The organism is Thomasclavelia saccharogumia DSM 17460, assembly GCF_000686665.1.
Taxonomy (GTDB): Bacteria; Bacillota_I; Bacilli_A; order Erysipelotrichales; family Coprobacillaceae; genus Thomasclavelia; species Thomasclavelia saccharogumia.
The window spans coordinates 1-57,671 of sequence record NZ_JMLH01000001.1 but is presented as its reverse complement, the minus strand read 5'-3'; the positions used below and the strand labels follow the sequence as shown (position 1 = coordinate 57,671).

Genomic DNA, 57,671 nt, shown 5'->3' with positions numbered 1-57,671 from the left:
TAGTGTGGGGTCATTTTAAGAAGATTTAAAGCATCTTCACGATTATCGATCTTTACTTGATGAATTAAATCATAGCTTTCAACTTTTTTAAAATCTAAACGAATGTATTTATCGCTTTTTACTTTTATTTCATCATATATTAAATGCTTGATTTCAATTAAATGATTAGGATTTGCAGTGACATGAATTATATATCCCCCAGGTTTTAAAGCTCTTTTTAATTCATTTTGATTAACGACTGTAAATAATGCAGTAATAAAATCTAAAGAATGATCAACAATGGGTAAATTTTTACTATTGCCAACTAGCCAGTATATATCTTTAGTATACTTAGTTGCCATATTAATAGCCTCTTTAGAAATATCTAGGCCATAAATATTATCATCATTAAAAAATTTTTTTAAACCAGTAGTATAATATCCTTCACCACATCCTAAATCTAAAATATTTAATTTACTATCGTTACGATATTTTTTTATACAATCAATAACATTATTTAAAATAATATCATAATATCCTTTAGTTAGATATGCTTTTCTAGCTATAAGACTCTCTTTACTATCACCAGGGTTGTTCGTAGCTTTATCGGGATTTAATAACAAATTCAAATATTTGTTTTTTGCGATATCGTAACAATGACCAGAATCACATTTATAAGAGTTTCCAATTTGAACAATTGGTTTATGACATTTCGGACATGCTAATTTATGCATAATTTCACCTCGATGTCATTATACCATAAATATAAACTATGGTATAATAATATCTTGAAGGAGAGATAATAATGAGTTGGTTTGTGTTAGTGGAAATGACTTTAGTAGGAGTTATGGCATTTTATTTGGCTTACCATGTACAAAATATTTTTACTAGGGTTAAATATCGAAATGTTATTACAGCTGCTATTATCATAGGTTTTATTATTTTGAGCTTAGATGATTTGATATATTTTGGTTTTTTGGTCAATGCTTGTATTTGTCTGGTTATTTTTGATGTTATTAGGTTTATTTTATATATAACTAAATTTAATCAATATATTAAATTTAGTTATCGTTATGGAATTATTATTGTTTTAGTAATAAGCTTGATTTTAAGTTTTTATGGTATGTATAATGCTAAAAATACGATTATTACAACATATGATATCGAGATAAATAAAAACTTTAATGATAAAACTTTAATGATTGTTTCCGATATTCATTTAGGTACTATTGTTTCTAAAACTGATTTAACTAAAATTTCTAATCATGCAAATGCAATTGATCCTGAAGGTATTATTTTATTAGGAGATATCTTTGATGAAAATACAACTTCGGACGAAGTAACATATGCGATGAAAATATTTGAATCACTGGCAGCAAAATATCCAGTTTATTTTATTGAGGGTAATCATGAAATTGGTTTTAAGGGAAGAACACCTTTAAAAGAGTTTGATATAGTAAATAGATTGCAAGAAAGCGGAGTTATTGTTTTATTAGATGAAGCAGTAAGTTTAGATGATATTTATTTGATTGGTAGAAAAGATTATGTAGTAAAAAACAGAAAAGAGTTAGAAGAAATAACTAATAATTTAGATGATAACAAACCATTGATATTATTAGATCATCAACCAAGAGATTATAAGCATAATGCAGAATTAGGAATTGATTTACAATTATCTGGTCATACACATGCAGGTCAGATTTTTCCTTTAAATTATTTTTATGAATTAATTAAAGTAAATGAGATGAATTATGGAATAAAAAAAGATGGTGATTTTTGTGCTGTCGTAACATCTGGTATGGGAGGCTGGGGATATAATATGCGAACTGCCAACCATAGTGAGATAGTTGTTGTTAATTTAAAAAGCAGGAGATAATTATAATGGAAGTAAAGATAGATGTAGCAAAGTGTGAAGATGCCAAAAGGCTATTAGAAATATATGCACCATATGTATTAAATACGGCAATTACATTTGAGTATGATGTACCTAGTATTGCAGAATTTAAACAGCGGATAAACAATACTTTAAATAAATATCCATATTTAGTTGCTAAAGTAAATGATAAGATCGTAGGATATGCTTATACATCAGAATTAAAAAAACGAGCAGCATATGATTGGGCGGTAGAAACTTCGATTTATATAGATAATAATTATCGGAATTTAGGAATTGGTAGAATTCTATATCATGAACTAGAAAAAATATCTAAAAGACAAAATATTTTGAATATGAATGCTTGTATTGCGATTCCTGATGAAGGTAGTGTAGTGTTTCATCAGCGGTTAGGATATTATCAAATAGCCCATTTTCATCAGTGTGGGTATAAATTGGATAAATGGTATGATATGATTTGGATGGAAAAAATGTTAGGCGAGCATAAAGCAAAGCCTGCAAAATTTATTCCTTTTTCAAAACTGGAATATTATTTTGATTAGCTGTATAATGTTTTAGGAGGCGTATAAAATGGGTTTGTTTAATAGAAAGAAAAAAGTTGATTTAGATGAAGTATTTAAAGAAAAATATAAAGAGATCAATCAGATCGTTACAAACGGACAAAATGAACTTGATTTAGAAATTCAAATCTCATTATTTACATTGGCTTATGAAAAATATAATGATTTATTAAAGTTGATTGATCAGGGTGTAGATTATGATCGTAAGCATTTTGAAGCATTACAACTTGATTTAAAAAAACAAATTGATTTATTGAAAGGTTTAGAGAATGAAAATTAAAGCATATCATAAAGATTTTGATTATACATATACATTAGGAGTATTTGAAACAATTGAGTTATTACAAAATAAACCAGATTTAGTATTAAGGGTGTATATAAAAAGTAATTCATCGAAAAATAAAGGAATTGCGATAATTAATGAATTATGTAAGAAAAATAAAATTGATTTAATTGAAAGTGATAATACGATAAATAAACTTTCTAAAAAAGAAAACTGTTTTGCAGTTGCAATTATAAAAAAATATACATTAAGTTTAGATGATACTAATCATGTGGTTTTAGTAAATCCTAGTGATATGGGAAACATGGGAACGATCATTCGAACGATGCTAGGTTTTAATTATGTTAATTTAGCGATCATTCGACCTGGTGTAGATGTATTTGATCCCCGAGTTATCCGAGCGTCGATGGGAGCAATATTTAACATTAATTTTGAATATTTTGATAGTTTTGATGAATATATAGAAAAATATCCGCAACGCAATATATATCCGTTAATGTTAAAGGGGGCTAAAAATATTCACTTAATTGAACCTGATCAGCAAAGTCATTCATTGGTGTTTGGAAATGAAAGCAGTGGTTTACCAGATGAATTTCTTGATTATGGTCAAAGTATCTTTATACCTCATAGTGAAAAAATTGATTCTTTAAATTTATCGATGGCTTTAGGAATTACGTTATGTCATTTTTCTAAAGATATATTTAAATCTAAGGAAGTTTTAAGATAAATTAGGCTTAAAAGAATAATTAATAAAATAAAGTAATTGCTTACAATGGATAAAAATGAATAAAATAGGTAAAAATCTAAGTGTTACTATAGAAATTTTTTTTAAATAATAGTATTATATAGGAGTAAAAAGAAAAGGAGAAATATTATGGGATTAGTATCAGCAACAGAAATGTTAAATAAAGCAAAAGAAGGACATTATGCAGTTGGTCAATTTAACATTAATAATTTAGAATGGACAAAATCTATTCTTTTAACTGCAGAAGAATTGAAAGCACCAGTAATCTTAGGTGTATCAGAAGGTGCTGCAAAATATATGACAGGATTTAAAACTGTTTCAGCAATGGTAGCAGCAATGGTTGATTCTTTAGGAATTACTGTACCTGTAGCTTTACACTTAGATCATGGTAGCTATGATGGAGCTAAAGCTGCATTAGAAGCAGGATTCTCTTCAATTATGTTTGATGGGTCTCATTATTCTATTGATGAAAACATTGAAAAAACAAAAGAAATGGTTGAGTTATGCCATGCTAAAGGTGTCTCTGTTGAAGCAGAAGTAGGATCTATCGGTGGAGAAGAAGATGGTGTAATTGGAAAAGGTGAAGTTGCCGATCCAAAAGAATGTAAAATGATTGCTGACTTAGGAGTTGATTTCTTAGCAGCAGGAATTGGAAATATTCATGGTAAATATCCTGAAAACTGGGCTGGATTAGATTTTGATGCATTAGATGCAATTCAACAAGAAACTGGAAAATTACCTTTAGTATTACATGGTGGAACAGGAATTCCTGAAGAAATGATTAAAAAAGCAATTACTTTAGGTGTTTCTAAAATCAATGTAAATACTGAATGTCAATTATATTTCCAAGAAGCAACAAGAAAATATATCGAAGCAGGAAAAGATTTAGAAGGTAAAGGTTTTGACCCTCGTAAATTATTAGCACCAGGTGCTGAAGCTATTAAAGAATGTGTTAAAGAAAAAATGGAAATCTTTGGATGCATTGGTAAAGCTTAATTTATACTAAAATTTATTTAAAGAATCCCGCTTAGAGGGATTCTTTTATTATCTGGTAATAAATGTTTGAAATTTTTATTTTTTGTAGAAATAAAAATATACGAAAATTGTCAAAAAATTCTAATCGTTTAAAAATACAAATTTTGGTTGTTTTTAACAATAAATTAATATATAGTAGTTACGTAGATAAAATTATAAGGAGGACTAAAATGAGTGAAGTAATTGCTATTGAAGGTGGACATAAATTGAATGGAACGGTAGTGGTGAGTGGAGCCAAAAATGCAACAGTAGCCCTAATTCCAGCAATAGTCTTAGCAGATAGTCCTGTAACTGTATATGGAGTACCAAATATTTCTGATGTTGATGCATTAGGGGTATTATTAAGAGAACTGAACTGTAAAGTTGAAAAAAATGACGATGTATTAGTAGTAGATCCTACTAATTTAGAAAATAGACCATTAGTTAGCGAGGCAGTAGATAAATTAAGAGCATCATATTATTTGATGGGAGCATTATTAGGAAAGTGTAATAAAGTTACGATGAAAATGCCAGGAGGCTGTTTTTTAGGACCACGTCCAATCGATCTGCATATCAAAGGCTTTGAAGCATTAGGAGCAACTGTTGCATATAGCAGCGATGGAACATATACGATAGAAGCTAAAGAGCTGATAGGAAATAAAATATATTTAGATTTTGCATCAGTAGGAGCAACGATAAACATCTTGCTTGCAGCTGTAAAAGCAAAAGGTAAAACAACGATCGAAAATGCAGCTAAAGAACCAGAAATAATCGATGTAGTGAACCTGTTGACAAAAATGGGAGCAAAGATAAGAGGTGCGGGAACAGATACCATAATAATCGAGGGAGTAGATAAATTAAGCGGATGTAATCATGAAATAATACCAGATCGAATAGAAGCAGGGACATTTTTAGTAATAGCAGCGGCAGCAGGAGAAAAAGTAATCGTACAAAATGTAATACCGCAGCACTTAGAAGCAGTGACATCAAAACTAAAAGAAATAGGAGTCAGAATGGATATCGTAGGAGATAGTATAATAGTGCATGGCGGGAAAGAGAATCTAAGAGCGGTGGATATCCGGACGCAGGTATATCCTGGATTTGCCACAGATCTACAGCAGCCATTGACAGCATTATTGACGCAATGTCAGGGAAGTTCACAGGTAGTAGAGACGATATATCCAGAACGTTTTGGACATTGTTATCAATTAAATGCGATGGGAGCAAAGATAGATCAGGAAGAAGCGATGTGTTATATAAATGGGCCAACTCCATTGCATGGAGCAAGGGTATATGCAACAGATCTAAGATGTGGTGCGGCCTTGATAGTTGCAGCGTTAATGGCAGATGGAGTTACTGAGATTGGAAATGTGTATCATATTGATAGAGGCTATGAAAACATTGATCATAAACTAGTTTCTTTAGGAGCTGTTATTACAAGACGCTATGTTGAAGATTAAAAAGAATAATTTATTAAAGTATTTTATGTAGGTTTAGTGATTTGAAATATTTTGTAAATATACTTGAAATAATGATTTATTAATGTTATTATACATTAGAAACTTACTTTGTAGCAGTAAGGCTATAAGGCGGAAGGAGATATAATTTATGAAAAAAGGAATTCATCCAAATTACAAAAAAGTAAAAGTCGTTTGTACATCATGTGGGAACGAATTTGAAAGTGGATCAGTTTTAGATGAAGTACGTGTAGATACTTGTTCAAACTGTCATCCATTCTATACTGGTAAACAAAGATTTGCTAGTGCTGATGGACGTGTTGATAAATTTAATAAAAAATACGGGTTTAAATAATTTATTACAATTAGGGGGCAGATGTCCCTTTTTTGTTTTTATAAAAATAATTTATGTTATAATAAGTTATAAGAAAGGATGAGTTAATGGAATTTCATATTTTAGCTAGTGGTTCTAAAGGTAATAGTACATTTATATACGATGATGGTATTGGAATTTTAATAGATTGTGGGATTACTAGAAAGCAATTATTATTTAAATTAAGTAAACTTGGTTTTCAAGAAAAAAATATTAATTTTGTTCTTTTGACCCATGATCATTATGACCATAATAAAAATATTAGTATTTTTGATCAAAGTATTTGTTTTTGTGGCAAAGGTTGTATAAAAGGGATTGATAAAAGTCATGAAATAATTCCTTATAAAGCATTTAAGTTAGCCCATTATGAAATCATGCCCTTAAGTATTTCACATGATGCCACTAGTCCGCTAGCATTTGTGATAAAAGGGAAGACGGAAAGTATTTTATATATGACTGATACAGGATATGTATCACAGAAAAATCGGCAGTATTTAAAAAATTTAAATTATTATATTATTGAAAGTAACCATGATGTTGAAATGTTGATGGCAACTAATCGACCATACTTTTTAAAAAGAAGAATTCAAGGAGATACTGGGCATTTAGATAATATATATAGTGCTAGATTGATGGCAGAAATAATTGGTGACAAGACTAAAGAGATAGTTCTAGCCCATTTAAGTGAAGAGGCTAATAGTGAAGAAAAAGCTTTGGAGACATATAAAAATATATTTGATGAAAATAATATAAATTTTGATAATATTAAGGTAGCAAGTCAAGTTAATGTTATAAGTGGAGGAAATTATGAAGATTAGAATTATTTGTGTGGGTAAGTTAAAAGAGAAATATTTAAATGCTGGTGTTGAAGAATATTTAAAAAGACTACAAGGATATTGTAAGGTTGAAGTTTATGAAGTTGCTGATGAAAGTATTCCTGATAATTGTTCCTTAGCTAATGAAATAATCATAAAATCTAAAGAAGGACGAAAGATTCTTGATAAAATTAAACAGGATGATTATGTTATTTTATTAGATGTAGCAGGAAAAGAGCTTGATTCTATAGAAATGGCTAAACAGATAGAAGGGTGTATGTTATCTGGTAAAAGTACGATAGATTTTGTAATTGGGGGGTCCTTAGGACATGGTCAAGAGTTGATTGATCGAGCTAATTTAAGATTGAGTTTTTCTAAGATGACATTTCCACATCAGTTAATGCGATTGATTTTGGTTGAACAAATTTATCGCAGTTTTAAGATTATAAAAAACGAAACTTATCATAAATAAAATGTTTTAATTATAATGTGATATAAAAATACGGTAATAATTTTTACTGTATTTTTTCATTAATTTATATATGAACATTTTCAAAATGATTTTTTAGACCATTATAATAAAATAATATTGATATATTGGTTATATATTTGTACCAAAACTTCTAGAGAAAATCTTGCAAAAACAATAAAAATTAGTGTGATTTTAAAATTATTATTAATAGCAGTTAAAGATTTTTACTGATAAAACTATTGGTAATATTATAAAATTGTTGAAAAATAATGCAGTTATATTATGGTAAATAAAATTTCTATAGAATAGTGGATGTTTTTTCATATTTATTTGAAAATGTAGAAATAAAGTTATCAAAATGACACGCTTTTTTAAGAATGACTTTATTTAAAGTGATGGAAAATCGTGATATAATAAAATTGCTGATAAATCTAGATTTTTGGATGAATAATCTAGACATTATAAAGGAACAATATGGTAATATTATTGTTGCTTTGTTTGAAAATAAAAGTTTTAATATAGCATATGTATGAAAAAGTATTTATAAATAGCCTGTTGTTTGTTAAAATAACGATTATAAAGATAAATATTATGAGGAGGATGAAGATGGAGGTTGCTTTAATTATAGCGATGTTTGTTTGTACTGCATTAGCTCTTAATTTTATGGTTAATGGTCGACATAAATTATCAGGAACTTTTGAAATCATAAATCTATGTTTAATTGTAGCAACTGCGTATCAATTTAAACTGGTTGATTCAATTATCGTAGTACTGGTTATATTTGCGATACTTATTATTGTGGGTTTGATTTTTAATAAAAAGAGAAAAGATAAAAAAAAGGCAAATGAAGTTATTGAGGCTAGAATAGTTGATAAAGGAGAAAAGTAATGAATATTGTAAAAATTGTTATTGAAATGGAAGATGGGGGAGTAATGAAAGGAGAACTTTATCCTGAAATTGCACCAATTACGGTAGAAAATTTTTTGAATTTAATTGATCAGGATTTTTTTGCAGGCTTGATTTTTCATCGTGTTATTCCTGGTTTTATGATTCAAGGTGGTGGTTATGATAAAGATTTTAATCATCATGAAGCTAAAAGCATTAAAGGTGAATTTAGTAGTAATGGGGTAAAAAATGATTTATTACATACACGAGGAATATTATCAATGGCGCGGACAATGATACCAGATTCTGCTTCTTCACAGTTTTTTATCATGCATGAAGACGCGCCACATTTAGATGGTCAATATGCAGCGTTTGGGAAAATTACAGAAGGCTTAGAAGTTGTTGATAAAATTGCTAATGCACCACGAAATTTGCAAGATTGTCCTAATACGCCAATCGTAATCAAGACAATTAGAAGAGAATAGAAAAATGAGAATGTTTATTTTGAAAAATTGTCCTCATTGTAGAAGAGCTTTAGATTGGATCAGGGAATTGAAAGATGAGAATCCTGAGTATCGTAAGATTGAAATTGAATTAGTTGATGAGCAGATTGATAGTCAATTAGCTGACCAATATGATTATTATTATGTTCCTGCTTTATATGATGGCAATGTTAAGTTACATGAGGGTGTTGCTACAAAAGCAGGAATAAAAAGTATTTTTGATCAATATTTAAAAAACAGCAGTTAAAGCGCCAAGATAAATGTTTTCTAAGGCGCTTTTATAATTGAGAGGACAAAGTCATGTTTTTAATAAACTTGTTGATTTTTTGTAGTATTTTGTGATAATAGTAATATAATATGAGGGTGGGGATGATATAGTGAAAAAATATGATATAAAAAAAGAATATCCACAGTTATATCGGGCAATGACAAAAAAAATAAGTAGTTTAGTAGTACCAAAGTTAAAGTATATAGCAATAGATGGTATTGGTAATCCAACTGTTCCTGAATTTAGAAATAAATCAAAACTCTTGTTTTTAATAAATAAGTCTTTAAAAGAATATTATCAAAAACAAGAGATTAGTTTTAGCGGGGCTAAATTAGAGGGACTTTGGGATACTTATGATAATAGTCATTTTGATGTAACAAGAAAAAAAATGATTAAATATACTTTAATGATGTTACAGCCGCCAATATTGACAGAAGAAATATTAGAAGAAATTAAAATGGAACTTTTATTGAAAACTGGTGATTATTTTACATTAGATGTTTATTTGAAAGAATTTGAAGAAGGTGAGTGTATTCAAATGCTGCATATAGGCCCTTATAATACAGAAATAAATTCAACTAAACAAATTATGGAATATATTACAGTTGCTAATTTGAAATTGAGTGGTTTACATCACGAAATATATTTAAATAAACCTGAACGCGTAGCTCCAGAGAATTTGAAAACAATAGTACGATATCCAGTAGAGGAGGACTTGATTTAGAGTGAAAATAATGTTTATATCCGATATACATGGTTCTTATACATATGCAAAAAAAGCACTAGAAATGTATGAATTAGAAAATGCTGATAAATTAGTGATTTTAGGTGATATTTTATATCATGGACCACGAAATGATCTGCCAGATGGATATGCGCCTAAAAAAGTAATTAAATTATTAAATGATTACAAAAATAAAATTATTGCAGTAAGAGGTAATTGTGATGCTGAGGTTGATCAGATGGTTCTGGAATTTCCAATTAGAGCTGATTATGCGACTATAGATGTTGATAATCATCACTTTTTTTTAACTCATGGCCATTTATTTGATGAAAACAATCTTCCTAATTTAAATCCTGGAGATATTTTTGTTTATGGACATATCCATAGACAAGTGGCTAAATATCAAAATGGAATATATATAATTAATCCATCATCAATTTCTTTACCTAAAGAAGGTAATAATAGTTATGGGATTTATGAAAATAATGAATTTTTAATAAAAGAATTTAGTGGTCAAGTTGTTAAGACTGTTAAATTTGATTAAAATAACTAAAGAAGACTGCTAAATTTAGTAGTCTTTTATCATAAAAGTATATATAAATTAAAAAAGAATAGGAGGGGAAATATGGCTAAATATATTGATATTGCTAATGATATAAGAGATAAGATAAAAAATCAAAAATATGTATATGGTCAAAAATTGCCATATGAATATTCTTTATGTGTAGATTATCATTGTAATAAAGAAACAATGAAAAAAGCATTAGATATTTTAGTCAAAGAAGGATTAATAGTACGAAGACGGGGAGCAGGAACATTTGTTAAAGATTATAATTCTTCGATGGAAAATCCTAATTTGATTAATGATTCTAAAATAGGACTAACTCAAAGATTTAAAGGAAAAAAGGAGATAGATAGTGATATAATTGTATTTGAAGTGATTTCCTGTGATGAAGGAATTTCTAAAAAGCTGCAGATTGAAGAAGGCGCATTTGTTTATCATATTATTAGACGACGAAACCTTGATAAAAAACCTTATTCGATAGAAATAATTTATATGCCCATATCAATTATACCTAATTTAAAAATAGATCATTTAAAAGGATCAATTTATCAATATATTGAAAAAACTTTAAAATTAAAAATTCAAAGTGCCCATAAGACGATAAGTGGTCATATCTCGTCACAATTAGAACAAGATTATTTGGCTTTAAAATCTACAGAGCCATATTTTCAAATTGAACAAATAACTTATTTAAGCAGTGGAACTATTTTTGAATATTCGCTGTCAAGATTTCATTATCAAGATTTTGAACTTAAAACAGTTACAATAGCTATGTAATATGAAATAATTAGAGAATAGTTTAAGTTATAAAATATTTTAAGCACAAATTTATGATTTGTGCTTTTATAGTTAAATAATGTGTTTGATAAGATGGCTAGTACAGTTTTTGTATGAGTTTATTATAATATATCCAATATCTTTAAGATTTTGTTGCTGAAATTTTAAAAATTTGGAGGATTGGAAAGAATAAAAAGATTAATATTATGAAAGGATATGGAATCCAATTCTTAAAATGAAAATTATTGTTTATTTTAAATCTGGTATTAAAAGAATTTATCCCAAGGATATAACTGATAATTGTGAGGTATAATTTTACGAAAAAAGCCAAACATAAGATTAAAAAATTATTAAAATAATAAATTAATAACAAAATGATAAAAAAATATCATTTTAATTATTGACACCTAAAAAAAGTAACTGTATAATAACGGCATATAAACATATATATATTATATGGTTATGTGTTGTTAATAAACTAACAAGGGGGAACTTAGAATGGAAATGAATAAGTTATTAGAAGATTATGGATGCTTAGCATTTAGTGATGATGTGATGAAAGAACGAATTCCTAAATCTATATATAAAGCATTTCATGCATCTTTGGATAAAGGTGAAGAATTATCTAGAGAATGCGCTACTGTAATTGCTAATGCAATGAAAATATGGGCTTTAGAAAATGGTGCTACTCATTTTACACATTGGTTTATGCCAATGACAGGATTAACTGCTGAAAAGCATGATGCCTTTATTGAACCAGATGGATCAAAAGCAGTATTAGAATTTAGTGGTAAAACATTAAGAAAGGGAGAACCTGATGCATCTTCTTTCCCTTCAGGGGGATTACGTGCTACTTTTGAAGCTAGAGGTTATACAGCGTGGGATTGTACATCACCAGCATTTGTAAAAGACGGAACTTTATATATTCCAACTTTATTCTGTTCATATACTGGAGAAGCTTTGGATAAGAAAACACCATTATTAAGATCATGTGATGCTTTATCAAAAGCAGCTTGTAGATTATTACCTTTATTAGGTGTTGAGGGGGTTACAAAGGTAACTGCTTCAGTAGGTGCAGAACAAGAATATTTCTTAGCATTAGATGAATACTATCAACAAAGAATAGATTTAAAATTAACAGGTCGTACTTTATTTGGAGCTATGGCACCAAAAGGACAAGAGCTTGAAGATCATTATTTTGGAAGCATTAAACGTAAAGTTTCAGCTTTCATGAAAGATTTAGATCATGAATTATGGAGATATGGAATACCATCAAAAACTAAACATAATGAAGTTGCCCCTGCTCAACACGAGGTAGCTTGTGTATATTCTAAAGTAAATATAACATCTGATAATAATCATTTATTAATGCAAATTATGCAGGATATTGCTAAAAAACATGGGTTACGCTGCTTATTACACGAAAAACCATTTGCTGGAGTAAACGGTTCTGGTAAACATGATAACTGGTCTGTTATTACTAATACAGGAATAAATTTATTTAATCCGGGAGCTAATCCAATTGAAAACAAACCATTTATAGCAACTCTTGCTTGTACGATTAAAGCTGTAGATGAATATGCTGATTTATTACGTATGAGTATTGCTAGTGCTGGAAATGATCATCGTTTAGGAGCAAATGAAGCACCACCAGCTATTATTTCAATGTTTTTAGGAGAGGAATTAGAAGCTTTAGTTGAAGAAATTTGTGAAGGGAAGAAAATTAATAAAACAGATGCAACACGATTTGCCACTGGGGTATCAGTAGTGCCTACTTTCTCAAAAGATAATACAGATCGTAATCGTACTTCTCCATTTGCTTTTACTGGAAATAAATTTGAATTCCGTGCAGTTGGATCAAGTCAATCTATAGCTGGTCCTAATACTATTTTGAATGCTATTTTAGCAGATGCAATGGAAAAAATGGCAGCTGAAATAGAAGCAGGTAAATCATTTGATGATGTAGTTAAAGAATTTATTACAAAACATAAACGAATTATCTTTAATGGTGATGGTTATTCATCAGAATGGGAAAAAGAAGCTGAAAAACGTGGTCTTCCTAATAATAAAAATACGGTTGATGCTTTAAAATGTTTAAAAGATGAAAAGAACATCGAAATGTTAGATCGTTTAGGAGTATATAGTAAAGTTGAATTAGCTTCTCGTTATGAAATTTTATTAGATAATTATATTAAAACAATTCAAGTAGAAGGTTTGACAGCATTGAAAATGGCAAAAACACAACTTTATCCAGCTGTTTGTGATTATTTAGCTAAATTATCTTCTGAAGTGGTTACTGCTAAGGAAGCTGGTTTAGATGTTGACTTTTTAGTTGATGATGTTAACAAATTAGCATCACAAGCTAAAGTGATGAAAGAACAAATGACAACATTAGAAAATAATATTGTAGCAGCACAAAAATCAGAGGAAGATATTTTTACTCAAGCAGTTGCTTGGCGTGACGATGTATTTGGAACAATGCAGTCATTAAGAGAAACAGTTGATACTATTGAAGAATCAGTTGATGCTAAGTATTGGCCAATTCCTAATTATGTAGATTTATTATTTGGAATTTAAAGTATATAAATAAGGTTATGAATTAAAAGTTCATAACCTTTATTTGTGCTTATATAAAGTGCTGTAAATCAGAATAAGATTTTTCTTCAAATTTTTTAAGAGTTTCCATTAACATCAAAATATCATCTTGGGCATTTTTAAAATCTGCAAGATTTCTAATCGCGTTGATGATTCCCATGGTACTGCCAATCATCATCATTTCAGCAATATGACTAGTTGATTTATCTGTTAGTGTTTGAATATTAATGGTTAAATAAGTACGGATTTTTTCAAATGAGCTGAGGCCTTTTTCATCATATCCATGGCTATGTAATTTTTCTTTAGCATCTTTATGAATTTTAAGATACCCTTCATATTTTTCTTTTAAATAACTTCTAAAATCTTTATCTTCAACGATTTTTTCTAGCTGATCAATAGTTTCTACTCCCATTTGAGAATTTTGATAAATAAAATCTAATAATTTAACGTTATCGTTCATTATATTTCACCTATTTCTATTATGTTAAAGATATAAAAAATTATACTTAAGGCCCATAAATTTTTTTAAAACTAACATATAATAATATATAAAAGAGGTGAACTATGTATATTCCGGATATAGACCCATTTAGTTTTACTGGAACAGCAGTTATTTTAGGTTATTTATTAACAAATGATTTTACTATTGATGAACAGGCAGCTCTAGGCGCATGGTTCAATGTAGTTGGGGATATTTTGGCTTCAAATGCCGCTTGGGCTGATGTTTTAGAATCACGACAGCAAGACAATAAAGAAAATGATCTTGAGGTTTTAAATGAAGCAATCGATAAATTAAAAGAAAGTATTGAAGAACTAAAAAAGAAGTCTAACGATTAGCCTTCTTTTGCCATAAATAGATAATTAGTAACATAAATGCACCACCAGCAGTATCAATCAAAACATCTACAAATTGACCGCTACGACCAGGAATAAATAACTGATGAAATTCATCACTGCAAGCATATAAGAAAGTTATTAATAAGGATAGTAACAAAGTATATTGATACGTAATAGTTTTTTTAAAACCATAATAAATAAAAAATAACAATAATGCATATTCGCTCATATGAGCTGTTTTTCTAATTAAAAGCGCTAATATACTTCGATCAATATTAATAAATTTCAAAATTATTTCAACAAAGAAATTACTTTGATTAGATGAATCATTACCATTGGTATGTGACATAATGAAAATAAAAATCATCCATAATATAGCAGGTATAAAATATTTTAATTTTTTCATATCTAATATTATAAATAATTAGATATAAAAAGACAAATATTTTAAGTTTTATAATTAAAATATGATTTGATATAATGTTTTAATACGTTTAAAATATTTCATAAAATGTTTGCAATTGTATACAATTAGCGTATAATACTACTTGTATATCGGATGATAATGGCGAAAGAGATTCTAAATGAACACCGAAGGATTAAAGATTTCAGGTAAAAGGATCGCTATTGGACGAACTGCTGGAGAGATTCTAAATGAACACCGAAGGAGCAAACCAGTGATGGTGAAACTCTCAGGTAAAAGGACAGCAGGATGAATAGTTTTTTCATTATTAATTCCGACTTAATTACTTAAGAAGGAGTTTTTTTATGGAGTTTATTACTGAGTTATTAAAAAAAGTTAATGAATTTGTGTGGGGAATGCCGCTTATTTGTTTATTGTTAGGAACAGGAATCTATTTTACATATAAATTAAAATTACTACAATTGACAAAATTAAAGCTGGCTTTTAGCTGTATTTTTAAAAAACAAGATAATAATGCTGGAGATGTTTCTAGTTTTCAAGCACTTTGTACAGCTTTATCTTCAACGATCGGAACGGGAAATATTGTGGGGGTTGCTACAGCAATTGCTGCTGGAGGACCTGGAGCCTTATTTTGGATGTGGGTTTCGGCCTTTTTTGGAATGGCAACTAAGTATGCTGAAGGTCTGTTAGCTATTCGTTATCGAGTTAAAGATGAAAATGGTCAAATGGCTGGAGGACCAATGTATTATTTAGAGCGAGGACTAGGGAGTAAGTTTTTGGCTAAATTGTTTGCTTTTTTTGGTGTAGCAGTTGCATTACTTGGAATAGGTACATTTACACAAGTAAAATCTATTTCTGATGCCATGCAATTATCATTTAATATTCCGCCAGTTGTAACTGCCGTGTTACTTACAATTAGTATTGGTTTTATTACGATTGGAGGAATTAAAAGAATTGCTAATGTCGCAGAAAAGGTAATTCCGTTAATGTGTGTATTGTATATTGGTGGTGTCGTAATTATATTGCTGACACATATAACTGTTATTCCCCAAGTGGTAGGATTAGTTATTCAATCAGCTTTTGAGCCTCAAGCTGCTTTAGGTGGGGGAATAGGGATCACAATGACAATGGCAATGCAAAAAGGAATCAGCAGAGGAATTTTTTCTAATGAAAGTGGTTTAGGAAGTGCACCGATAGCTGCAGCAGCTGCCAAAACAGATTCTTGTGTAGAACAAGGATTAGTTTCAATGACAGGGACATTTATTGATACGATCGTTATTTGTACAATGACGGGATTAGCTATTTTATTAACTAATAGTCATACTAGTGGCTTAGAAGGCGCAGCAATGACAACACTAGCTTTTAATAAAGGGTTATTTATTCCGACAGTTGGTAAGTATATCGTTAATATTGGTTTGATTTTCTTTGCCTTTACAACAATAATTGGCTGGAATTATTATGGGGAAAGATGTATGTATTATTTAAAGGGATTAAAAGCAATTCCTTATTATAAATTTATTTATATTATTTTTATTGCAATCGGTCCTTTTATGTCATTAGAATTTATTTTCATTATTGCGGATATTGTTAATGGCTGTATGGCAATTCCTAATTTAATTGGATTGATTGGGCTTAGAAAAGAAGTTGTTTTGGAAACAAAGACATATTTTCAAAAACAGACTATTATCCAAGAAGAATTAAGATATGAAAAAACACCTGTTTAGGTGTTTTTAAATTAATGACGTTATTTTTATGATACTAAAATATCTATTAAACAAGATGAAATTAAAAAAGTTTATTAAGATTTACGATGATTTTTTATTAGTATATCAAAGCTATTATTGTATTATAAAATAAAAAAATTATGTTATTCTTGCCAAGATTGTGCTAATCTTGCCAGGTAAATAGATTTGTTATTTAGAATATATTAATATGTAATTAGGATATAGCTATATTAAAAAAATATAATAGAGAATGATTGTATTGTATTGTTAAAATTATGTTAAATGAAGCATCAAATATGTTTAAATCAAGTGATTAAAAAATGTGAGTTTAATTATTCTAATAGTAGTATATTTTATTTAACTAAAATAAAAAAAATAGTTAATAGGTTGATGTATATCTTTTGATTATAAAAAGGAGTATGAAAAATAATTTAATCCAATCGTAATAAAAAAACGTAAAAAGGTATAAGAATATGTTTGGGTTTATTCAGAATTATCTGGGGTATCAAAATTGACTATATATTAGATTCTTATAATTATGGATTTTTAAAGATTTGTAACATGAGGAGGTGAATTTTTCTTCATTAATAATCATGTGATAGATGCTGATTAGCTCTAACATATTTAGGATAGACGAGAATGTGTTTGTGCAATTTTTAGATTTAAGGTTATTAAATAAAAATATTTGATACTTATCAGTAGATTCCATACAGATATCACAACAATTATATTTGGTAAGTAAGATTATAAAGATTAAAACTAAGAGAAATAGTAGTGAATGTACTGTTTTTAAGAAGTAAATACCAATGATGGCAACAATAATAAAATTCTTGTGAACATTAAAATAAGTAGAATTGAAATCGATATATTTTTAGTATAAAAAACGCTTTAAAAAAAAGACATTTACTAATAGTTTGTAAAATATCACTAAAGTTAATAAAATGATTTTAAGTATCTGAGCTCTAGGGTCTACTTGATTATACTTGAATGATTAATTATTTATAAAAATTCAGAACATTTTTATAGAGTAAGACTATTCATTTATTTTCGTGTAATTTGTAGTTATGTCGTTTTTCTTAATAAGAAAAGATATAAAAAACGATTGGAGAGAAATATTTTTAATAAGGTATTGTCTGCTTGGTGAAAGGGACGGAAATGGAGGAAAATATGAAAATAACTAAAATTTTATTAGCTGTATTAATGATTATTCCTATGGGAATTGTAAAAATTTGTGCTGAGGAAGAAAAACCAAATGGTGTTATATATTGTGAAAGATATAAGTCAAAGCATAGAATGTATTATTTTGGACATGGGGATATATATGATGAGGGAGGAGATAATTTACGTGAAGAAAATTTTAGATTTTATAGGTGCGCTTGTGGAGAAGTTATATTTTCAAATAATAGACCAGAGAGTAATAATAATATACCAGGAAAATATATTGAAACGCACATAGACATGGAAAATCTTTATGATGGATATATTGTATATAGTAAAAGCAAAATTGGTACAAATTTACCAATGCAAATCAAAGATGCTAGTATGGTATCATGTAATTTTTATAGTGGTTATTAAAATTTACAGTATTAGTTTTGATAAATAATAGTTATACAAATGTATAAGTTTATTTTTTTAGAGAATCTATATAAAAATATAGTCTTAAATTGTTTATTTATAATTGTTGTAAAACAACAACATTATGACAAATATTAAAAGAAAAGAGGAAATTTTAAATGAAACAGATAAAAATTATTTTAGTAATAAATATATTATTTTCCTTAGTGTTTATAAATACTGACACAGTATTTGCTAATGAAAAAAATACAACCCAACCAACAGCAGTTATATATTGCGAAAGATACAAGGGAAAACATCGTGCTGTTAATCAAGGACAATGTAATATATTTTCAACAAAAAATGAGTCTAGATCAATGTATAATTGGGGTTATTATAGATGTGCATGTGGAACGGTTTTGTTCTGCTCCGGACGTCCTGATGCTGATGGATATAAAGCTGGGATACCAGAATATTATATAGAAAGTAGTGATGATAGAAGAGGAAAAGATTGGGAAGTATACGAACAAAGTTTTGGATATATACTTAAAACAGATTTACCTATTACTTATAAAAATACACCTATGATTTCTTATAATTTCTCATAATATATAAACTATATTATGAAAAGAAAAAGGATGATATATTATGAAAAAAATAATAACCAGTTTGATTATTATAGTTATTGGTATCATTGTAATATTAAAATTTTGTCAAACTGGAAGTAATAAGCCGTTAATTAAAATTAATGCTCTTGAAATACAATTAGAAACATCAACATATCATGATATTACAGATCTTGGTTATATAGAAACTGATTGTAGAGATATAATATATTTATTCACTCGAATTATGGCACCTAAAATTTATGCTATAACTGATACGGAAGGAACTGTTGATTTTTTAGATAAAGAAAATGCGTTAATTAGTTATATTGGTTTGGATGTCGATGAAAATGTATCAACTCTTGAAATTGATGATATTGATTTTTTGAGTATAAGTAAAGAAGAATTGGCGAAAGATTATGATTTAGTGGAATTTAATGATTTGGTTAGGTTCGTTTATAAAGATCATTATTTTGTCTGTTTAAGTTATACAGATGAAAAATTAGATGGTTTTGCAGTAATGTATAATAAAGATGGAAAGCGGTCAGTTAGGGATGTTGATTTGTGTTTTAGAGATTATAAGGATCAATGGATTATAAAATAGTTTTATGAAAAAGTATTTTATTGGTTGAATAATGTTTTTGGAATGATCTGAAGACAAAAAGGAATTCAATTATAAAATTGGATTCCTTTTTAATCATGAATATCAATTGACTATATTGCGATTTGATATTTGTATTTTAAGAAAGTTTATTTATAGGTGCTTTTTATGTAATAAAAACTAAAAAGTTAAAATTTTTTATAAGAAAAATACAAAAAAGGATATAATGAAATAACTTTTAAAGTTATGATTACTTTAACTAAGTAGAAAAACTGAAGTACTGTAAAATAATTTATAGTGCTTCAGTTTTGTATTTATAACATAAGAGTTTTTCAAAATTATTTTTATTCATTATTAACATTATTACTTAAATTTTTTGAATTAATATTAAATGGACTATTAATAAAAATTGTATATGTTTTCTTGCATTCAGATAAATAAGTTCTACTTACTGATAAATACTCTTGATTAATTTTAATTGTATTATACTTGAATTCTTCAACATATCGCCAGTTGATAATTGTTGATTGATGAATACGAGTGAAATTTTTACTAACTATTTTTAAAAGAATATTATCAATAGTATCACGAACTTTATATATTTCATCTGTTGTAAAAATTAAACAGTAGTGTTTATCACTTTTAATATATTTTATCTTGTTTAACTCTATATTAGTTAAACCATATATAGTATTAATAGATAAATGTGTATTATCGATTCTTATCTTATCAATTAATAATTTGATAACTTTTGAAATAAATATTTTTAAATTATCTTTCTTAATAAAGTAAAAAGGATGAACATCAAAAGTATCAAAAACTCTTTCAATATGATTACTAATAAATATAATTTTTGTTTTTTTATGATAAATGAGATATTCTTTGGCTAGTTCAATACCATCTTTTGGCATATTGACTTCTAAGAGCATAACATCATAATATTTATTTAAATCTAATATATTAGGATCATTGATTTTATCAATGACATAATTATTAGTATATTTCTGTATCTCATTTTCAATCAAAGAACTAGAAATTTCTAATTCTTGTTCATTATTATCAATTAATGCAATTATCATAATTATCCCCATCCCCACTAGTAGTATATTAATCAATATACTCTATTTAAAAAATTCATATTTTTATTATAAAAAAATATTTTTTATCTGTCAATAACATTATGTTTATTATAATATTATTTGTTTTTAGAAAGCAAAAATTTAATGTTATTTTAATATTATACATAAAAATGTGTTATTCTTGCCAAAATTGTGCTGATCTTGCCAGGTATATAGATTTGATACTTAAAATATACTAATATGTAATTAAGATATAGCTATATTTAAAAACACTAGAAAGTGATATTTCTAAAAACTATTGAAGGAGCATACTAAAAGTTTATAAAAAGAGTTTTATTGATATCTATTTTAGGAATAATTGTATCGGGAAATTCTATTTATGCTGCTGATGCAAGGATAGGATGTAAGACGACAAGATATGTTGCTGAAGCAACGATTTCTACACCGGATGAAAGTTATACAATGTTTATAAAAGGAAGATATACAGGAAGTTTTGATAAATATACTTATATAATGAGATTAAGAGATACAGCTTCGATAAGCGGTCCAGTTTTGGCTAGTGGTGGTATTGATGCGGGAAAGAAAAGCATTTTTAAGATTAGCTGTTAAGGTGGTGAAAGATGAATGAAGAAATTATTAATAGTAGTAGTTGTACTGATTTCTTTTTCATTAGTGTATTATACGTTCAATGAAAAAAATCTTGTTGAAGCTTCTAAATTAAATGAATTAAATTTAAGCGTTAAAGATAGCTTAGAATTAAATAATTTTAATGTATATGTGAGATTTGAAAATAGTCAATTTACAGATATTTACCAACAAATAGGATTATATGCTAAAGAAAATGACTTAGTAGTTATTGCATTAAATAATAGTCTTGATGATGCCGGAATGTATACAAATCAAAATTATTATATATATTCAAATAATACTAATTTGTTTAATGATCTATGCATTGATGGTAAAGCAATAGATTTTTCGGATTTAACTGGAAAAGCATATTATTCTACTTATGATAGCAAAGAAAGTGCAGGGAAAATCAAGATTTTAAATAATGGTTTTTTTGATAAAATCAAAAGAAAAATAAATATTTACCAATATAATGCTTTAGAAGATACAGGATTAGAGCAGTTAAATTATTTATATTTAACTATATATAGTAAAGATGATCATTTTATAAATGATTTACAAGAATATTTACAAAAAACAGATAGTAGTGTTTCGGTGTTAAATGAAACGAGTGTACATGATGAAGATATTGAAGATGACTATATTTTTAGTAATTTAAAAAATGCATTGGTAATATTAATAATTATTTTTGTTACAGTTATGTCTACGATCATTATTAGGAAAAATCGACAATATATGATTAGAAGAATGATGGGAACTTCTTCTATAAAGATAGCCAGGTATGAGTTTTTAGGAACATTGCTTATTTCTCAAATTGTTTTTATGATCATTAATTTGTTATCTTATTTTGTTTTATGTCGGGATATTAATAAGGTTACTGTTGAATTATTGAAAATGATTTTACCATTTAATATGTATTTCGCTGGAGTTTTAGTAATTATTTTTTTATTTAACTGGTTTTTTATTAATTTAAGCTGTAATTTAAAATATTTAAATACAAAAAATTATTTTCAAAGATTATTTAATATGCAAATGGTTATTAAAATAGTTATGGTTATCTTTTTGATGACACCGTTTATTACTTCATTAAAAGAATCATTGCCTTATCTAACGAATTATTTGAAAGTTAAAGACTTAAAGGAAGATATAACAGACTTATATTTTTTAAACGAAGTACCAGAAAAGAGTAAAGAGATATTTGCATATTATAAGGATGATTGTTATTATGCTGATTTTACAGATTATTATGCAAATATTAAAGTAGCTGAATTAACTAATGACGATGATGATATCTATCCATATCCATATATTCATGCAAATGAATATTACTTAAAAAATCATGATATCATAACGTTAGATGGAAAGAAATTTGATTATAATAATTATCCTCAAGGCGCGTTATTGGTACCTGAAATGTATAAAGATCATGATTTATAAAATTATCCATCCAATGTAGAAATAGTATATATTGAAAATCCTGGAGAATTTTTAAATTATCATATTCAAGATATTTATTATGTAGAAAATCCAATTATTTTATTAGAAACAGAATATTCGGTATTTGAAACAAGAATTACAAATTTGGGAATTAAAACTGATAATGTTAGGGAATTAAAAAAGGAATTAGAAGAATTAAATGGGATAAAGGTTAATATTCAAAATGCAAAATATTATTATGATTATTTTATGGATCAAAGTAAATCTGCGTTAGTTGAATTTGGAGTTAATTTAGGAATTTATTTAATTGTTTATTTGACTTTAGTATTTCAAAGCATCTTTACTTATTTAGAAGAAAAAGGTAAAGAGCTGGCGATTAATTATATTTTGGGGATTTCTAGGATCAAAAGACATATTAAGTTATTTATATTTAATTTATCAAGTTATGTAATAATATTATTTGGAAGTTTTAAGCTGGATCTTTCTTTTGATGAACGAATTTTGTTTGTAGGTTATTTTATGCTGATGGAAATAATTATTGAAATAATCTGTATAATTTATTTTGAGAATAAAAAAATGGTTAATTGGTTGAAAGGAGAGAAGCTGTAAAATGAAAGTTATTGAAATAATTGATATGAGTAAATCATATCAAGATAATATAATATTTGATAAATTTAATTTTGAAGTTGAAGAAAATACATTTAATGTTGTAATGGGAGTATCAGGTTCAGGGAAATCGACATTATTAAATATTATTGGTTTACTTGATAAAGCTGATAGTGGAGATGTTATTTTATTCGGTGAAAAAAATATTAAACCATTTTCGAGAAAAGCAGAAAAAATGTTAAGAGAAAAAATCGGATATCTTTTTCAAAATTTTGCATTAGTTGAAAACGAAACAGTAGAATATAATCTTAAATTAGCGCTGGATAATATTAAAGGTGATAAAAAAGAAAAGATAAAAGAAGTCTTAAAAGAGGTTGAATTAGAAGGTTATGAAAATAAAAAAATATTTAAATGTTCAGGTGGTGAGCAGCAAAGAGTAGCGATTGCAAGATTATTATTAAAACAATGTGATTTGATTTTAGCGGATGAACCAACGGGTTCACTTGACGAAAGAAATAGAGAAATAGTAATCAAATTATTAAAAAGAATGCAAAGTAGTGGAAAAACCATTGTCGTTGTTAGTCATGATCCAATTTTTAAAGGGATTGCTGATCAGATTATATATTTAGATTAGGATGATAGGTATGAAAAAATATAAAGTACTATTAATTGTAATAATAGTTTTAGTAATAATAGGTGGTTTAAGATATTATCGTAATTATTATGTTAAAGATTTATTATTGAATCAAAAACCATATTCGTATGAAATCAATCAAGAAGATTCTGAAAAGATTAGTGTGACGATGTGGCTCGGTGGTGCCAGTAAAATGGTTAAATATATTTTTGAAGACGATGAAGCTGTTTTGTATTATTATCGCAATTTATCGTTGTGTATAGATAATGAATTGATCGTGCAAATAAGTAATAATAATGTAATATCAAAAAATGAAGATGATGATGTATTATTAGAGGATTTTAACGATTGGTTAAAAGAAATAGGAATCAGTAATAGAGAATTAACTAGATTTATGAAAAATTATTTGTATGAAAATATATAAATTAAAAATGTGTAATAGAGTTGATATGAATTTATCAACTCTTTTTAGTTAATATAAAAATTATTTATCTGTCTTAATTAGACAAAATATTTATATGAAATATGGTTTATTTAATAGGTAGTCTTTGATTAATTGCATAAAATAATATTTCATGAATATAAATTAGGTAGATAGTTAATTTTGGAGGTTGGAAAATGTTAATTAAACCATTGATCTTAGGGGTATCTATTACTCTAGGTCTTTTAGCGATAGCAGTAACTTTAAGATTTATTGTATATCCTCTTTGGCAGATTTGGTGTCAAAGAAATGAAAAAGTAAAAAGAGAAGATATTTTATTATTGGAAAATAATCTGGATAAAACGATTGAAATCAAAATTAATGGTAGAAAATTAATCAACTAATTATGACTACATAGTATAAGACTTTTTATATAAGTTTTTACTAAGTTATTTAGAAAGGAGTATTTTAATGATAAGTTTGTTAGTTGATAGTAGAAGTTTTAATATGATCGATAATGGTTCTATAAGTCATTTGATTGTTTGTAAAGAAGAGGGAATCCAAAAAGGAGATCTGGTTTCTTTATATGATAATAATAAGAAGGCAAATTGCCTTGTAAAAGTTAATTATGTAGATTGTGAAGGATCGGGTGTAGATGAGAATTATTGTATTTTAAATGTCAAGAAAGTATAAAAAGCCCTTTTATTGTAGGGCTTCCCATTCTTCCATTAAAGTATTTAATTGATTTTCTAATAAAGCAATTTCATCATTGATTTGATTGTATTTTTGATAGTCATTTAAGACTTCTTCGCTTTGTAACTGCTTGTTTAAAATATTGATTTGGTTTTCTAAATTAGAAATATTAGTTTCTATTTTTTTTATTTTATTTTGTTGTTTGCGATATAAAGCATTTTGCTGTTTCATGTTTTGATAATCAGTATTTTCCTTTTTTACTGGTTTATCAATAATTTTACTACTGAAATATGTATCATAGTTTCCCTCATAGCTTATCGCTTTATTATTAGTTAGTTCAATAACTCTAGTAGCAACTTTATTAATAAAATAACGATCATGACTGATAAAAAAGATAGTTCCATCAAATTGATTTAAAGCATCTTCTAAAACTTCTTTTGATGCAATGTCTAAATGGTTAGTAGGTTCATCCAAAATTAAGAAATTTGCTTGTTTTAAAAGAATTTCAGTTAAAACGACACGACCTTTTTCACCACCGGATAACAAAGAAATTTCTTTAAAAACATCTTCACCTTTAAAGTTAAATAATGCTAAACTATTGCGAATTTCCGTATTTGTCATTTTAGGATAATTATCACTGACTTCATTAAAAATAGTTTTATTCATTGATAAAGTTTGATGCTCTTGAGCATAATAAGCTAAATCCACTTTACTGCCAAATTTAATTTTTCCTTGAAAAGGACTCAATTCATTAAGAATAGTTCTAAATAAAGTAGTTTTACCAATACCATTATCACCAACAAGAGCAACTCGCTCCTGTTTTTTTATTTCAATATTTATATTTTTAAATAATATTTCATCAAATTTAACAGCTAAATTTTCAATTTTTAAAACATCAAATCCCGATTCTCTTTTTGGTTTAAAATTTATCGTAATTGTATCAGGTAAGTTTTCAGGACGCTCGATGCGTTCCATTTTAGCTAACTGTTTTTCTTTTGACTCAGCACGCTTGACTTGTTTTTCACGATTATATGATTTTAAAGTATCAATACTTTGTTGAATTCGTTTTATTTCTTTTTGTTGATTTAAATAATGTTTTAAATCAACAGCACGTTGTTTCTTTTTTAAAATCGAATATTCATTATATTTACATTTATATGTTTTCGATTTACCATTTTCAATTTCAATAATTTTATTAGAAACTTTATCAATAAAATAGCGATCATGACTAACAACAATAATTGCATGAGGATAGTTTTTTAAATATCCTTCTAAAAAATTGATTGCACTATTATCTAAATGATTAGTAGGTTCATCAAGTAATAGCAGCTTAGGTTCTTTTAGCAACATTTTAGCAAGCGCTAATCTTGTTTTTTGTCCACCTGATAACATTGATACCTTAAAATTCATTTCTTCTTCGCTAAATCCTAGTCCCTTTAAAACACCGGTTAATTTACTAGGATAACTGTAACCATCATGCTCTTGAAATTCATGAGTTAAACGATCATATTCGTTTAGTATTTTTTCACTATGATCGTTACTCATCAATACTTCAAGTTCACGTAGTCTGTTTTCAATGGCAAGCAACGGAGCAAAAACATCTAAACCTGTATCATATACTGTTTTATTCATGTTTAAATCATGCTGCTGTTTTAAGTATCCTAAAGATAATTCTTTGTTACTAAAAAGATTACCGCCATCATATTCTTCTTCACCAGAAATAATTTTAAGAATCGTTGTTTTACCTGCTCCATTTACACCAATAATTGCTATTTTATCGTGATCATCAATTTTAAAAGTTATATCTTTTAATAAAGGAATACCCTGGAAAGATTTTGTTATATTTGAACATTCAATTAACATTTTTATCACCGCTTGTATTTTAACATATTTTTATAAGTAATAATATTTAATTTTTTACTAACATAAATATATTGTTTTTTAAAAAAAACATTTATTTTAAAATTTTGGTTAAGGGGTTGTAATCAATATTGTTTTTTTGTATAATTGTATGCAATATAGAAAAGACGGGGGTATATCACAATGGGTATGAATTTGGCATACAAAATTTTATGCAGTAAACTTAAAGATGGAAATCTTATTCCTGGTGAGCAGATCGGAATACAAATCGATCAAACCTTAACACAAGATTCAACAGGAACAATGGCTTATCTTCAATTAGAGGCAATGAATATTAAACATGTCGCTGTGGAAAAAGCAGTTGCATATATTGATCATAACATGTTACAAACAGGTTTTGAAAACATGGATGATCATGAATTTATTCGTAGTGTAGCTAAAAAGCATGGTATTGTTTTTTCAAAACCAGGTAATGGTGTTTGCCACCAATTACAATTAGAAAATTTTTCAAAACCAGGTAAAACATTAGTTGGTTCTGACTCACATACACCAACATGTGGAGCGATGGGAATGATTGCTATTGGTGCAGGAGGATTGGATGTCGCTGTAGCTATGGCAACGGGAAAATATTATTTACAATGTCCAACAGTGGTAAAAATAAATTTAAAAGGAAAAAAAGCGCCATGGGTGTCAGCTAAAGATATTATTTTATATATTCTACAACAATTAACAGTTAAGGGTGGTGTTAATAAGATCATTGAATATACAGGTGATGGGGTTGCATCATTATCATTGACTGACCGGGCGACAATTTGTAATATGGGAGCTGAATTAGGAGCAACAACTTCTATTTTCCCAACTGATGAAAGAACTAAAGAATATTTAGCACAACAAGGGCGAGTTGAAGACTATGTTGAGATGAAGGCTGACGATGATGCTGCGTATGATCAAGAATTGACTGTTGACTTAGGATCTTTAGTACCAATGACAGCGAAACCACATAGTCCTGATGCTGTCGTACCAGTAAAAGAACTTGAAGGAATGAAGGTAAATCAAGTTGTTATTGGGAGTTGTACAAATTCATCTTTTGCCGATATGATGAAAGCGGCTAAGATTTTAAAAGGACGTAAAGTAGCTGATCATGTTTCACTAGTAATTGCGCCAGGATCTAGCTCGATTTTAGCAATGTTGTCTGAAAATGGTGCTTTGGCGGATATGGTTCATGCTGGGGCAAGAATTCTTGAATGTGGCTGTGGTCCATGTATTGGAATGGGGCAGGCGCCATTATCTAAAGGGGTATCTTTAAGAACGATCAATCGTAATTTTAAAGGACGTTCAGGAACTAATGATGCAAGTGTTTATTTAGTTTCACCAGAGGTTGCAGCATTAAGTGCAATTAAAGGATATCTGTCAGATGAATTTGAGGATGATATGTATTTAGATGAGGTACCGAATACGCCATTTATAAAAAATGGTAATTTCTTCATTGATGAATATGATGAAAATAATGAAGTTTATATGGGACCAAATATTAAGCCGGTTCCTCGTGGTGATAAAATTACTGATGAAATTAGTGGTAAAGTTGTCTTAAAAGTTGGTGATAATATCTCAACCGATCATATTGTGCCTTCAGATAGTAAATTATTGCCATATCGTTCTAATGTTCCTCATTTAGCTAAATTCTCATTTAGTAAAGTTGATCCTGAATTCTATGATCGAGCAGTTGCTAATGGTGGTGGATTCATTGTTGGTGGTGATAATTATGGTCAAGGAAGTTCTCGTGAACATGCTGCTCTTGTGCCAAATTATTTAAAAATTAAAGCAATTTTTGCGGTATCATTTGCAAGAATCCATCGTTCTAATTTAATCAACAATGGTATTTTACCATTAGTTATCGAAGCTAAAGATCAAGATTTCTTTAATAATCAAGATAGTTACAAAATCGTTAATATTAAAGAGGTAGTTGAACATAATGGTAAAGTAAAAGTAATTAATGAAACTACTAATGAATCCATCGAAGCTAGTCTTACATTATCACCAAGAGAAAAAGTAATGATCAATTATGGTGGATTATTAAATGCAATTAAAGAATTAGGAGGTGAATTTTAATGAAAGCTGTTTTAATACCAGGTGATGGAATAGGAAAAGAAATATCAAAGAGTGTTGTTGATATTACTAAGGCAATGAATTTAGATATTGAATGGGTCGAATATCAAGCAGGAGCAGAATATGCAGTTAATACAAAAGAAGTATTTGAACCAGGTTTAGTTGATGCAATCAAAGAATATAAATGGGCTTTAAAAGGACCAACTGCAACACCAATTGGAACAGGATTTAGAAGTGTTAATGTTGCTTTGAGACAACAGTTTGCTACTTATGCTAATGTTCGTCCAATTAAATCTTTTAAAGGAATCAATTCACGCTATGAAAATATTGATTTAGTAATGATTCGTGAAAATACAGAAGATCTATATAAAGGAATTGAATACATGATCAATCCTGATATGGCTAATGGCATCAAACTAATTACTCGTGAAGCAAGTGAAAAAATTTGTCGTTATGCTTTTGAATACGCTAAAAATAATGGTCGTAAAAAGGTTACGGCGATTCATAAAGCAAATATTATGAAATATACTGATGGACTATTTTTAGAAGCGTTTAGGGACGTGGCTAAAGATTATCCAGAGATTGAAGTGCAAGAAGTAATCGTTGATAATATGTGTATGCAGTTAGTGATTCGCCCGGAAACATTTGATGTTTTAGTAGCACCTAACCTATATGGTGATATTGTTTCTGATTTATGTGCAGGATTAGTAGGGGGGCTAGGATTTGCTCCAAGTGGAAATATTGGGGATGAATATCGGATTTATGAAGCAGTTCATGGCAGTGCTCCAGATATTGCTGGAAAAGGCATCGCTAATCCAAGTGCGTTGTTATTAGCATTTGCTTTAATGCTGGAAGCATTAGGAAAACTAGAAGCTGCTAATAAATTAAGGAATGCATTAGCAGCTGTAGTAGAAGAAGGGGTAACGGTTACTCCTGATATTGGTGGAAGTGCTTCTACTGCAGAATTTACAGCTGCAATTATAAGAAAGTTAGGGTAATTTATGGCAAAAAATTTATTAGAAAACACAGGGCATGGATCGTTAGGAAATAAAATTTTTACCCTGCTTCGTGATAAGATTTTAAACGAAGAATATACACAAGGGCAAAAACTTAATGAAGTTGCTTTATCTAAAGAATTAAATATTTCTAGAACACCAATTCGTGAAGCTTTAAAGCAGTTAGAATTAGAAGGTCTAGTAAAAAGTATACCTAATAAAGGTGTTTATGTTTTAGGATTTTCACATCGTGATATTGATGATATGTTAGAGATCAGACATGCTTTAGAAGGCCTTGCGATTCAATTAGCAATTGAAAGAATAAATGATGAAGAGTTAGAGAAAATCAAAGAAGTTTATGATTTGATGGAGTTTTATGCTAAAAAAGGTGATCAAGAAAAGTTTAATGAAATTAATATTGCTTTTCATGAAGCAATTTATCGCTGTACGCAATCAAAATATTTCGAACAGTTATTGACAGATATAAATTATTATATTCATGTAACTTCTAGACATTCAATTCGCCAACCTGATCGTTTAGTTTCGGCAGCTAAAGAACATCGTGAAATATATGAAGCCATTTTAGCTCGTGATAAAGAATTGGCAAAAGAAAAAATACAGCATCATATTAGAAAAACACAAATGCTGGTAAGAAACTACTATGAGAAAAAAAATAAATCAGAAGAAAAAGGCTAAAGGCCTTTTTTTATTGTTAAAGATATCAAATATTTATTATGTTAAAAACTGCAGTTTGAGATATGGGGGTCTGTTTAAATAATATGTATTAGATACTTAAAAAGACAATATTTTAGATAAATTTGTAAAATATAAGCAGCATATCAATTTAGTTTCTAATCTGCATTAACTAAAAGGTTTATACGTATAAACCAAAAAACTCTTCCTCAAGATGATATCAGTTTGTATAATTTTAATAAAGTGAAATATAAAAATATAATATCTAAGGGCGTGATTTTATATTAACTGATTTCTTTTTATAAACACTTTTTAGAAAGGAGGATAGCATGATAATTGATAAAATTCTAAATAATAATGTGATCGTTGTAAAAGATAAAAATAATGTTGAAAAAATTATTATGGGTAAAGGAATAGCGTTTAATAAAAAAATTGGTGACGAGATAGAAAAGAAAAGTATTGAAAAAGTATTCACCTTAACTAATAGTGTTGCATTAAATAAACTTCAAGAATTAGTAGTAGATATACCTTTAGAGTATTTGGAAGTTACAGAAGAAATAGTTGTTTATAGTAAAGCCTGTTTAGGGAAAAGAATAAATGAAATGATATATGTTTCATTAGTAGATCATATTTATACCTCGATAGATAGATATCTTGAGGGAATTAATATAAAAAATGCTTTGCTGTGGGATATAAGGAGATTTTATCCAGATGAGTTTGATATTGGAATGACAGCTTTGGATATGATAGAAAAAAAATTTAAAGTTCGATTACCAGATGATGAAGCAGGGTTCATTGCTTTACATATTGTTAATGCTGAAATAGATGAAGATAGTATGCAAAATATGTATGCAATTACGAAAGTTATGCAAGAGATATCTAATATTGTTAAGTATAAGTTTCAAATAGAATTTGATGAAAATTCAGTGTATTATTATAGATTTATTACTCATTTAAAGTTTTTTGCACAACGGTTAATAAGTGGAAAAACTTTTGAAGATATGGATGACAGCTCATTATTAGATATGGTAAAAACTAAATATAAAAATGCATATTATTGTGTAAATGAAATATCTAATTTTATATATCGGAAATATGAATATGAATTATCAGATGAAGAAAAATTATATTTGACTATTCATATTGAAAGAGTTGTATATAAGACAAAAACTTAGTTTTTAATAAATATTTTATTTAAGAAAATAAAAATGTCTTTTTAAAAAGTAAAATGATATTTTTATATAAAATTTAGGATAAAAGGAGGTAATAGGTGATACTTAAAAAAATGGGTAGTTACATTTAGTTGGCTAAACCTATAGAACTATAATAAAAGACAGTTAGAGAGAATTTATATATAGTTGCGTCTTTGATTATATAAAATAATAAATTAGAGTGGTTACATTTAGTTGGCCAAATCCTCAATTAATTATTAAAAATGAAAAGTAGAAATTAATGGAGGTACCTTTTATGGGTAAATATGAAAGTTTAGCAAAAGAGATTATTAAAAATGTGGGTGGACAAGAAAATATTAGAAGTGTTACCCACTGTATTACAAGATTACGTTTTCAATTAAAAGACGAAGCGAAAGCAAATGATGATGTTTTAAAAAGTACAAAAGGTATTGTGACAATTATGCATAGCGCTGGGCAATATCAAGTTGTTATTGGAAATCATGTTCCACAAGTCTATGCTGATGTTTGTGAAATTTTGGGGATCAGTAATGAAACAGAAAGTGATTCAAATGAAGCTCCTAAGGGAGTATTTAATAAATTAATTGATATAGTTAGTGGATGTTTTCAGCCAATTTTAGGACCGCTATGTGCATCTGGTATTATCAAAGGTCTGGTTGCATTATTATCATTTATAATTGGTTCAGATTTTAATTCTACAGGAACTTATATGGTATTAAATGCAATTGGTGATGCAATATTTTATTTCTTGCCGATTGCTTTAGGGTATACAGCAGCTAAGAAATTCAATGTTAATGTGATTGTTGGAATGTTGATCGGAGCAACATTATGTTATCCAACGATTCAAGCTGATACTTTATCAGCAGCTGGTGAGGCATTAGGCTCACTTCCATTAGTTGGTGATTATTTTACAACATTTTTAGGAATTCCTTTTGTAGCAGCAAATTATACAAGCACTGTTGTACCTGTATTACTTATCGTTGCATTTGCATCATTAGTTCAAAAATATGCAAAGAAAATTATTCCTGAAATGTTACAAAATTTCTTTGTACCCTTCTTTGTATTAATTATTAGTTTACCAATTGGGCTATTAATTATTGGACCAGTAATTTCATTATTTACGGATTTATTGACTCAAGGATTTGCAGCAATTTATGATTTATCACCTGTATTGACTGGAGCAGTTGTTGGTTTTACGTGGCAAATTTTAGTAGTGTTTGGATTACATTGGGCAATTATTCCATTATCAATTATGAATGTTACGAATTTAGGATATGATACAATTTTAGTTGGACAATTTGGAACAACTTTTGCATTAACAGCAGTACTTATTGCAATGTATATAAAAATGAAAGATAAAGATAAAAAAGCATTAACTATTCCTGCAATTATTTCTGGAATTTGTGGTGTTACAGAACCAGGAATTTATGGATTTGCACTACCTGAAAAGAAACCATTTATATTTGCATGTATTGCAGCATCTGTTGCCGGAGGTGTATTTACTTTCCTTGGTGGACAACAATATGTAATTGGTGGGTTAGGAATTTTTGGAACAGTAAGTTTTATTTCACCAACTGGTGACGCAACTTCTATGTATTATTCATTTGTTTCTATTGCTGTTTCAATGATTATTGGATTTTTATTAACTTATTTTTTCTGGAATGATAATTCAAGTTTAGAAGATAATAAAAAAAAAAGACAAATAGAATCAAATAAAACAACAAAAGAAACTATTTTATCACCAATGACAGGGAAGGTCGTTTCTTTATCTGAATTAAAAGATGACGCATTTGCATCAGGTGCATTAGGTGATGGAATTGGGATCATTCCCACTAACGGACGTGTAGTAGCGCCAGTAGATGGGACGATAACAACTTTATTTCCAACGTTACATGCTATTGGAATAACTAGTGAAAGTGGTGTTGAAATTTTAATTCATATTGGATTAGATACAGTTCAAATGGCCGGTAAAGGATTTAATGCTTATATTAAACAAGGAGATAAAGTAAAAAGAGGACAATTACTTGTTGATGTTGATCTTAAGGAGATTGAAAAAGCTGGTTATTTAACCCAAACACCAATCATTATTACTAATAGTAAAGATATGTTAGATTTAATAAAGACTGATAAAAGAGAAACAAAAGTTAATGATGAATTAGTAACTGTACTATTTTAGTTTTTCTGTATTTAATAGAGGAGGAAATATGGCATTTAAAAAAGATTTTTTGTGGGGAGGCGCTACTGCAGCAAACCAATTTGAAGGTGGCTGGCAAGAAGGTGGAAAAGGGATATCTTGCTCAGATATTTGTACAGGAGGAACACATACTACTCCTAAAAGAATTACACCGGTATTGGAAGAGGGAACTTTTTATCCAAGTCATGAAGCGATTGATTTTTATCATCGGTATAAAGAAGACATTGCGTTATTTGCAGAAATGGGATTTAAAGTATTTCGTTTTTCTATAGCATGGACAAGAATTTTCCCTACCGGTGAAGAGAAAACACCTAATAAAGCAGGGTTAGAATTTTATGATAATGTCATTAATGAGTGTTTAAAATACGGAATTGAGCCTTTGGTCACAATTTCTCATTATGAAGTTCCTTTTGCATTAACGAAAAAATACAATGGGTGGGCTTCTAGAGAAATGATTGATATTTTTATAAAATATTGTGAAGTGATTTTTAATCATTATAATGGAAAGGTAAAATATTGGCTTACTTTTAATGAAATCAATAGTGCTACAGGTCCTTTTGGGGGATTTTTATCTCAAGGAATTTTAAATGAAGGAACTAAAGATTTCATGCATCCAGTCGATATTCCTCAACTTCGTTTTCAAGGATTACATCATCAATTTGTGGCAAGTGCAAAGGCAGTTAAATTAGCGCATCAAATCAATCCCGAAAATAAAGTGGGATGTATGCTGCTTTTTGCAACTATGTATCCATTAACTTGTAATCCTAAAGATGTATTAGTGTGTCAAGAGATGAATCACATAAAAAATTGGTTTTGTGGAGATGTACAGGTACGTGGCGAATATCCAGGGTATATAAAACGTTATTTTGATCAAAATGATATTCATATTAAAATAGAAAAAGATGATTTAAAGATTTTAAAAGAAGGCTGTGTTGATTTTTATACGTTTTCTTATTATATGTCAGGTTGTGGAACGGCAGATGAAGATAAAGAAATGGCAGCGGGAAATTTGATTGGTGGAGTATCTAATCCATATTTAAAGGCAAGTGATTGGGGCTGGCAAATTGATCCTGAAGGTTTACGTTTTACTTTAAATGAAATCTATGATCGTTATCATATTCCTTTAATGATAGTAGAAAATGGACTAGGAGCATATGATAAGATTGAAGAAGATGGAAGTATTAATGACGATTATCGTATTGATTATTTACGTCAACATATCGAACAGATGCATGAAGCGGTGTTGGATGGTGTAGATTTGATGGGATACACCCCATGGGGATGTATTGACTTAGTAAGTGCATCTACAGGAGAAATGGCTAAACGTTATGGATTTATTTTTGTAGAAAAGTATGATGATGGTAGTGGTGACTTTTCAAGAAGAAAAAAGAAATCTTTTGATTGGTATAAAAAAGTAATCGCAAGTAATGGTGAAAATTTATAGTTAAATAATATCGATAGAGAACAGTTATAACAGTTAGTATAAGGGATCAAGTTTTTCTAGTATTGAAAATATTTGATTCCTTTTATGGTTGTTATAATTTTTTTATTGAGTAATTTTTACTATGTATTTTAATTATAGTATAATGCGAGATCAATATTGTATTTTTATTTTTTTGTGTGATAAAATATAAATATCAAGTTAATAAAGGGAATAGATTCGGATTAGACTAAATAATAACCTTGTTTAAAATAATAAAAAACTCTTAACAATTATAAAAGGTGGTTCTATGTACATAATAGATAAATTAAAGATGGTAAATAATACAGCACAGACAGATTCAATAGAATTTATTTTATCAAAATATTTTCTTAAAAATTTATTGAATTTGAAAAAAGTAAGTTTGAAAAGAATTTCTTTAGAAACTGGTTTATCTAAATCAACAGTGATTAGATTTTGTCAAAGAGCAGGATTTAGTGGCTTTACAGTATTTATTGATGAGTTATCACTTGAGGCGTTAGAATTAAATAATATTTTAAAATCTTATCAACATATGGATTTGATTATCTATGAGAATATTAAAGCTGATTTTATTAAACAGTGTAAAAATCAATTACGAGAAGATGTATATCATAATTTTTTAGACCTAATAAAAAACAGTTCAAAAATATTATTTTATGGACATAATAAATATATCTCTTGTTTTCATTTATCGACTTCTTATTTATTAATGATGGGAAAAGATGTTATTGATAATATGTGTTGGGATATAAAAAAACAAAATCTTTTATTTTCTGATTTAAAAGAAAATGATCTTATTATTATTGTTGAACCATATATGAATTGGAGAAACTATAAGGAACTTTTGACAATAACCATGGATGCTTTACAAAATTTAAATGATTCTAAAGCTAAAATTGCATTTATTGGTCAAGATACTAATGAAAATGTTGATATATCTATTGCGCTTCCATACACATACTATGAAACCTTATATAAAGATTTTATAATTTATTTAGATATGATGCTTGTTACTGATTTAAAATAAAAGGGAAAGATACAAATCCACAAACACATATTACAGATAAACCAAACCGTAATCAACCGCGGATTAAAAGGTTGAAGAAAGGAGAAGGTATATCAGATGACTTTTTTCATCATCAGCTAGCTGATGATGAACTCATTAGATGAGTCATTTATAAATATACCAGGGAGTGTGGATGAATACTGTCATTTCAACTTTATTGCTTTTTACTTATAACACGCTTAATCAAGATATTTATTATTCGATTGCGATTTATATATTAGATCATCTTGATGAAATAGAAACTATTTCTATTAATGAATTATCGCAAAATTGTCATACTTCAGTACCAACAATAAATAAATTTTGTCATTTAATGGGAATAGAAACATTTAAGAAAATGAAAAATATACTTTCGAGTACTAGAAAAGGAAGATTGGAGCAAATTGAGTTTAGATATATGCAGTTTGATGCTGAGAATATTCTTAATCAAATTGAGTTGTTATATCAAAAAAAGATTAATAAGACAGAATTGTTGGAACAAATAAAAAAAATAGTTGATTTAATTTATGAATCAAGGTCAGTATATTTTGTGGGAGCTGTTTATCCGTTATCATTATTGTTAAATTTTGTAGAAGATATGAGGATTTTTAATAAGGCTATTTACCTTGAACAAATAAGCTATAAAGATAATAAAAAAGATTATGATGAAAATTCGTTACTTATTTTTATTACAGTAACAGGACGGTTTTTAGCTATGAATAAACAAACTTTTTTGGATTTATATGAAGATGTTTCTTCAAAAAAAGCAATAATATCACAAAATGAAATATTTTCAACTTTTTTAAAGTTTAACGTCTTTATTAAATTGTATGGGGATGATGATAGTGAAATTGAAAATCTTATTATTATTGAAATATTTAATTTAATTAAATATGAATATTTTATGAAATACGTATATAATAAATAGAAATATTTATAAAAATCATAAAAAAATATCTTTATATTAGATTAATGGATAAAGAAATGATTTTATCATTTCTTAAAACATTAATCTTTTTTTATTGATTGAGGATAAATAAATGTAAGCGCTATAATTAAATTAAAGAAAGGAGAAAAATAAACATTAAAAATTTAATATTAAAGGAGGAAGGAAAAATGAAGAAAAATAAATTTAAAAAAATAACAGCAGTATTTCTCAGTATGTTAACCGTGTGTTCAATAATTTCAGTACCAGCATATGCATTATCAAATTCTACTTTAAATACAATGAATGATGCAATTGAAGAGTTAGAAAGTATCGAATCACCAAAAAGTATCACAATTACACAAAATACAGATTTTCCTAATTCAGATGCTCAATATCAAGTTAAATTCACGTTTAATAGTGAAGAAGATATAAGTCGCGTACAATTGACAGGAGGTTTTGCATTTTATACGACAGAAGCAGCTAAAGAGTATTTAGATAATGGAAGTGTAGGAACGATCACACCAGTGGCTCCAGAAAACTTTAAGAATGGTATGTTTACAACAGGTCATTTAATTGCTCCAGGTGGATATGTAACAATTGATATGAATGAAGTTGAAAAAGGGGTGTGGACAGTTGAGATTCCTTTACCTAATGGACAATATTATTACAGATTTAATATATTTTATACTGGATCTAGTAGAGCCCAGCAAATTGTAGATCCTGAAAATAAGCCCTTTGCTAATGGTGATAATGATAGTGGCTGGAGTCTTTTCTATGTTGGTGATGCTACTGATTGTTTAGATGGTCAGGAATATGTTTTTTCTAGAAATGATGATAATACAGGGACAGTTAATTATGTATCATATGAAGCAATAGATGCAACGATGCAACCTATGGGTGTATATTTACCTAAAGGATATGATGAAAATAAAATATATAAAACTTTGTATTTATCACATGGAAGTGGTGGAAACGAAGTAGAGTGGTTTGAAATTGGATCTGCAAAAAATATTATGGACAATTTGATTGCTGAAGGTGAAGTTGAAGATACAATAATAATTACATTAGATCTTACATATTTTAATTTAGGGAACTCAGCTCCAGGAAGAGGATTTGAAAGAATAAAAGATAATATCATGAATTATGTTATTCCTTATGTTGAATCACATTATAGTGTATCTAAAGATGCTAGAGATCGTGCTTTTGCAGGATTATCAGGCGGATCACGACTTGCAACTTTCTTATATCAAGAAAATGCTGGGGATTTTGGATATTTTGGAATGTTTTCACACACAATAGCAAATGTTGATGTTCAAAATATAGAAAATAAAAATTATCCAACATTAATGCTAGGATACGGAAATCTTGATCCATTTGGTAAACAATATTATCCTAATTTTATTAGTAGATTAGAAGCAGCTGATGTTCAATACGATTTGTATCCAGTAAATGGAGGACATGATTGGGGTGCATGGCGTACTTTATTATCTATTTTTATAAAAGATTATTTATGGGAAGATACAAATAAACCTGCTAATCCTATAGTGGATAAATCAGGGCTATCAATCGCTATTGAAATGGCTGAAAAAGCAAGCTTAGAAAATGTTGTACCAGCTGTAGTAACTGAATTCAATGAAGCTTTAACAAATGCTAAAGAAGTATATAGTAATGAAAAAGCTGCACAAGCTGATGTAGATAGTGCCTTTGCTCGACTAGCAAATGTAATGCAGATGTTGGAATTCTATCAAGGTGATAAAACAGCATTACAAAAACAAGTAGATCAAATCAATGGATTAGATGAAAGTAAATATATCGAATCATCATGGCAGGCAATGTTACCAGTATTGGATAAAGCAAATGCAGTTTTAGCTGATGAAAATGCAATGCAGGATGAAGTCAATGAAGTATATACAGAATTAGTAAAAGCATTCCTAGACTTAAGATTAAAACCAAATAAAGACTTATTAAATGACCTAATTAATAAAGCCCAAGGTTTAAATGCAGCAAGTTACAGTGCTGAATCATGGAATGTATTGCAAGAAACATTAAATGGTGTCCAAGCAGTATTAGATGATTCAGAAGCAACAGAAACAGAAGTAGAGGCAGCAGTAACAGCATTAAATAATGCAATTGAAGGATTAGTAGCTAATAGTGAAGTACCAGTAGAAACAGAAGTACTAAGTGCAGATGAAGGAGTAAATAGTGCAGTAAAAGCAGGAGATACAACAGTAAGTATCAAGACAGGAGATAGTGCAAACTTAGGATATTCATTAGCAGGATTAGCACTAGCTTCAATGGTATTAGTTGCAAATAAAAAAAGAAAATATTAGTTTATAAAGAATTTAATATAATTGATTTTTAAATGAGGTGATAAATTTATGTATAATCCACATCTTGAAACATTTTTAGTTGTGGCAGATTCAAGTAGTTTTTCAAAAGCATCACAAAAGTTATTCATTTCACCTACAGCAGTAATAAAACAAATTAATTTACTTGAAAATGAAATTGGTTTTCCACTATTTTATAGAGACAATAAAGGAATAACTTTAACAGATGCTGGAAAGTCATTTTATAATGATGTGACCTATCTGGTTCAATATGTAAAGGATTCTATTGTAAGAGCAAAGAGTGTCGAGAAAAAAAACAGTCATGCAATAAGATTGGGAACTTCGATAATGACACCATGTCAGTTTCTTTTAAGAGTATGGAATTCTGTACAACAATATTGTCCAGAAATAAAGTTTGAACTTATTTCATATGAAGATACTGCTGAAAACGCTAGAGAGATACTAACTAATTTGGGAAAGAATATTGATATAGTCGCCAATATCTATGACAATAATTTTTTAAAGGAAAATCATTGTAACGCTTTAGAACTAACTAAGGAATCAATTTGTGTTGCGGTACCAATGTATCATCCTTTGGCTCAAAAAGATATAATTGATATTAAAGATTTATATGGAGAAAATTTGATGTTAATTCGTCAGGGGTGGAATAGTTATATTGATTGTTTACGAGACGATATTTTGAAATATCATTCAAGAATAAATGTTATTGACTTTCAATTTTATGATATTGATATATTTAATTACTGTCAAAGCAGTGGTAATTTGCTTATGGCGATAGGAAATTGGCGTAATATCCATCCTTTGTTAAAGGTTATCCCAGTAAATTGGGATTATACTATTCCTTTTGGAATTATGTATTCTCTTGAACCTTCAAAAGATGTAAAAAAATTTATTAAGAATATTAAAAAGGTCTATCAAAATTAGTTTTAAGTACGAAAAATATAGATTAAAAAAATTATAAACAATAAATTTATCAACAAGGTTAAAAATCATCAAGAATTTTATAAAAGTAAAAATTTAAATTATGTATTTATGGTTAATAAAGACAAATATATAGGAATAGAGGTAATTATGAAGAAAAAAATAGGAAATTTATTTTTAATAACGACTATGGTATTAGGTAGTAGTGCTAATATAGTATCTAATGTTTTTGCACAAGATGTTCTTAATGAAGGCGATGTTGTATTAGGAAATACAACGGATTATGATAGCACAGGAAAATTTGCAGTAAACAGCTTAGAAGCTATGAAAACTGCTGAACCAGGTTATTATTTTGATGTTGTAGATCTAGATGATTCTACTAAACAAATGCGTATTACAAAATTACAACATGATATTTATCATATTGATGAGTGTACAGCAGCTTATGTAGCAGATGGTCCTACTAATAATGGAGCTTCTATCTATTTAGTTATTGGTGATAATCGTGCAGATATTATTGATGGGGGAAATGGAGAAGATTATAGTAGTCATTTTAGTGATAATATATTAAAAGAAATTTTTAATGCATTAGCTCCAAATGGAATTACTTCAGCTGTTATTACTCATAGTCATGGTGATCATACAGGACTATTTCGTGACGAAACTAGAAATGGCTATAAAGTATTAGGACAGGATGTCGTTATTAAAATTCATAAAGATGATTTATCTTCCTTAGCCTCAGTAATTAGAGATGGTGAATGTAAAATTGAGACTTTTGAAGATAATGATAAGATTTATGTTGGAAATCGAACTCTTACTGTTTATGGATTAAAAGCCCATACTGAGGGATCTTGTGCATTATTAGATGAAGAAGATCATGTTTTATTTAGTGGTGATGCATTAGGATCAGGTACAGTTTGGTTACAATCTGATGAAAATCAGTTAGTAGATTTTAAAAAAGGAGTAGATGAGTTAGTTGAGATAGTAAAAGATATGCCTGATTTAGCTTGTTATACAGGTCATAGATGGCAGGAAGCAAAAGGCGATGCTCATTCTAATGGTATAGCGGTACAAGAAGTCGGATTATGGCATATACTTGAATATCAAGCATTATTAAATAATATTGCTGCAGATAATTATGAAATCAATGCTGATTTTATTCCTGCTGGAGGAAATAGTAATTATGCTGCAATTTATTCATTAGATGCTGATTTAAATAATGATGGATATTATCCTGGAATATATGTGAGAAATATTGCTACAATTAAAAAACTTCAAGAAGAAACAGGTAGTAGTGAAAGAGCATTAAATAGTATTATTATTCCAAGATATGAAGCTGATGGGACTAAAACACAACAGCACATATCAACTACATTAAAATCACATTTATCAGTCAAAGACATAAATAAAATAAAAGATGCCGAAAATAATACAATAACTGTAGATGTACAATTAGTAGGTGTTAATCTAGTATCAGAATATAAAAATTGTGTTGATGAACCAGGAACAAGTTATTATAATATGCTAAGCTATTATGCAAATGTGTTACAAGTAAAAGAATTAGTAGATAAAAATGAAGGTTATACAATTATTGATAGTAAAGGTAACATGGTTGATGCCACATATGTTAATGAATTAGTTGGTTTGTTAAAACAAATTAATGATTTTGACCCAACTACAGATTTACAATATGATTGGGATTCTGCTTATGATACAGAGGCGTTTGCTACTGAAACATATCGAGGTGGAACAGATGTTATAGCTACTAGTAAAGAAGGAAATGTAACTTTAAAATTTCACATAGATGCTCATGGATGGTGGGGATACGATATAGGAATGCATGATTCAATCACAGGTGTAGTTATGGGATATGATGCTGATTATGCATACCAAAATCAACATGATTTAACGACACAGTATGGTAATTTCTTTGTTATTAAAATGAAGGAAGATGATGCTGGAACATGGTACATGATTAGAAATACAGATTTAGAAAATCCGATGATTTATGTAAGTAAAGACGGAAAAGAAGCATTTATGATCGATGTTGATTTTTATGGACAAAATGTATTAAATAGGGTTATAAAAAGTGTTATTGGTGATAAATGTGAATCATTAAAGATTTTCTGTACTCATAATCATCTTGATCATTGTGATAATCTTGCTATTATTGCTCAGGATGAAAGATTAAAAGAAATTACAACCATGTATTGGCCAGAAAATGAACCACATGCTAGAGTTAATGGAATTGATGTTGTTGCAGCTTTTCCTATTAAAACATTGTCAGATATGGAGAAATTTACAGTAGCTGGGGTTGAGTTCCAATTTATTGAAATTCCTAATGAACATACTCCAGGAGGTGGACAGTTAGCAGATCTAACTCATAAAGTAATTTATAGTGGTGATTCTTTAGGTGCTCAAATCCAATATGGGGGAACTAATTTTTATATGTCAAATGCTCAAAATTGGTTATTAGGAGCTCAAAAAGCAGCCAATTATATTGTTGAAAATGAAATAAGATATAATATTGGCGGACATACACCATATTTAAATAATCCTGAGTATGCAACATGGGTTGCTACAGCGATACAATATGCTTATGATCAAATTCAAGCTGATTCATCATGGAGTGGAGGTTTAGTAATTGTAGAAAATGGTGAGGTAGTATCGGCTCAAAGAGCAGCCCAATTACAAAGTGAAGGTTTAACTGATCGAGAAGTACTCAATGTATGCTCAATTACTTTTAGAAATAATTTAACGACTGCATATGATATAATTGATGGTCAGGATGGTACTTGGATAAAGGGAAACTCTAATGGAATCAATATAACAAGTAATGGTGAAAAAAATAGTTTTACAACATTATTAGTTGATAATGTTGTAGTTAGTAAAGATAATTATATAGTTGCTGAAAATGCAATGAGTATTATTCTTAATGCTGAATATTTAAAAACATTAGATGAAGGAAAACATAATGTAATGTTACAATTTACTAATGGTATTGCTAAAACATCAATTATGATAGAAGCTAATAAAACAGCATTATCAATTGCTATTGAAATGGCTGAAAAAGCTGATTTGGAAAATGTTGTACCAGTTGTAGTAACTGAATTCAACGAAGCTTTAACAAATGCAAGAGAAGTATATAGTAACGAAAAAGCTGCACAAGTTGAAGTAAATAATGCCTTTGATCGACTAGCAGATGTAATGCAGATGTTAGAATTCTTTAAAGGTGATAAAACAGCATTACAAAAACAAGTAGATCAAATCAATGGATTAGATGAAAGTAAATACATTGAATCATCATGGTCTGATATGTTAGCTGTATTGGAAAAAGCAAATGTTGTATTGGTTGATGTTAATGCAATGCAGGATGAAGTTGATGAAGTATATAGTGAATTAGTAAAAGCCTTCTTGAACTTGAGATTAAAACCAAATAAAGATTTATTGAATGATCTAATTAATAAGGCTCAAGGTTTAAATGCGGCAAGTTACAGTGCTGAATCATGGAATGTATTGCAAGAAACATTAAATGGTGTCCAAGCAGTATTAGATGATCCAGAAGCTACAGAAGCAGAAGTAGAAGCAGCTGTAGCAGCATTGAACAGTGCAATTGAAGGATTAGCAGTTGATCCAGAAGTACCTGTAATAAACGGAGATGCAACAAGCAGCACAGTAAAATCAGGAGATACAGCTGTAAGTATCAAGACTGGAGATACAACAAGTTTAGGTTATTCATTAGCAGGATTAGCATTAGCTTCAATGGTATTAGCAACAAACAAAAAAAGAAAGAAATAATTTTTAAAATTTGTAATATGAATTGTGTAAGTCAAGATGAGATACTCTTGACTACACAGTTTATAGTATTAAGGGAATCTTTATAGTCTAAATTTATTATTTTATTTCAAAATACTAAATATTAGAATCATAATGGGATAAAATAATTAATAAAACTGTTATGTATATATAGAAGTTTATTTCATTTATTTATGTAAAAAATAGATAATAAAATTGTACGTATTTATGTTTGAATTTATATAACCAGATATATAAAAGGGGAGAATTTTAGATGGAAATAATTTATAATAACCTAAAAAAAGGAATATGTTTTATCTTAGCATGGGTACTATTATTTCTATGTTTTATTTTAGATGTTTCAGCGTACGAGAACATCGATGGAGCAATCGAATATATTGAATCTAATGATGTATTATATAAAATAGAAAAACACGATAATGAGACCATTATTACTAATTTAATCACGAATGAAGTCACAAAAATAGTTCAGACTGGGGAATTTGCTTGTTTTATTAGTTTATCTAATGGAGAATTTCATTCTATTGATTTAAAAGATAACTACTTATATTTTGATAACGAAATAAAAGTTGCAAAAATAGAAAAATATGTAGAAGAAATTCAACCATTTGGGATGAATGGACCATGGTATTATGCATATACTATAAAATGTTCAAGTACTTATGATAAACAAGGACGAGAAATTGTTTCAGGAATTTTAGGTCTTATGCCACCTATAGGTACATCGGTTACAGTAATTTCGCTAATTGTTTCTGCAGTAGGAGGAAATAATCAAAAAGAAGTGTATTTTAAAATAGATACTTATCATGATGATTCATACAGATATTTAAGAGATCATATTACAGTTTATAAGAATTCTGATTATACTGGGGCAACGGGATCTTACTGGACAAACGCTAGAGCGAGTGTGTAGAGAAAGGAAATATTATGAAAGAAGTTCATTTGAGTAGTAAGACTTTGTTATATATTTTTTTTGTTAATTTGTTATCGCTAGCGTTTTTTTATTTATCTGGAAAAAGGATAGACTCCACGAAAAATATTAATTGGTATTATATGGGATTGGGTGTTGCAATGCAATTTCAAATTTTATGGATTTTATTGAAAAACAGGCATAAAAAGTAAGATGATGAAGGCAAATATGACAAAAGAAGTTCGTTTGAGTACTAAAAATCTAATAAACATTTATTTTCATAATTTATTATCAATCGGATGTTTTTATGTTTTTGGAAAAAATTTTGATCCTATAACCCATATTAATTGGAGTTTTGCAATATTGGGTATTGCAATGCAGCTTCAAATCTTACGAATCTTATTGAAAAACAGATATTTAAAAGATCGATAAATATTGTTTTAGTTAAAAATCTGTTAGTAAGTTTATAAATTATAGTGGAATAAATAATATTTTAAGTCTATAAAGAAATAAGAAAGTATGGTTATTATTTTTAAACCATACTTTTTATCGTTATACTAATTGATCTGGTTGAATCTAAGATGAATCTTATAGCATAAACTAGTTATCTGTATTATAATAAATAAAATAATGTTTATAGGAGGTGTAAAAATGAATTCCAGTGCTTATAAATTAAGTTATACAAAATTGAATGATAGTAAGGTATTTAGAGATGCAGTTCATAATTATATTCATGTAGACCAGCCGGTTTTATTAGAATTGATTAATTCTAAAGAAATGCAGCGGTTACGAAGAATAAAACAATTAGGGGGTACGCATCAAGTATATCAAAGTGCGGAGCACTCGAGATTTTGTCATTCGTTAGGTGTTTATTTTATCGTGCGTAAAATGATTTTTAATAGTGAAATAGGTGATTATATAAATGATTATGATAAATTGACAGTTATGTGTGCTGCTTTATTGCATGATCTTGGTCATGGACCATTTTCACACTGTTTTGAAGAGGCTTTCGGATTTAATCATGAAGAATATACGATTAAGATTATTAATAATGATAGTGAAGTACATCATATTTTAGAAAATTTTGAACCAGGATTTTCTAAAAAGGTGAGCAGTGTGATAGCAAAAACGCATCCAAATAAGATTTTGATTCAAATGATTTCTAGTCAATTAGATGCTGATAGAATGGATTATTTACTTAGAGATTCATATTTTACGGGAACTACTTATGGACATTTTGATTTATATCGGATTTTAAGGGTCATGAAAGTGTTTAATAATAAAATTGTTTATAAAGCTTCAGGTGTTCAGGCGATTGAAAACTATATTTTAGCTAGATATCATATGTATTGGCAGGTTTATTATCATCCAACTTCAAGAAGTTATGAACAATTGTTGATTAGTATTTTTAGAAGAATGAAAGATCTTTATCTTGCTGGATATGATTTTGGAGAGATTCGTTATTTAGAGCCTTTTTTAAAAGGAAAAGTAAATGTGGTTGATTATATAAATTTAGATGAAAATATCGTATTATATTATTTTAGGTTTTTAAGTGAAGGGAAAGATAAAATATTGGCCGATTTATGTAATCGTTTTTTAAATCGAAAATTATTTATATATCGTGATTTAAATAATAGTGATGAAAAGTTAAAGATGATGGCTCGATATGAAAAAAAAGGCTATGATCCCCGCTATTATGTTGTTAGCGATGATCAAAGCCAAATTCCATATTTGTATTATGATAATGATGAAACAGAAGCAATTGAGATCTTAATAAATCATCAAACTAAAGCTTTACCAGAAGTATCAGAAATTGTTGGAGCAATAATTAATTCAAAAAAGAATAAAATAGATCATAAAATATTTTATCCTGAATCATAAGATTCAGGATTACGTTTTTTTAAACCAGTAAACAACACCATTTTCATCAAAATCCCCAGTTAAGGGATTAATAGCAATTTCTTGAATGTTTTTAGAAGGCTGGTACCAGGTAACTTCTTTAGTTTCATTAGTATAATTTAAAACATCAACTACTGTCTTTTTAGCAACCGTTTTATCGTTTGTAGTCTCCATTTTGCGATTATCATCATATCCTACCCAGCTGGCGACTAGAATGTTAGGATTATATGCAACTGCAAGATTGTCAAAATCAGTGCTGCCTGTTTTACAGGCATTGATATTATCTAGCTGATAAGCTGCCATCGTTGCTTGTAAATAAGTACTGAATACACTGTTAAAACTTCCGGTCAAAAGCTGCGATAAAACTAAACAACTATCTTGATTCAACATCTTTTCATTTTTGGATTTATGCTGATAAAGAATATCACCATTATTATTAGTTATTTTTTCTATTGTATAGAGATGATTATAAATTCCTTCACTGGCAATAGCATTATACATATTAGCTAGATTATAAATGTTGGTATTAACAGTACCTAATGCTAGGGAAGCATTAGTTTTAACATTTTCAATACCAAATTTTTTTATTAATGTTGCAAGATTTTCGGTACCTAGAAATAAGTGAGTCTTAACTGCAAAAATATTATCAGATACAGCCAGAGCCTGAGCTAAAGTAATGTCTTTGTATGCATACTTATCATTATAATTACTAGGACTATAAGTACTATTATCTTCGAGTTTAAAAGTCGTTGGTTCATCTAGAAATGTAGTTGCTGGGGTAAAACCATTTTCTAGTGCAAGATAGTATAATAAAGGTTTTACAGTGCTGCCGATTTGCCGATTGGATTTAGTGGCCCGATTAAATTGAGAACTTGAATAATCTTTTCCACCAATCAAAGCTAGAATTTTACTTGTATAAGGTTCTACAACAATACTAGACGTTTCAACCTCACTATCTTTAGTATAATTTTTAGCACTTTTTTCAAGTATATTTTGATAATCTTGATTAAAAGTAGTATAGACATTTAATCCCTGATTTAAATAGGTATTGTTGTAATAACCTAGTTCTTCAAGTTCATCAATAACTGTGTCTTTATAAAAATTGTTAGCGAGATTTTCATCTACTTTGTGTTCAGAGGCTAGGTTAAGATCACTTTTTAACACTTTTTCTTTTTGCTCATTAGTTATTTTATGACAATCAATCAAAGCATCTAAAACAATTGCTTGTCTTTTACGAGCAGCTTCTTGATCATTGAGAGGCGAATAGTAAGTAGGGCCGTTAACGACCCCCGCTAACATACTACTTTCATTTAGATCTAGATCTTTGGCACTTTTACCATAAAAGTATTGGGCAGCATTTTCAATTCCATAAATACCATGACCAAAATATACATTATTTACATATCCTTCTAATATTTCATCTTTACTTAAATGAGTTTCTAACTGCATTGTTAAGAAAGCTTCTTTCATTTTTCTAGACCATGATTTTTCATTAGTTAAGTATAGTAAACGAGCATACTGCTGGGTGATAGTACTAGCCCCTTGAGATTTTTTTTGATTTGTAAGATTAACTTTAATGGCCCGCATGATACCAATGGGATCAAAGCCGCGATGTTTATAAAAACGTTGATCTTCAATAGCAACGATACTATCTTTAAAATAACTACTTACGTTATCTAACGTGACATAATGACCAGCATAATCGTTAATTGACTGATAGTAAATTTCTTGATTATTATCATATAGTTTTAAATAACGATTTTTATTTAAATCTGGTTCTCCCATTGAATAAGCAATAATATATAAAGATAAAAGAATACCTGTAAAACTTGCTAAAATAGTTATTAGTATTTTTATTAATTTTTTCATTATCTCACCAAAAGTATTCTTGACGAATTTGTGTTATAATATGCACGGTGATATAATGAAAAAGTTAATTAAGATCAAATATCGAAATATTTTTAAATATGAAGATCATCAAGAAGTTATTAAATTTGATGAAAATGGTTATTTAGAAGAATTTAATGGCTATAAAGCTATTAGTTTTGTAAAAGATCGACAAATTAAAATAGAAATCAAAACAAATGAAATAGTTTTACATAATGGTAAGGGTATTTTACACCTTGTTTTAAATGAAGATGTTTTAAATGATTATCAAACAGATTATGGGGTAATTTCTTTAAAGACAAGGCTCATTCATTATGAGGCGGGTAACACTATTAAGATAAAGTATGAGTTGTATGAAGGATTAAATTTAGTTAGTCAAGTTTACATGATGATATCTTATTCAGTATTGGAGAGTTGAAATGAAATTATTAAAGTTTTTATCTAATCGCATAGTAATATCATTTATTTTGATTGTAATTCAGATGATATGGGTAGCATTGTTTATGCATTTTCTTTTTATTGATTCAAGGACATTGCGCTGGTTATTTACGATTTTAAGTATATTTGTGACTTTATATATTATCAATAATGATAACGATGACCCAGGATATAAGATTATTTGGCTGATACCGATTTTATCTTTTCCGGTTTTTGGCGGTTTGTTGTATATTGTTTTTGGGAATAAAAAACCAACAAAGGGATTACAAGAAGCTTTTAATAATCAAAATGAAGCTATTAAGCCTTATATTTATTTTAATGATGTAAAAGATAAAATAGATGATCCTATTATTAAAGGACAAGTAAATTATTTAGTGAATGAAAAATTTCCTATTTATAATAATAGTGAAATTAAGTATTATTCATTAGGTGATGAAGCTTATCCGGATTTATTAGAGGAATTAAGCAAAGCAAAACATTTTATTTTTATGGAATATTTTATTGTTGAAGAAGGAAAGATGTTTAATACAGTTTTAAATATTTTGAAGCAAAAAGTTAAAGAAGGTGTTGAAGTACGTTTTATGTACGATGATGTGGGTTCTTTGACGATGCTGCCGTTTAAATATTATCAGCATTTAGAAAGCTATGGAATAAAATGTATTGCTTTTAATCATTTTGTACCTTTCATTTCAGCAGTGATGAATACCCGTGATCATCGCAAGATTACCGTTATTGATGGAAATGTTGGCTTTAGTGGCGGATTTAATTTAGCTGATGAATATATCAATGTTCGTGTTAAATATGGGCATTGGAAAGATACCGGGGTAATGATTCGTGGTGAAGCTGTATGGAATCTAACTTTGATGTTTTTAACGACCTGGAATGCTTCTTTAAATACATATGAGGATTATGATAAATATCATCCTCGTCATTATCCACTTGAATCAGTAAAGGCAATAGGTTTTATTTTACCATATGGAGATTCGCCGCTTGATAATAAACCAGTAGGAAAAAATGTTTATTTGAATATGATAAATCAAGCACAAAAATATATATATATTGATACACCATATTTGATTATTAATGATGAGTTGAAAAACGCTCTTTGTTTAGCAGTACAACGTGGTGTTGATGTAAGGATAATAACACCTGGAATCCCAGATAAAAAACTAGTATTTAAAGTAACTCGTTCTTATTATGAGCCACTGGTCAATGAAGGAGTCAAAATTTATGAATATACACCGGGATTCATTCATGCTAAAAATTTTGTTTGTGATGATAAAGTGGCAACGGTAGGGACAATAAATTTGGATTATCGCAGTCTGTATTTACATTTTGAATGTGGGGTTTATATTTATAACGCATCAGTTATCAATGATATCAAGCAGGATTTTTTAAAAACAATAGCCCTAGGAAAAGAAATGACTATAGCTGATGTTAAACGCGGTCGCTTTAGAGGCTGGTTAGAGGCGATACTGAGATTATTTGCACCACTATTGTAGAGCTTTTATTTTATAGATTTTAATAGATAAAGTATTTAGATAAATTGTTTTAAAAACATTGACTTCATGCGGGTTTAATGGTAATTTAATTAAGATATGTGGTAAAAACGTAAGGAGGACAATAATGGCAATCAATAAGATAGAAACGACTTTAAAAAGTGCGTTGAAAAATGCGATAATAGCATGTGGATTTGTAGAAGAATATGATCAGGAAAATATTATAATTGAGATTCCTAAAGATAAAGCACATGGCGATTATTCAACAAATTTAGCGATGCAGTTAACAAAGTTATTAAAAAGAAATCCACGTGAAATTGCTAATGCAATAGTAGAGTCATTAGATAGAGAAACAGCCAATATTGAAAAAATAGAAATTGCAGGACCAGGGTTCATAAATTTATTTTTAGCTAAAGATGCAATGACATCTGTCATCAAAGAAGTATTAGAAGAAAAAGATAACTATGGTAAAAGCAATTATGGTAATGGAATAAAATATAATGTTGAATTTGTTTCAGCAAATCCAACTGGTGATTTACACTTAGGTCATGCTAAAGGTGCTGCAGTAGGTGATAGTATTTGTCGAATCATGAGTGCGGCTGGTTATGATGTAACACGTGAATATTATATAAATGATGCCGGAAATCAAATTTATAATTTAGCATTATCTTTATATGCACGTTATAAACAAGCTTTTAATCAAGAAGCAATAATGCCAGAAGATGGTTATCATGGAAAGGATATAATTGATATTGCGAATAAAATTAAAGAAGTTGATGGTGATAAGTATTTAAATTTGCCAGAAGATGAAGCAATTTCGTTTTTTAGAGCTAAGGGAACTGAGTATGAATTACAAAAAATCAAAGATATTTTAAATGAGTTTAGAGTTTCGTTTGATGTATGGTTTTCAGAAACTTCTTTGTATGAAGAAAATAAAGTTGTACCAACGATCGAGAAGTTAAAACAAGCCGGATATACTTATGAAGAAGATGGCGCATTATGGTTTAAATCAACTCAATTTGGTGATGATAAAGATCGAGTTTTAATTAAAAGAGATGGATCATATACCTATTTGACCCCAGATATTGCCTATCATTTAAATAAATTAGACCGTGGCTATGAATATTTAGTTGATTTATTAGGAGCTGATCATCATGGATATATTAATCGAATGAAGGCTGCAATCCAGGCTCTTGGATATAATGCTGATCAATTAAACATTGATATTATTCAAATGGTGAGAATGATGAATGATGGAGAACCAGTTAAAATGTCAAAAAGAACTGGTAATGCTGTAACGATAAAAGATTTAATCGAAGAAATTGGGGTTGATGCAACACGTTATTTCTTTGTTTCTAAAGCAGCTAATACACCATTTGATTTTGATATTGCTTTAGCTAAATCAAAATCAAATGAAAATCCGGTGTACTATGCTCAATATGCGCATGCTAGAATGTGTTCAATTAAAGTACAGGCGGCTAAAACTAATATTGTTTACAGTGATAAATTTGATTTATTAGTTAATGATAAAGAAATTGAATTAGTTAAGCATATTAATGAATTTAAAAACGTAATTATTGATGGAGCGATAAATCGAGCACCACATAAAATTGCTAATTATATTCAAAGATTAGCCCAATTATTTCATAGTTTTTATAATGAATGCTATGTTATTGATGAAAATAATCTTGAATTAAGTGGACAAAGATTAGCATTAGTGGAGGCTACAAGAATTACAATGGCTAATGCTTTGAATTTGATTGGAGTAAGTGCTCCAGAAAAAATGTAGGAGGATCGTTAAAATGGATAGTATGAATAAATATTATAACATGTCTATGGTTGATGTTGCATTTGAATTAATGTCTAAAAAGAGATCTGCAGTTAATTTCTATAAATTATGGGAAGAAGTTTGTCAAATGAAGAAGTTTGATGAAACAGAAAAAGATGATAAAGAATCATTATTCTATACTAATATTACTTTAGATGGGCGCTTTATCACTGTAGGTGAAAATAATTGGGATTTAAGAAGTCGTCATAAATTTAGTGATGTTCATATCGACATGAATGATATCTATGCTGATGATGAAGAAGATGTATCTGAAGAACCGGAAGAAGATGTGGATTCAACAATTGAAGATGATTATAATTAAGCAGGACTTAGGTTTTGCTTTTTTATAGGTAAAGAGAAATGATCAGAAAAATAACTATAGATGATTATGAAGCAATTGCTAAATTACTAATTAAAGCATTTAAAGCTGCTCCTTGGAATGAAGAGTGGGATTATTATCAAGCATTTTAAAGGGTAGAACAATTAGATGATGGTAAATATACAAGATGCTATGTTTATTTGATAAATACTAAAGTAGCTGTTATGTGTGGAAAAATAGTTACTTATGTTGAAGATATTGCATTAATGATTGAAGATTTTTATGTTGATCCAGATTATCAAAGGATGGGGATTGGTGGTAAAATGTTAACTTTACTTGAAAAAAAAAGTAAATGAAGTTGATAGTTTTATGTTATTGACAGGAAAAGGTTTTTATAGTGTTGATTTTTATCAAAAAATGGGTTTATGATACAGAATGCTGTTATTTTTATGAGAAAAAATACGTTGATAAATTTTTATTATATAGATGAGATATAGAAGGGAAATATGGTATGTTAAGTCAGTTCAAAGGAATAAAACTAAAATGGTATCATTTTGCTATTTTTTGGTTACCAGGTGGTATTTTTTGGTTATCTTGTTTATTGGCATATCAGTGTAGAAACACAAAGATAATATAAAAGGCATCGAATTCGATGTCTTTTATATTATTTCATCAATTAGACCGTATTTTAAAGCTTCAGCTGGTTCTAAAAAATAGTCACGATCAGTATCTATAATTATTTTATTTAAAGGCTGATTTGTATTTTGACTTAAGATTTTATTTAACTTCTCTTTTTGTTTTAAAATACGCTTAGCATTGATTTCAATATCGCTCGCCTGGCCCTCAAAAGCACCTAAAGGCTGGTGAATCATAATTTCGCTATTAGGCAGACTGCAACGTTTTCCTTTAGAACCGGAACTAAGTATAAAAGCAGCCATACTTGCAGCCATTCCAATAACGATAGTAGAAACATCACATTTAATAAAATTCATGGTATCATAAATAGCCATTCCCGCATTAATGCTGCCTCCAGGAGAGTTAATATACATAAAAATATCAGCACTACTATCAATAGATTCTAAATATAATAATTGACCAACAATACTACTGGCCATTTTATCATCGATGGTACCAGTTAATAAAATAATTCGATCTTCTAGAAGGCGTGAATAAATATCATAGGCATATTCACGCTGATTTGTCTTTTCGATTACAGTAGGAATTAAATGCATTATCTTACCTCCATATTTAAGTATAGTGATTAAAAAAATAATTATTCATTTTATCTTTTATTTAATTGAAATGAAATCAGTTATATTTTTGATTTTATTTATGATGAAATTTAATTTTTAATTATTTTTTTAATGAAACCCATTTCATTAGTTGCTTTTCTTTAATTTCTGGAATATAATATGTTCATAAAGAACATTCAAGGAGGAATATAAAGAATGGCAGTAAAAGTAGCAATTAATGGATTTGGACGTATTGGACGTCTTGCATTCAGACAAATGTTTGGTGCTGAAGGATATGAAGTTGTAGCAATCAACGATTTAACTGATCCAAAAATGTTAGCACATTTATTAAAATATGATTCAGCACAAGGTAAATATGCATTAGCTGATACAGTTTCAGCTGGTGAAGGATCTATTACAGTAGATGGTAAAGAAATTAAAATTTATGCAGAAGCAGATGCTTCAAAATTACCTTGGGGTGAATTAGGAGTAGACGTAGTATTAGAATGTACAGGTTTCTATACTTCTAAAGCTAAATCTCAAGCTCATATTGATGCAGGAGCTAAAAAAGTTGTTATCTCTGCACCAGCAGGAAATGACTTACCAACAGTTGTATTTGGTGTAAACGAAAGTGTTTTAACTGCTGATGATACTATTATCTCTGCAGCTTCTTGTACAACAAACTGTTTAGCACCTATGGCTAATGCTTTAAATAAATTAGCACCAATCAAATCTGGTATCATGTTAACAGTACATGCTTATACTGGAGATCAAATGGTGTTAGATGGACCTCATAGAAAAGGTGATTTAAGAAGAGCTCGTGCAGCTGCAGTAAATATTGTACCTAACTCAACTGGTGCAGCAAAAGCTATTGGATTAGTAATCCCAGAATTAAATGGTAAATTAATTGGTTCAGCTCAACGTGTACCTGTTCCTACTGGATCAACTACAATCTTAACTTCAGTTGTTGAAGGTGAAGTTACAGTTGATGAAGTAAATGCAGCTATGAAAGCAGCAACAACTCCATCATTTGGATACACTGAAGAACCATTAGTATCTTCTGATATTATTGGAATTACTTATGGATCATTATTTGATGCAACTCAAACTATGGTTAAACCATTAGATAATAGTACTACTGAAGTTCAAACTGTTGCATGGTATGATAATGAAAATTCATATACTTCTAACATGGTTAGAACAATCAAATATTTTGCTGAATTAACAAAATAATTAATTGAAACTTAATGCAAAGACTAGTCATTGACTAGTCTTTTTCGTTATTATTTAATATAAGTTTTATATGTAATTTGAGATTATTTGTATGAATATTACATTTTCAGAGAATTTGAAATTACAAAATTCATTTATTTTACTACGATTGAATGAGCCTTGATATGACGCTAAAAATAAGATGGACACCAAAATAAGGTTCTTTCTTACTTTAAGGTAAACATTAAAAAGAGATTTCTTAAATGATTATTAAATATGATCATTTTTTGAAATCTCTTATTTTTAATTACCCATTATCGAGTAAGAACCCAAAATAAGAGGTGTCCTTTTTTATACGATAAAAGCGTTAAATATAAATATTTATACGGATATGAAATTATTAAACAGGAAGCTATTGATTCAATGCTTTCTTTAAATCCAAAACAAATTGTGTCTGTTGCTTTTTTAAATACGATTTTACAAATGGCTTCATAAACCATTTTTTTAAAATTACATTTTCTGTGAAATCTATTTGTGTTTCATTTCCTTTAGAAGTAAAAATACCAATCCAATGTCCTTTCATATTACTGTTTTCCATATCAAATTCCCATCGTTTATGCGGTTCTACAAATGTAATAGTAAAGGAAGTAGCATATCCCTCTTTAGTATACTCGATAAATTTATTATCATCTATTATTTCTGCTTTACTTAAATCGCTTCGCCACATACTATATTTATCAATATCTAAAATAATTTTCCAAACTTTATAAATATCGCTATTGAGAATACATTTTATATTTGAAGTTACCATTTTAACACTTCCTTTCAAATTTTAGTTTTCTCATAAACTAAAATTTGCTCATAACACTTTTTCAAGAAATAAATGATCTTTGTGGGCTATGGTATTACCTATTTTCATAGAAGCTGTCGCAATGACTTGAAAACCTAATTTCTTATATAGCGATATTGCAGGAATGTTTTGACTTCCAGTATCAAGTCTCAATACTTTACAAGAATTATTCTTTGCCATTTCCATAGCATAACGCATAAGAGATGATGCAATTCCTTTTCCTGACATACTTGGGCGAACTATAAGCAAGTGAATAACCATTACTTCATTATCTGTTAAAGTTTGTCCCCAGATAATTCCTGCGTATTCTATCGGCTGTACATTATCTATAATTATACTAGCAGCAATACTGCCTGCCTTTTCGTACACATATAATGTTCCAACATTTATAGCTTTTTCAGTATCTTTTCTGGTAGGATATATCCCTTTTTTAAATACTGTAAATGCGCCATATTCAATCTCGTGTTTAAAATGCTCATTATAAATATCTTCAACCTGTTCAATATCATTGAATGTTGCTTTTCTAATCATATAATGTAACCCTTCAAATTGTTGATTAGCACATTATATAAACAAAAAAAGACAGGAACAAATCAAATTAAATTAATAAATATAAAAAAACAGCTGAAATAATTTGATAAATTAATATGCAAATTATCTCAGCTGTTTTATTATTATGTTTAAGGAGATCGGCATACAAAAAAAGAAAGGATCATTAGATTGCAGTCCTACCTTCCTTTTTTCCAAAAACATATGTATGTCTTGTACATGATTATGATAACATTTAAAACACTTTCTTTCAACAGTTATTCTCAAAACTCTTATGATAATGATGTAAGATCATTAGATCTTAATAAATTTAAATGTACCTGTGGTTCTACTGGACAT

General features: G+C 28.5%; 56 protein-coding genes, 1 pseudogene and 2 riboswitches (1 of these 59 running past the window's edge). Of the genes and pseudogenes, 48 read left to right on the top strand and 9 right to left on the bottom strand.

Annotation, left to right across the window (positions count from 1 at the left end; genetic code table 11):
• Positions 1-713, bottom strand: the 5' portion of a protein-coding gene (locus tag BR82_RS0100295; RefSeq protein ID WP_027088498.1) for a methyltransferase domain-containing protein. 94 nt of this gene lie to the left of the window's left edge; 713 of the gene's 807 nt are visible here — the first part of the coding sequence; the start codon lies at positions 711-713; its stop codon lies beyond the left edge, outside the window.
• Between the two features lie 71 nt (positions 714-784).
• Here BR82_RS0100295 and BR82_RS0100290 point away from each other — a divergent pair, with 71 nt between their 5' ends.
• From BR82_RS0100290 to BR82_RS0100215, 16 genes are all read left to right on the top strand, one after another.
• The gene (locus BR82_RS0100290) at positions 785-1,855 is read left to right on the top strand and encodes a metallophosphoesterase (protein WP_027088497.1); all 1,071 of its coding nucleotides are present in this window, start codon (positions 785-787) and stop codon (positions 1,853-1,855) included.
• 5 nt (positions 1,856-1,860) lie between these two features.
• Positions 1,861-2,415 carry a GNAT family N-acetyltransferase gene (locus BR82_RS0100285; protein ID WP_027088496.1) on the top strand — a complete coding sequence of 185 codons (555 nt, stop codon included), beginning with the start codon at positions 1,861-1,863 and terminating at the stop codon, positions 2,413-2,415.
• A gap of 28 nt (positions 2,416-2,443) precedes the next feature.
• Positions 2,444-2,713 carry a hypothetical protein gene (locus tag BR82_RS0100280; RefSeq protein ID WP_024722148.1) on the top strand — a complete coding sequence of 90 codons (270 nt, stop codon included), beginning with the start codon at positions 2,444-2,446 and terminating at the stop codon, positions 2,711-2,713.
• Entirely contained in the window at positions 2,703-3,443 is a 741-nt protein-coding gene (locus tag BR82_RS0100275) for a TrmH family RNA methyltransferase (RefSeq protein WP_027088495.1), read from the top strand. The genes BR82_RS0100280 and BR82_RS0100275 overlap by 11 nt, the downstream gene beginning before the upstream one ends.
• Positions 3,444-3,590: 147 nt before the next feature.
• Complete coding sequence (fba, locus tag BR82_RS0100270) at positions 3,591-4,457, top strand: class II fructose-1,6-bisphosphate aldolase (protein ID WP_027088494.1); 867 nt, start codon at positions 3,591-3,593, stop codon at positions 4,455-4,457.
• 209 nt (positions 4,458-4,666) lie between these two features.
• The gene (locus BR82_RS0100265) at positions 4,667-5,935 is read left to right on the top strand and encodes a UDP-N-acetylglucosamine 1-carboxyvinyltransferase (protein WP_027088493.1); all 1,269 of its coding nucleotides are present in this window, start codon (positions 4,667-4,669) and stop codon (positions 5,933-5,935) included.
• Positions 5,936-6,083: 148 nt separating this feature from the next.
• The gene (gene rpmE, locus BR82_RS0100260; protein ID WP_024722144.1) at positions 6,084-6,287 is read left to right on the top strand and encodes a 50S ribosomal protein L31; all 204 of its coding nucleotides are present in this window, start codon (positions 6,084-6,086) and stop codon (positions 6,285-6,287) included.
• An 86-nt stretch (positions 6,288-6,373) separates the two neighbouring features.
• Positions 6,374-7,123 carry an MBL fold metallo-hydrolase gene (locus BR82_RS0100255; protein ID WP_027088492.1) on the top strand — a complete coding sequence of 250 codons (750 nt, stop codon included), beginning with the start codon at positions 6,374-6,376 and terminating at the stop codon, positions 7,121-7,123.
• Positions 7,113-7,592 (top strand): 23S rRNA (pseudouridine(1915)-N(3))-methyltransferase RlmH, encoded by a 480-nt coding sequence (gene rlmH / locus BR82_RS0100250; RefSeq protein WP_027088491.1) that lies wholly within the window; start codon positions 7,113-7,115, stop codon positions 7,590-7,592. The genes BR82_RS0100255 and rlmH overlap by 11 nt, the downstream gene beginning before the upstream one ends.
• A 606-nt stretch (positions 7,593-8,198) precedes the next feature.
• Positions 8,199-8,480 carry a hypothetical protein gene (locus tag BR82_RS0100245; protein ID WP_027088490.1) on the top strand — a complete coding sequence of 94 codons (282 nt, stop codon included), beginning with the start codon at positions 8,199-8,201 and terminating at the stop codon, positions 8,478-8,480.
• Entirely contained in the window at positions 8,480-8,962 is a 483-nt protein-coding gene (locus BR82_RS0100240) for a peptidylprolyl isomerase (RefSeq protein WP_027088489.1), read from the top strand. The genes BR82_RS0100245 and BR82_RS0100240 overlap by 1 nt, the downstream gene beginning before the upstream one ends.
• Positions 8,963-8,966: 4 nt before the next feature.
• The gene (locus BR82_RS0100235; protein ID WP_027088488.1) at positions 8,967-9,227 is read left to right on the top strand and encodes a thioredoxin domain-containing protein; all 261 of its coding nucleotides are present in this window, start codon (positions 8,967-8,969) and stop codon (positions 9,225-9,227) included.
• Between the two features lie 130 nt (positions 9,228-9,357).
• The gene (locus BR82_RS0100230; RefSeq protein WP_027088487.1) at positions 9,358-9,972 is read left to right on the top strand and encodes a GyrI-like domain-containing protein; all 615 of its coding nucleotides are present in this window, start codon (positions 9,358-9,360) and stop codon (positions 9,970-9,972) included.
• 1 nt (position 9,973) lies between these two features.
• Positions 9,974-10,516, top strand: coding sequence for a phosphodiesterase (yfcE, locus tag BR82_RS0100225; protein WP_027088486.1), 543 nt, complete (start codon positions 9,974-9,976; stop codon positions 10,514-10,516).
• An 81-nt stretch (positions 10,517-10,597) separates the two neighbouring features.
• On the top strand, positions 10,598-11,314 hold the full coding sequence (locus BR82_RS0100220; RefSeq protein WP_027088485.1) for a GntR family transcriptional regulator: 717 nt from the start codon (positions 10,598-10,600) through the stop codon (positions 11,312-11,314).
• 498 nt (positions 11,315-11,812) lie between these two features.
• Positions 11,813-13,891 carry a glutamine synthetase III family protein gene (locus BR82_RS0100215; RefSeq protein ID WP_027088484.1) on the top strand — a complete coding sequence of 693 codons (2,079 nt, stop codon included), beginning with the start codon at positions 11,813-11,815 and terminating at the stop codon, positions 13,889-13,891.
• A 49-nt stretch (positions 13,892-13,940) separates the two neighbouring features.
• Here the strand turns inward: BR82_RS0100215 and BR82_RS0100210 are convergent, their stop codons facing one another.
• Complete coding sequence (locus BR82_RS0100210; RefSeq protein WP_027088483.1) at positions 13,941-14,369, bottom strand: hypothetical protein; 429 nt, start codon at positions 14,367-14,369, stop codon at positions 13,941-13,943.
• A gap of 104 nt (positions 14,370-14,473) precedes the next feature.
• Here BR82_RS0100210 and BR82_RS0100205 point away from each other — a divergent pair, with 104 nt between their 5' ends.
• Positions 14,474-14,746 (top strand): hypothetical protein, encoded by a 273-nt coding sequence (locus BR82_RS0100205; protein ID WP_027088482.1) that lies wholly within the window; start codon positions 14,474-14,476, stop codon positions 14,744-14,746.
• Here the strand turns inward: BR82_RS0100205 and BR82_RS0100200 are convergent.
• Complete coding sequence (locus tag BR82_RS0100200; RefSeq protein WP_027088481.1) at positions 14,736-15,152, bottom strand: VanZ family protein; 417 nt, start codon at positions 15,150-15,152, stop codon at positions 14,736-14,738. The two genes, BR82_RS0100205 and BR82_RS0100200, sit on opposite strands and share 11 nt — an antisense overlap.
• Before the next feature lie 153 nt (positions 15,153-15,305).
• Positions 15,306-15,380: riboswitch (glycine riboswitch) on the top strand.
• A 2-nt stretch (positions 15,381-15,382) separates the two neighbouring features.
• Positions 15,383-15,457: riboswitch (glycine riboswitch) on the top strand.
• A 57-nt stretch (positions 15,458-15,514) separates the two neighbouring features.
• Here BR82_RS0100200 and BR82_RS0100190 point away from each other — a divergent pair.
• The 4 genes from BR82_RS0100190 to BR82_RS0100175 all read left to right on the top strand — a co-directional run bounded on the left by BR82_RS0100190 (position 15,515) and on the right by BR82_RS0100175 (position 19,657).
• Entirely contained in the window at positions 15,515-16,894 is a 1,380-nt protein-coding gene (locus BR82_RS0100190) for an alanine/glycine:cation symporter family protein (protein ID WP_027088480.1), read from the top strand.
• Between the two features lie 1,167 nt (positions 16,895-18,061).
• Positions 18,062-18,469 carry a hypothetical protein gene (locus tag BR82_RS0100185; RefSeq protein ID WP_027088479.1) on the top strand — a complete coding sequence of 136 codons (408 nt, stop codon included), beginning with the start codon at positions 18,062-18,064 and terminating at the stop codon, positions 18,467-18,469.
• A 158-nt stretch (positions 18,470-18,627) separates the two neighbouring features.
• The gene (locus BR82_RS0100180) at positions 18,628-19,056 is read left to right on the top strand and encodes a hypothetical protein (RefSeq protein ID WP_027088478.1); all 429 of its coding nucleotides are present in this window, start codon (positions 18,628-18,630) and stop codon (positions 19,054-19,056) included.
• A 40-nt stretch (positions 19,057-19,096) separates the two neighbouring features.
• Positions 19,097-19,657 (top strand): hypothetical protein, encoded by a 561-nt coding sequence (locus BR82_RS0100175; RefSeq protein WP_027088477.1) that lies wholly within the window; start codon positions 19,097-19,099, stop codon positions 19,655-19,657.
• Between the two features lie 341 nt (positions 19,658-19,998).
• Here BR82_RS0100175 and BR82_RS0100170 read toward each other — a convergent pair whose 3' ends face one another.
• Complete coding sequence (locus tag BR82_RS0100170; protein WP_027088476.1) at positions 19,999-20,733, bottom strand: LytR/AlgR family response regulator transcription factor; 735 nt, start codon at positions 20,731-20,733, stop codon at positions 19,999-20,001.
• Between the two features lie 336 nt (positions 20,734-21,069).
• On the opposite strand from BR82_RS0100170, the gene BR82_RS0100165 reads away from it, so the two are divergent.
• The 7 genes from BR82_RS0100165 (at position 21,070) to BR82_RS0100135 (ending at position 25,151) form a co-directional block, all read left to right on the top strand.
• Positions 21,070-21,342, top strand: coding sequence for a hypothetical protein (locus tag BR82_RS0100165; protein ID WP_027088475.1), 273 nt, complete (start codon positions 21,070-21,072; stop codon positions 21,340-21,342).
• A gap of 15 nt (positions 21,343-21,357) precedes the next feature.
• On the top strand, positions 21,358-22,797 hold the full coding sequence (locus tag BR82_RS0100160; protein WP_027088474.1) for a hypothetical protein: 1,440 nt from the start codon (positions 21,358-21,360) through the stop codon (positions 22,795-22,797).
• Between the two features lie 144 nt (positions 22,798-22,941).
• Positions 22,942-23,406, top strand: a complete 465-nt coding sequence (locus tag BR82_RS0100155) for a DUF1430 domain-containing protein (RefSeq protein ID WP_027088473.1) — start codon at positions 22,942-22,944, stop codon at positions 23,404-23,406.
• 1 nt (position 23,407) lies between these two features.
• Positions 23,408-24,037 (top strand): putative bacteriocin export ABC transporter, encoded by a 630-nt coding sequence (locus tag BR82_RS0100150; RefSeq protein WP_027088472.1) that lies wholly within the window; start codon positions 23,408-23,410, stop codon positions 24,035-24,037.
• A gap of 10 nt (positions 24,038-24,047) precedes the next feature.
• Positions 24,048-24,461 (top strand): hypothetical protein, encoded by a 414-nt coding sequence (locus BR82_RS0100145; protein ID WP_027088471.1) that lies wholly within the window; start codon positions 24,048-24,050, stop codon positions 24,459-24,461.
• Positions 24,462-24,655: 194 nt separating this feature from the next.
• Complete coding sequence (locus BR82_RS0100140) at positions 24,656-24,862, top strand: hypothetical protein (protein WP_027088470.1); 207 nt, start codon at positions 24,656-24,658, stop codon at positions 24,860-24,862.
• Positions 24,863-24,929: 67 nt separating this feature from the next.
• Entirely contained in the window at positions 24,930-25,151 is a 222-nt protein-coding gene (locus tag BR82_RS0100135) for a hypothetical protein (RefSeq protein ID WP_027088469.1), read from the top strand.
• Positions 25,152-25,160: 9 nt separating this feature from the next.
• Here BR82_RS0100135 and abc-f read toward each other — a convergent pair whose 3' ends face one another.
• Positions 25,161-27,014, bottom strand: a complete 1,854-nt coding sequence (abc-f, locus tag BR82_RS0100130) for a ribosomal protection-like ABC-F family protein (protein WP_027088468.1) — start codon at positions 27,012-27,014, stop codon at positions 25,161-25,163.
• 180 nt (positions 27,015-27,194) lie between these two features.
• Between abc-f and BR82_RS0100125 the strand changes: the two genes are divergently transcribed.
• The 14 genes from BR82_RS0100125 to BR82_RS0100055 all read left to right on the top strand — a co-directional run bounded on the left by BR82_RS0100125 (position 27,195) and on the right by BR82_RS0100055 (position 47,500).
• Entirely contained in the window at positions 27,195-29,120 is a 1,926-nt protein-coding gene (locus tag BR82_RS0100125) for an aconitate hydratase (protein ID WP_027088467.1), read from the top strand.
• A complete protein-coding gene (locus tag BR82_RS0100120) occupies positions 29,120-30,115 on the top strand; it encodes an isocitrate/isopropylmalate dehydrogenase family protein (protein ID WP_027088466.1) in 996 nt (331 codons plus the stop codon). Before BR82_RS0100125 ends, BR82_RS0100120 begins: the two co-directional genes overlap by 1 nt.
• 3 nt (positions 30,116-30,118) lie before the next feature.
• Complete coding sequence (locus BR82_RS0100115; RefSeq protein WP_027088465.1) at positions 30,119-30,808, top strand: GntR family transcriptional regulator; 690 nt, start codon at positions 30,119-30,121, stop codon at positions 30,806-30,808.
• Between the two features lie 326 nt (positions 30,809-31,134).
• The gene (licT, locus tag BR82_RS0100110; protein WP_027088464.1) at positions 31,135-31,980 is read left to right on the top strand and encodes a BglG family transcription antiterminator LicT; all 846 of its coding nucleotides are present in this window, start codon (positions 31,135-31,137) and stop codon (positions 31,978-31,980) included.
• Positions 31,981-32,272: 292 nt separating this feature from the next.
• Entirely contained in the window at positions 32,273-34,171 is a 1,899-nt protein-coding gene (locus BR82_RS0100105) for a beta-glucoside-specific PTS transporter subunit IIABC (RefSeq protein WP_027088463.1), read from the top strand.
• 28 nt (positions 34,172-34,199) lie between these two features.
• Positions 34,200-35,633: a 6-phospho-beta-glucosidase gene (locus tag BR82_RS0100100; RefSeq protein ID WP_027088462.1), complete on the top strand. Its 1,434-nt coding sequence runs from the start codon at positions 34,200-34,202 to the stop codon at positions 35,631-35,633.
• 286 nt (positions 35,634-35,919) lie between these two features.
• Complete coding sequence (locus BR82_RS0100095) at positions 35,920-36,678, top strand: MurR/RpiR family transcriptional regulator (RefSeq protein ID WP_027088461.1); 759 nt, start codon at positions 35,920-35,922, stop codon at positions 36,676-36,678.
• Between the two features lie 172 nt (positions 36,679-36,850).
• Complete coding sequence (locus BR82_RS0100090) at positions 36,851-37,624, top strand: MurR/RpiR family transcriptional regulator (protein ID WP_027088460.1); 774 nt, start codon at positions 36,851-36,853, stop codon at positions 37,622-37,624.
• Positions 37,625-37,812: 188 nt separating this feature from the next.
• Positions 37,813-39,954, top strand: coding sequence for an alpha/beta hydrolase-fold protein (locus BR82_RS16230; protein WP_051592705.1), 2,142 nt, complete (start codon positions 37,813-37,815; stop codon positions 39,952-39,954).
• A 48-nt stretch (positions 39,955-40,002) separates the two neighbouring features.
• Positions 40,003-40,896, top strand: coding sequence for a LysR family transcriptional regulator (locus BR82_RS0100080; RefSeq protein WP_027088459.1), 894 nt, complete (start codon positions 40,003-40,005; stop codon positions 40,894-40,896).
• Between the two features lie 147 nt (positions 40,897-41,043).
• Complete coding sequence (locus BR82_RS0100075; RefSeq protein WP_027088458.1) at positions 41,044-44,691, top strand: MBL fold metallo-hydrolase; 3,648 nt, start codon at positions 41,044-41,046, stop codon at positions 44,689-44,691.
• A 271-nt stretch (positions 44,692-44,962) separates the two neighbouring features.
• Positions 44,963-45,622, top strand: coding sequence for a hypothetical protein (locus BR82_RS0100070; RefSeq protein ID WP_027088457.1), 660 nt, complete (start codon positions 44,963-44,965; stop codon positions 45,620-45,622).
• Between the two features lie 225 nt (positions 45,623-45,847).
• The gene (locus tag BR82_RS0100060) at positions 45,848-46,051 is read left to right on the top strand and encodes a hypothetical protein (protein WP_027088455.1); all 204 of its coding nucleotides are present in this window, start codon (positions 45,848-45,850) and stop codon (positions 46,049-46,051) included.
• 219 nt (positions 46,052-46,270) lie between these two features.
• Complete coding sequence (locus BR82_RS0100055) at positions 46,271-47,500, top strand: HD domain-containing protein (protein ID WP_027088454.1); 1,230 nt, start codon at positions 46,271-46,273, stop codon at positions 47,498-47,500.
• 9 nt (positions 47,501-47,509) lie between these two features.
• On the opposite strand, the gene BR82_RS0100050 is transcribed toward BR82_RS0100055, so the two are convergent.
• Positions 47,510-49,387, bottom strand: a complete 1,878-nt coding sequence (locus tag BR82_RS0100050) for a transglycosylase domain-containing protein (protein ID WP_027088453.1) — start codon at positions 49,385-49,387, stop codon at positions 47,510-47,512.
• Between the two features lie 55 nt (positions 49,388-49,442).
• Here BR82_RS0100050 and BR82_RS0100045 point away from each other — a divergent pair, with 55 nt between their 5' ends.
• The 5 genes and pseudogenes from BR82_RS0100045 to BR82_RS17535 form a co-directional block, all read left to right on the top strand.
• Complete coding sequence (locus BR82_RS0100045) at positions 49,443-49,823, top strand: DUF1934 domain-containing protein (RefSeq protein ID WP_240474468.1); 381 nt, start codon at positions 49,443-49,445, stop codon at positions 49,821-49,823.
• A gap of 1 nt (position 49,824) precedes the next feature.
• On the top strand, positions 49,825-51,345 hold the full coding sequence (gene cls, locus BR82_RS0100040) for a cardiolipin synthase (protein WP_027088451.1): 1,521 nt from the start codon (positions 49,825-49,827) through the stop codon (positions 51,343-51,345).
• A 124-nt stretch (positions 51,346-51,469) separates the two neighbouring features.
• The gene (argS, locus tag BR82_RS0100035; RefSeq protein ID WP_027088450.1) at positions 51,470-53,131 is read left to right on the top strand and encodes an arginine--tRNA ligase; all 1,662 of its coding nucleotides are present in this window, start codon (positions 51,470-51,472) and stop codon (positions 53,129-53,131) included.
• A gap of 13 nt (positions 53,132-53,144) precedes the next feature.
• On the top strand, positions 53,145-53,492 hold the full coding sequence (rpoE, locus tag BR82_RS0100030; protein ID WP_027088449.1) for a DNA-directed RNA polymerase subunit delta: 348 nt from the start codon (positions 53,145-53,147) through the stop codon (positions 53,490-53,492).
• Positions 53,493-53,686: 194 nt separating this feature from the next.
• A pseudogene (locus BR82_RS17535) lies at positions 53,687-53,845 on the top strand (GNAT family N-acetyltransferase); the annotation flags it as partial.
• A 303-nt stretch (positions 53,846-54,148) separates the two neighbouring features.
• Here the strand turns inward: BR82_RS17535 and BR82_RS0100020 are convergent.
• Positions 54,149-54,721, bottom strand: a complete 573-nt coding sequence (locus BR82_RS0100020) for an ATP-dependent Clp protease proteolytic subunit (RefSeq protein WP_027088448.1) — start codon at positions 54,719-54,721, stop codon at positions 54,149-54,151.
• 216 nt (positions 54,722-54,937) lie between these two features.
• On the opposite strand from BR82_RS0100020, the gene gap reads away from it, so the two are divergent.
• Positions 54,938-55,954 carry a type I glyceraldehyde-3-phosphate dehydrogenase gene (gap, locus tag BR82_RS0100015; RefSeq protein WP_027088447.1) on the top strand — a complete coding sequence of 339 codons (1,017 nt, stop codon included), beginning with the start codon at positions 54,938-54,940 and terminating at the stop codon, positions 55,952-55,954.
• Positions 55,955-56,345: 391 nt separating this feature from the next.
• Here the strand turns inward: gap and BR82_RS0100010 are convergent, their stop codons facing one another.
• On the bottom strand, positions 56,346-56,744 hold the full coding sequence (locus BR82_RS0100010; protein WP_027088446.1) for an SRPBCC family protein: 399 nt from the start codon (positions 56,742-56,744) through the stop codon (positions 56,346-56,348).
• 48 nt (positions 56,745-56,792) lie between these two features.
• Positions 56,793-57,314: a GNAT family N-acetyltransferase gene (locus BR82_RS0100005; RefSeq protein WP_027088445.1), complete on the bottom strand. Its 522-nt coding sequence runs from the start codon at positions 57,312-57,314 to the stop codon at positions 56,793-56,795.
• Positions 57,315-57,671 lie beyond the last annotated feature (357 nt).

Bases quoted from the DNA above. Each gene is read 5' to 3' on its own strand.
- BR82_RS0100290 (WP_027088497.1), top strand. From the start codon at position 785: ATGAGTTGGTTTGTGTTAGTGGAAATGACTTTAGTAGGAGTTATGGCA.
- BR82_RS0100285 (WP_027088496.1), top strand. From the start codon at position 1,861: ATGGAAGTAAAGATAGATGTAGCAAAGTGTGAAGATGCCAAAAGGCTA.
- BR82_RS0100280 (WP_024722148.1), top strand. From the start codon at position 2,444: ATGGGTTTGTTTAATAGAAAGAAAAAAGTTGATTTAGATGAAGTATTT.
- BR82_RS0100275 (WP_027088495.1), top strand. From the start codon at position 2,703: ATGAAAATTAAAGCATATCATAAAGATTTTGATTATACATATACATTA.
- fba (WP_027088494.1), top strand. From the start codon at position 3,591: ATGGGATTAGTATCAGCAACAGAAATGTTAAATAAAGCAAAAGAAGGA.
- BR82_RS0100265 (WP_027088493.1), top strand. From the start codon at position 4,667: ATGAGTGAAGTAATTGCTATTGAAGGTGGACATAAATTGAATGGAACG.
- rpmE (WP_024722144.1), top strand. From the start codon at position 6,084: ATGAAAAAAGGAATTCATCCAAATTACAAAAAAGTAAAAGTCGTTTGT.
- BR82_RS0100255 (WP_027088492.1), top strand. From the start codon at position 6,374: ATGGAATTTCATATTTTAGCTAGTGGTTCTAAAGGTAATAGTACATTT.
- rlmH (WP_027088491.1), top strand. From the start codon at position 7,113: ATGAAGATTAGAATTATTTGTGTGGGTAAGTTAAAAGAGAAATATTTA.
- BR82_RS0100245 (WP_027088490.1), top strand. From the start codon at position 8,199: ATGGAGGTTGCTTTAATTATAGCGATGTTTGTTTGTACTGCATTAGCT.
- BR82_RS0100240 (WP_027088489.1), top strand. From the start codon at position 8,480: ATGAATATTGTAAAAATTGTTATTGAAATGGAAGATGGGGGAGTAATG.
- BR82_RS0100235 (WP_027088488.1), top strand. From the start codon at position 8,967: ATGAGAATGTTTATTTTGAAAAATTGTCCTCATTGTAGAAGAGCTTTA.
- BR82_RS0100220 (WP_027088485.1), top strand. From the start codon at position 10,598: ATGGCTAAATATATTGATATTGCTAATGATATAAGAGATAAGATAAAA.
- BR82_RS0100215 (WP_027088484.1), top strand. From the start codon at position 11,813: ATGGAAATGAATAAGTTATTAGAAGATTATGGATGCTTAGCATTTAGT.
- BR82_RS0100210 (WP_027088483.1), bottom strand. From the start codon at position 14,369: ATGAACGATAACGTTAAATTATTAGATTTTATTTATCAAAATTCTCAA.
- BR82_RS0100205 (WP_027088482.1), top strand. From the start codon at position 14,474: ATGTATATTCCGGATATAGACCCATTTAGTTTTACTGGAACAGCAGTT.
- BR82_RS0100200 (WP_027088481.1), bottom strand. From the start codon at position 15,152: ATGAAAAAATTAAAATATTTTATACCTGCTATATTATGGATGATTTTT.
- BR82_RS0100190 (WP_027088480.1), top strand. From the start codon at position 15,515: ATGGAGTTTATTACTGAGTTATTAAAAAAAGTTAATGAATTTGTGTGG.
- BR82_RS0100185 (WP_027088479.1), top strand. From the start codon at position 18,062: ATGAAAATAACTAAAATTTTATTAGCTGTATTAATGATTATTCCTATG.
- BR82_RS0100180 (WP_027088478.1), top strand. From the start codon at position 18,628: ATGAAACAGATAAAAATTATTTTAGTAATAAATATATTATTTTCCTTA.
- BR82_RS0100175 (WP_027088477.1), top strand. From the start codon at position 19,097: ATGAAAAAAATAATAACCAGTTTGATTATTATAGTTATTGGTATCATT.
- BR82_RS0100170 (WP_027088476.1), bottom strand. From the start codon at position 20,733: ATGATAATTGCATTAATTGATAATAATGAACAAGAATTAGAAATTTCT.
- BR82_RS0100160 (WP_027088474.1), top strand. From the start codon at position 21,358: ATGAAGAAATTATTAATAGTAGTAGTTGTACTGATTTCTTTTTCATTA.
- BR82_RS0100150 (WP_027088472.1), top strand. From the start codon at position 23,408: ATGAAAGTTATTGAAATAATTGATATGAGTAAATCATATCAAGATAAT.
- BR82_RS0100145 (WP_027088471.1), top strand. From the start codon at position 24,048: ATGAAAAAATATAAAGTACTATTAATTGTAATAATAGTTTTAGTAATA.
- BR82_RS0100140 (WP_027088470.1), top strand. From the start codon at position 24,656: ATGTTAATTAAACCATTGATCTTAGGGGTATCTATTACTCTAGGTCTT.
- BR82_RS0100135 (WP_027088469.1), top strand. From the start codon at position 24,930: ATGATAAGTTTGTTAGTTGATAGTAGAAGTTTTAATATGATCGATAAT.
- abc-f (WP_027088468.1), bottom strand. From the start codon at position 27,014: ATGTTAATTGAATGTTCAAATATAACAAAATCTTTCCAGGGTATTCCT.
- BR82_RS0100125 (WP_027088467.1), top strand. From the start codon at position 27,195: ATGGGTATGAATTTGGCATACAAAATTTTATGCAGTAAACTTAAAGAT.
- BR82_RS0100120 (WP_027088466.1), top strand. From the start codon at position 29,120: ATGAAAGCTGTTTTAATACCAGGTGATGGAATAGGAAAAGAAATATCA.
- BR82_RS0100115 (WP_027088465.1), top strand. From the start codon at position 30,119: ATGGCAAAAAATTTATTAGAAAACACAGGGCATGGATCGTTAGGAAAT.
- licT (WP_027088464.1), top strand. From the start codon at position 31,135: ATGATAATTGATAAAATTCTAAATAATAATGTGATCGTTGTAAAAGAT.
- BR82_RS0100105 (WP_027088463.1), top strand. From the start codon at position 32,273: ATGGGTAAATATGAAAGTTTAGCAAAAGAGATTATTAAAAATGTGGGT.
- BR82_RS0100100 (WP_027088462.1), top strand. From the start codon at position 34,200: ATGGCATTTAAAAAAGATTTTTTGTGGGGAGGCGCTACTGCAGCAAAC.
- BR82_RS0100095 (WP_027088461.1), top strand. From the start codon at position 35,920: ATGTACATAATAGATAAATTAAAGATGGTAAATAATACAGCACAGACA.
- BR82_RS0100090 (WP_027088460.1), top strand. From the start codon at position 36,851: ATGAATACTGTCATTTCAACTTTATTGCTTTTTACTTATAACACGCTT.
- BR82_RS16230 (WP_051592705.1), top strand. From the start codon at position 37,813: ATGAAGAAAAATAAATTTAAAAAAATAACAGCAGTATTTCTCAGTATG.
- BR82_RS0100080 (WP_027088459.1), top strand. From the start codon at position 40,003: ATGTATAATCCACATCTTGAAACATTTTTAGTTGTGGCAGATTCAAGT.
- BR82_RS0100075 (WP_027088458.1), top strand. From the start codon at position 41,044: ATGAAGAAAAAAATAGGAAATTTATTTTTAATAACGACTATGGTATTA.
- BR82_RS0100070 (WP_027088457.1), top strand. From the start codon at position 44,963: ATGGAAATAATTTATAATAACCTAAAAAAAGGAATATGTTTTATCTTA.
- BR82_RS0100060 (WP_027088455.1), top strand. From the start codon at position 45,848: ATGACAAAAGAAGTTCGTTTGAGTACTAAAAATCTAATAAACATTTAT.
- BR82_RS0100055 (WP_027088454.1), top strand. From the start codon at position 46,271: ATGAATTCCAGTGCTTATAAATTAAGTTATACAAAATTGAATGATAGT.
- BR82_RS0100050 (WP_027088453.1), bottom strand. From the start codon at position 49,387: ATGAAAAAATTAATAAAAATACTAATAACTATTTTAGCAAGTTTTACA.
- BR82_RS0100045 (WP_240474468.1), top strand. From the start codon at position 49,443: ATGAAAAAGTTAATTAAGATCAAATATCGAAATATTTTTAAATATGAA.
- cls (WP_027088451.1), top strand. From the start codon at position 49,825: ATGAAATTATTAAAGTTTTTATCTAATCGCATAGTAATATCATTTATT.
- argS (WP_027088450.1), top strand. From the start codon at position 51,470: ATGGCAATCAATAAGATAGAAACGACTTTAAAAAGTGCGTTGAAAAAT.
- rpoE (WP_027088449.1), top strand. From the start codon at position 53,145: ATGGATAGTATGAATAAATATTATAACATGTCTATGGTTGATGTTGCA.
- BR82_RS0100020 (WP_027088448.1), bottom strand. From the start codon at position 54,721: ATGCATTTAATTCCTACTGTAATCGAAAAGACAAATCAGCGTGAATAT.
- gap (WP_027088447.1), top strand. From the start codon at position 54,938: ATGGCAGTAAAAGTAGCAATTAATGGATTTGGACGTATTGGACGTCTT.
- BR82_RS0100010 (WP_027088446.1), bottom strand. From the start codon at position 56,744: ATGGTAACTTCAAATATAAAATGTATTCTCAATAGCGATATTTATAAA.
- BR82_RS0100005 (WP_027088445.1), bottom strand. From the start codon at position 57,314: ATGATTAGAAAAGCAACATTCAATGATATTGAACAGGTTGAAGATATT.